The following is a 56,589-nucleotide window of genomic DNA, read 5'->3' as shown; positions in this document are numbered from 1 at the left end:
CCATCCGTCCATGAAGTCGATGGCGGCGAACCAGTCCTGCGGTTTGGAGAGCGCCGCGTATGTTTGGAGGGTGGCGCCGCTCTCGCGGTGAGCCGTGATCCCCTTGCCCGGCGCGAGCGCGAGCAACGACCCACCACCGACCGCTTTCGCGGTGGCGGGGTGGCGCTCGTCGCTGTCGAAAGCCCTGCGCGCGCACCGCGAGATCACTCATGATGTTTCCTCGCCGTCGTGTTCTCTGAGGCACGCAAAGACTGACGCGGGCCCCTCACACGGGGCACACACGGCACCGACACTCCCGTCCCGCGACGCCTCAGCGCCGCGTTCGAGCACCCGGCACGCTTCACCGGCGGCGTGAGGGGGAGGGGCGGTAGCGCCCGTGAGCAAAGGGAAGGCCGGAGCCCTGCCGTGATTTGGGGACTCGAGGGTGCGTGCGCGAAGATCGGGAGGTGGACGGGGATATGCGGCTTCGCGTCACGCTGCTCGGCACCTTTCAGGCCTCCCGTGGTGACGCCGCCCTGCCCGTCCGGGGTGCGCGGTTGCAGGGTCTGGTCGTACGGCTGGCGCTCGCCGGCGGGCGCGCCGTCGAGCAGGGCGTCCTGGTCGACGCGATCTGGGCCGAGGACCCGCCGACCGGCCCCGCCCACGCCCTGCAGGCCCTCGTCTCGCGGCTGCGCCGGACCCTCGGCCCGGCCGGCGACATCGCGCAGGTCGCGGGCGGCTACCGGCTGGAGGTGGACGCCGCCGACGTGGACGCACTGCGGTTCGAGCGGCTCGCCGCCGCCGGCCGTGACCGGCTGCGCGCCGGCGACCCGAATGCCGCGGCGGTCGTGCTCGGCGAGGCCGTGGCACTGTGGGGCGACCGTCCCGGCACCGAGCCCACGGTCATCGCCGCGGTAGCGCCCGCCGCCGCGACCCGGCTGGCCCACGCCTCGCTCGAGGCCGTCACCGACCTCGCCGCCGCCGAGCTGACCCTGGGCCGTGCCGACGCGGCCGCCGCCCGCCTGAGCGCCCTGCTCGCCGAGCACCCCGTCCACGAGCGCGCCGCCGCGCTGCTCATGGACGCGCTCACCGCCCAGGGACGCCAGGCCGAGGCCCTGGCCCTGTACGAGCGGGTCCGCGAAACCCTGGCCGACGTCCTCGGCACCGACCCGGGCTCCGCCCTGCGCGAGCGCCACGTGCGCCTGCTGCGCGCCGAACGGCCCGCCCCGGCCGCCGACGCCGCCCAGACCAGGCCGAATAACCTGCCCGCACCGCTGACCAGCTTCATCGGGCGCGACGACGATCTGGCCCGGATCGACACGCTGCTCACCACCGGACGCCTGGTCACCGTGCTCGGTCCCGGCGGCGCCGGCAAGACGCGCCTCGCCGTCGAGGCCGCCCGCCGCCACCGCCACGAGTACCGCGACGGCGCCTGGATGATCGACCTCGCCTCGGTCATCGAACCGGCCAAGGTCGGCGCGGCCGTGCTCGCCGGGATCGGGCTGCGCGGCGGCGCGATGTTCGAGGCCCGGGTGCGCATCGAGGGCGACGAACTGGACGTGCTCGCCGACCAGCTCGGCGGCCGGGAGAGCCTGCTGCTGATCGACAACTGCGAGCACCTGATCGACGCCGTGGCCCACCTGGTCGCGGCACTGCTGTCCCGCTGCTGCGGGCTGCGCGTGCTCGCCACCAGCCGCGAGCCCCTCGCGGTCGACGGCGAGGCACTGGTGCCGCTCGGCCCGCTCGCGCTGCCCGGACCGGACGACGGCGTCGAACAGGCCCGGCGGGCGGCGTCGGTACGCCTGTTCACCGAGCGGGCCGCAGCCGTACGCCCCGGCTTCGAGGTGGAGGAGACGACGCTGCCCGAGGTCCTGCGGGTGGTCCGCGGCCTGGACGGGCTGCCGCTGGCGCTGGAGCTGGCCGCGGCCCGGCTGCGGACGCTGTCGCTGCCCGAGCTGGCCGACGGGCTGTCGGACCGGTTCCGGCTGCTGACCACCGGCAACCGCACCGCGCTGCCCCGGCACCGCACGCTGCGCGCGGTCATCGCCTGGAGCTGGCAACTGCTGAGCGAGCACGAGCGTACGGTCGCCGAACGCGTCTCGATCCTGCCCGGCGGCGTCACGCCGGCCTCGGCCACCGCGCTCTGCGCCGGCACCGCCGTACCGGCCGCCGAGATCCCCGAGCTGCTCGCCGGCCTGGTCGACCGATCGCTGCTGCAGCTCGCGCCCGACCCGGGCCGCTACCGCATGCTGGAGACGCTGCGCGAGTACGGCACCGACCGCCTGGCCGCGACGGGCGACCTCGCCACCGTCCGCGACCTGGCCGCCGACCACTTCGCCGAGCTGACGGCCCGCTACGACCCGCAACTGCGCGGGCCCGGCCAGCTGACGGCCATGCGAGTCATCGGCGCCGAATACGACAACGCGCTGGCCGCCCTGCGCAGACGGTGCGACACCGGCGACGCCTCCGGCGCGGTCGCTCTCGCCCTGAACCTGACCTGGTACTGGCACATGTTCGGCCGGCACCCCGACGCGGCCTACTGGCTGGGCGAGGCACTGGCGGTGCCCGGCGGCGAGCCGACACCCGAGCGCGACTGCGCTCAGGTGATCTCCTTGATCGACCGGGTCGGCACCTGGCCGGGGAGGTCCGCCGAGGAGACCGCGGACGACCAGGCACGGATACGCGAGCCGGCCGACCGGCTGCTCACCTACCCGCAGCTGCCGGGTCCGTACGGCGCGCTCACCGCGCTCACGCTCGCGTTCCTGCAGGAGGAGGAGGCCGCGTTCGCGATCATCGAGCGCCTGGCCGACGGCGACGACGTCTGGTTGTCCGGGCTGGCCCGCATGTTCCGGGCCCAGTTCGCCGAGAACGCGGGCGAGCTCGACAGGACGCGTCCCGACGTGGAGGCGGCCCTGGCCTGCTTCCGGCAGGCCGGCGACCGCTGGGGCCAGGCCACCGTGCTGCCGATGCGCACCCAGCTACGGCAGTACGACGACGACCTCGACCGCGCGCTGGCCGACCTGCGCCAGGCCCGGTCGCTGGCCGGCGAGTTCGGCTCGCTCAACCTCGGCGACGAGGTGTTCATGGACGTGCGCTGGATCGACCTGCACCTGCGGCGCGGCGACACCGACCTGGCGATCGCGGTCATCGGCCCGGCCCGGGAGCGGGCGCTGCGCGCGAACTCGCCGGGGATGCCGGCCCTGGTCGACGCGTGGGAGGCCGTCTTCCGGGTGCGGCTGGGCGACCTGGACCGGGCGCGGGAACTGCTCGACGACGCCGAACGGGGCCTGCGCGGCGACACCACCTTCCCCGGTGGCCACGCGCGGACGCTGGTCGGCGGCGTACGGGCCTCGCTCTGCCTGGAGACCGGTGACCTGGCCGGCGCGCAGAAGGCGCTGGAGAAGGCGTACGCGGCGGCGCTGGAGACCCGGGACCTGCCGATCCTGTCGCTGGTGGCGGTGAACGCCGCCGCACTCGCCGAGGCACACGGACGGCATCAGGACTCGGCCGTCCTGCTCGGCGCCGCCTCCCGGCTGCGCGGCGCTCACGACCACACCCATCGGCAGGTCCGCGAGCTCACCCGCCGAGGGCGGGCCGCGCTGGGCGAGGAAGCCTTCGCCGCGGCGTACGGGAAGGGGTGGAAGCTGGACGGGAAGACGGCCGTGACCGAAGTCGACCCGGCCCGGCTACACCGGGAACTCAGGACGGCTCACCCGGATCCCTGGTGATCTCTGCGGTGTGTTCGCTACGGGCGGGTCGAGACGAGTTCGAGCAGCTTGACGAGCTGATCGAGCTGTTCCGGGTCCGGACGGCCGGTCATGGGCGCCAGGGCGCGTCGGACTTCGTCCTCCACTCGCTTGGCCAGTTCGAGCCCGGCTGGGGTCATGTACACATCGACGACCCGGCCGTCGTCGGGGTTCTTGCCGCGCGTCAGCAGCCCCCGGCGCTGAGCGCGGTCGATGAGGCCGGACATCGTGGACTTGTCCAGGCCAAGGTAGGCGGCCAGTTCGGTAACGCGGGCGCGGCGGTCGCGGAGGATGCCGAGCACCCGCAGCTGGGTGAGCGACAGGTCGTGCTCGCCGCCGATGCGGGTCAGCACGCCTGCCACCTCGAAGGTGGTCCGGACGAGGGCGTCCACGACATCGTCGGCGGAGGTCATGCCGTCATGCTAGTCCGGCATGGTTGGCAATGCCAACCATGCCGGAGCTGACCGGGCGGAGGCGAATGGCTCCCCCTGCTCCAGCACCGGCGCGCCGCCCGCCGGCCCCTGCCGTCGACAGGGTGGCGCCGGGCACGAAGACGACGACGGGCGCGTCGGCCGGCCCGTCGAGTCGGCAGTGGGTACGGCCGGCGGGCAGATCGAGGAACTGACCGGTCAGATCAGACATCGTCGGGTCTTCCTCCGTCGAGAAGGTGCCGGGTGGCGGGGGAGGCCCGGGCGATGTTGATGTGTTCCGGGGGAGCGGGCAAGCGGGGCCGGGGCGCCGCAAAATACGTGGCCCGCCGCCCGCGGGCTCACCTAACCTGACCCGATGCTGAAGCCTTCCTACCCGATCCGCACCGACCGGCTGATCCTGCGCCCCTTCACCCCCGGCGACCTCAACGGACTGCACGCCATCCACTCGCTCCCCGAAGTCACCCGCTACCTGTACTGGGAGCCCCGCGACCTGGAAGCGGTCAGGGAGGCACTGACCACCAAGATCACCCAATCGGCGCTGCTGGAGGAGGGCCAGGCACTCACCCTGGCGGTGGAGCTGGCCGCCACCGGCGAGCTGATCGGCGACGGGCTGCTGTTCTGGCACAGCAGCCTGCACCGCAGCGGGGAGATCGGCTACGTCTTCCACCCCGACCACCACGGCAAGGGCTATGCCACCGAGGTGGCCCAGGCCCTGCTGGCGCTGGGCTTCGACGGCCTGGACCTGCACCGGATCACCGGCCGCCTGGACGGCCGCAACACCGCCTCGGCCCGCCTGCTGGAACGGGTGGGGATGCGCCGCGAAGCCCATCTGGTGGAGAACGAGATGGTCAAGGGCGAATGGACCGACGAGCTGGTCTACGCGATCCTGCAGCGGGAGTGGCGCGCCCGCCGCTGACCTTCCGCCCCGGGCGACAGGCATCAGGCACCCCCGCCGCGATCAGACGGCGAGCATCACGGGGCGGGGGAGCCGCCTGTCAGGGTGTAACCACGTGTGACCGCGATGAGGTCGCCGTCCTCCCTGGTGGCGGCGACCAGGCCGGAAGGCCTGGGGACGAAGCCCGGCACCGCCGACAGCCCGTCGGTCTCGCCGATGGCGGTTAGGCGGACCCGCTCCGCCTCCGGCATGCGCACGGTGAGGCGGACCCCCCGGGAAGGAATGCCACGGAAGCGGATCTCGGCGGGCCAGGTGCCGACTCGCGTACCGGTGACGGGGACGCTCACCGAGCCGAACCGGCCGGCGGCCGCGGTGACCTGGGTGACCGGCCGGTCCAGGCGCAGCATCACCGAACGCGCCCCCTTCCCCGCGGTCACGTGCAGCTCGAGGGTGTCCCCGGTGTGGGCCAGTACGGCGACCCGCGGACCACCGGCCGCGATCACCGGTGCGGGACCGGTCCGCAACGTGCCCCGCGCGTACCCCTCGGGAAGCGCCGCCGCGTCGTGGCCGGAGACGTAGCGCCTGGTCCACCGCGCAGGATCGGCATCAGCACTGACCCAGTGGGCGGTGCGGGTGTCGGCGTTCATGACGTAGGCCAGGTGGGTGCGCTGCGGCCGGCCGGCGTCGAAGGTGTCCACCCACAGCCCCGCACCCACCAGCCCTGCCGACAGGACGACGGCCGCCAGGGGCACGGCACGGACGGCCGCCCGGCTGGGCGCGACACCCGCCTCGGGCAGGAACACCTCCACGATCGGCAGCACCGACAGCCCGAACAGCGCCAGCACCAGCGCACCGACCCCGCCGAGCGCCAGCCCCATCCCGTCGAAGACGTTCCCGGCCAGGGAGGGCAGCAGCGTAGCCGCCATGACCGGACCCAGCATCGCCACGGCCAGCCGTACCCAGGCGAGCACGGGCAGCAAGACGGCGGCCAGCCAGCCGAGCGCGCACAGCAGAGCCGGCAAGGCGAACAGGAACGACGCCCCCGGAGCGACCCGGGCACACAGGACGCCCAGCCCGGCCAGCCAGGCCAGCGCCCCCACCGACAGCGCCGCCGGCCCGAGCCTGCGGCGCAGCGTCAGATACCAGCCGAGCACCGCCAGCGCGGACAGCACCGCGATGGCCGCCTGGAACGGCAGCGGACTGTGCACAAGCCCGCCCATGAGGTCGTAGGCGGGCCGCCAGGCCACCAGCAGCTCCCACAACCCCTGCGCCAGGACAACCGAGACGACCAGCGGCACGACGGCCGAAACCACCGCCCACAACAGCCGGGGAAGGCTGAGCAGCCGCCTGACACGGGCCAGCAGCGCCAGCCCGGCCACGGCAAGGACCGCCAGCCCGGCCAGCGGCCAGACGAACAGACCCGAATACGTGATCATGCCGCCCAGGGCGCGGAAATAGGTGACGTCATGCTCGGAGGACAGCGTCTGCAGGTCGGCATCGCCGAGGGAACGGGCCAGCGCCAGCATGTTCGTACCATGATGCTGCAGGCTGCCGTGATTGAGGTTGGCGATGGAGTCGCCGGCGGTGTGGTAGAGCGAGGAGCGCTCGATGTAGGCGAAGTTCATACCGGTGAATCCGGCCTTGGTCAGCGGGGTGAAGTCGGTGTTGTTCGGCAGCAGCCGATACAGCTCCACCATGGAGGAGTCACCACGCGGAGCGGGGACGGCGTTGACGAACGTCTCGACCAGCCGGGCGTTGTTCCTGGAGGTCTCGAACATCAACGAGGGACCGCTCACCCCGCGAGCCTCCCAGTTCAGCAGCACGCCGCCCTTGCGGCCCAAAGGGTGTTGCCGGACGAAGGCCTCGGCACCGAGCACGCCGTCCTCCTCACCGTCCGACATCAGGAGCACGATGTCGTTGCGCAGGCCGGCGCCCGCGCGCAACGCCCGGATCGTCTCGATCATCGCGGCCACCGCCGCACCGTCGTCGGAGGCGCCCGGCCCCATGGCCGCCGAGTCGTAGTGGGCGGCGATGAGCACCGTGCCGGTCGGATCGGTTCCGGGCAGCCGGCCCACGATGTTGTCGACCTGGCCGAAGGTCGCCAGCCCCGCCGCCGATCGAGCCCCGACGGACCGCTGGATCTCGACCTGAAGACCTGCGGCGCGTAGCTGCCCGGCCAGGTAGTCCCTGGCCCGGTGGCTCGCGCGGCTGCCGACGGGACGCGGCTCGGCGGCGAACTCCTTCAGATGCACCAGGGCTCGCCCGGCGCTGAACTCCCCGCCTGGCGCCGAGGCCGGCAGGGGCTGCATCGTGCTGCCCGTCATGGCCGAGAACACGATCACCACGGCCAGCGCGAGCAGGGCCGCCATGCCGGCCGGCAGCCGTCTCGGGACGTCGAACATCTTTCCGATCATGGTCAGGAACGGTACGTCTGACCGCCCAGCCGACGGAATGAGGCCCATATCCGCATATACCTGCGGTTTTCCGCACCCGTAAACGGCCACGCACCTCATACCGGAGCCCACACCGGGGGAGCCCGAACACCCAAAACAGGCACGAGAACCCCACAACCGAGCCGTAAAGTACAGCCATGGATCTCGCCCAGGCGCAAGCACTGTGGGACCCCCACCCCGGCTGGCTCAACACCGCCAGCTACGGCCTGCCCCCACGCCCCGCCTTCGAGGACCTGCAACGCGTCCTGACCGACTGGCGCACAGGCCGCACCGACTGGAAACCCTGGGACACCGCCACCGACCGCGCCCGCACCGCCTTCGCCACCCTCACCGGCGTCGCCGCCACCGACGTCGCCGTCGGCGCCACCGTCTCCCAGATGCTCTCCCCCCTCGCGGCCTGCCTGCCACCCGGCGCACGCGTCGTGGCCGCCACCGAAGAGTTCACCTCCAACCTGTTCCCCTGGGCAGCCTCGGCCGACCTGCACACCGCCCCCCTGGACCACCTCGCCGAAGCCATCGACTCCCGCACCCGCGTCGTCGCCTTCAGCCTGGTGCAGTCGGCCGACGGCCGCCAAGCCCCCCTCCAGGACATCCTCACCGCCGCCCGCGACCACGACACCCTCGTCGTGGCCGACGCCACCCAAGCCTGCGGCTGGCTGCCCGTGCAAGCCGCCCACTTCGACATACTCGTCTGCGCCGCCTACAAATGGCTCATGGCCCCCCGCGGCGCCACCTACGGCTACCTGTCAGCCCGAGCCCGCCGGCACATGCGCCCCATCGCCGCCAACTGGTACGCCGGCGCGGACCCCGGCGGCTCCTTCTACGGACCACCCCTGCGCCTGGCCGAAGGAGCCCGCGCCTTCGACCTGTCACCGGCCTGGTTCAGCCAGATCGGCGCCGCAGGCTCCATCGACCTGCTCAACCGCATCGGCGTGACCACCGTCCACGCCCACAACACCGCACTGGCCGCCCGCTTCCTCACCGCCCTGGACCAGCCCCCCACCGGCAGCGCGATCGTCACCGTCGAAGCACCTGACGCCCGCCGACGCCTCGAAGCCGCCGGAATCCGCACCGCCGTACGCGCGGGAAAGATCCGCGCCTCCTTCCACCTGTACACCACCGTCGACGACGTCGACCGCGCCGTGGAGGCCCTGACCCGATGACCATCCTGCACCTGGCCCTGGCCGCCGACTGGGAAGCCGCCCAACCGGCGGGGGAGTACCGCATCTCCACCCTCGGCCGCACCCTCGAACAAGAGGGCTTCATCCACGCCTGCACCGACCACACCCAACTGGAAGGCGTCGTCCAGCGCTTCTACCACGACATCGGCCAACCCCTGATACTGCTGACCATCGACCCGGCCGGCCTGGATGTCCGCATGGAGATCCCCCCCGACTCCACCGAAACCTTCCCCCACATCTACCAGCCACTCCCACTGCGCGCCGTCCTCTCCGCCACCGCCTTCCCCCCCAGCTGAACACCCCCGAACCGACCCCGGCAGGCAGATCACGCCCAGACCCCCGGCAGACCGGACCACCCAACCCCGCCCACCCCCCGGACGACAACCACCCCAACGCCTCCCCACCACACCCCCGCAGGGGTACGCTCACCCCATGCCGAACCTGATCGTCACCCTCCTCCTGACGGCAGTCATCGCCATAGTGATCATCGGCCTCATCGTGCTCGCCGTACGGGTGGCACAACGCCCCCGCAACGCCCTCGTCGGCGGCGGCATCGGCCCCGAACTCATCGAACAGATCCTCCAGCTCAAAGCCTCCGACCAATTCGACCAAGCCGTCTTCCTCGTACGCGGCGAGACCGGAATGAGCCACCGAGCCGCCGCACGCTTCGTCAGAAAAGTCCGCCCCACCACCCCACCCACCTGACCTGCACCTCCACGGATGGACCACCCCCCACAGGGGTAGGGGATCACCCAACGCCACCACAGCGAGGAGTGATCACCCCATGAGCGAACACGAACGTTCCCGCACCATGCCCGCACCCCCGCAGACCGTCTTCGACCAAGCCGGCGACCTCGACGGACTCGACCACTGGCTACCCCAGGACCTGCACGTACGGGCCGAGATCCTGCCCGACGTCACCGTCCACGAAGACAGCACCGGCCAGGACGCCCACGCACGCCTGCAGACCGACCCCGAACGGCTGCGCATCGAATGGGGAACCCGCGACAACGGCCGCTACGCGGGCTGGCTCCAGGTGGCCGACAGCGGCGACGGAACCAGCGAGGTCACCATCCACCTGTCCTTCTTCGACGACGACCACGCCCCCGCCGACGACGACATCGACCGCACCCTCGACGAAAGCCTGCGACGCCTGGCCGACCAGGTACGGCTACGCACCACCTGACCCCACCGGCCCCCCTCAACCCGCCGCACCCCCGCCCCCCTCCGGCCCCAACCGCTCCAGCACGCCATAGGCGGGATTACCCTGCGCGGCCCGGCGCACCTCACGAGCGGTCGAAGCGATGTAAGCCTGCCCCGTGACGATGGAGGAGTGCCCCAGCAACTCCATCAACTCATGCGCCGAAGCCCCCCGCTCGGCCAGCCGCGTCGCGAACTCATGACGCAACGCATGCACCAGCGTGCCCCTCTGCACCCGATCATGCACACCGGCATGGCGATAACACTGCCGGACCAGATACTGCAGACCACCCCGCCGCAACGGCTCATTACCGGTGTCGACCAGCAACGCCGCCGAACGGGGGAGCGCGCTCAACCCGAAACGGACCATACGGCTGTGCAGATAACGCTCCACAAGACGCTCCACCGGAGCCTCGATCGGAAGCGAGCGGCTCCTGCCCCCCTTACCCACCACCTGGATACGCCGATCACCAGGCGAACCACCGATCGACCCCAACGTCAGACCCAGCAACTCCGCCGAACGCATCCCGGTCACCAGCGCCAGCGCCAAAACCACCAGATCACGCTCCACCCACGGATCACGGGCCCTGCGCGCCCCCGCGGCGATACGCTCCAGCAACGTCGCCGAAGCACTCCCATCACCCAAAAGAGGCTTGGGAGCCTTGGCCGGCTGCTTGGGCCGGGGCACCGCCGCCATCGGATTGCCCTCCAGCAACCCCTCGGCCACACAGAAGGACAAGAACTGATTCCAGGCACTCCAGGCCCGGTTGACACTGGCCGGCGAACGAGGCCCGGAGAACTCCGCGAACGCCGTACGGACCAGCCGGCCACTCAGCGACCGGACCTCCAGATCCGCCACCCCCACCCCGGCCGCAGCCGCGGCCAGCCCCGCCACCAACTCCAGATCACGCCTGTAACCGGCAACGGTGTGCGAAGAGAGCTTCTTGGTCCGCAAGGCAGACAGGAACTCCGCGACCACCTCAGACAGACCCACCGGCACCGGCCGATCACCGCCGCTCACGACGGCCCTCCCACCGCACCCCGGAACAGCAAGATCACATCATGCACAAATCAGCATTATGCATCACAGGCACCCAACAACGGGGGACACACCACCCGGCAGGTCAGGCACTCTTACGGGCCCGCCACCGGCTCAAAATCTCCGCATCCCGCGCCGCCTCCACAGCCTCCAGCCGCCACAGGTCATCCTCACCCCGCGCGAACGGCAGCCACTGCTCATAATCACACTCACCCGGCCGCACATCACGGGTCCCGTCCACCTTCGTACCATCAGGCAGCGTCACGGCCCACGGCACGCGGAGCACACCACCCGGCAGCATGATCACGTTCAACGCAACCCCTCTCCGCCGACACCGCCCACCCGCCGCCAGCATAACCCCGCGACCGCCCCGCCAACCATGACACCTCCACCGGCCACCCGCTCAACCGATCCCGTAACGGCCAGACAGCCAGTGGTAGACCTCCTCGGCCCGCCCCTCATCACCCAGCAGGCGGATCAGACGGGTGACACGCCTGGTCAGCACAGAGGCGAAACACTCGGCGAACAACTCCCCGGCATCCTCCCGATAGGGCGACGCCAGATGATCCGCACACCCCCCGTGAAGCCGCCCCCAAAACTCCGCCCGCGAAGGAAACCCGTCCATGTGGTCACAGGCATGACCCAGCTCATGACCGCAGACACTCACGCTGGGGGAGGGGACGGTCCCCACGCCGATCCGCCGGGCCACCGGGTCGTACACCCCCGGACTACGGTCCCACCCCCCGTCCTGCACCGGCAGCCGCACATCCCTGAGAGACTCAAAACCACTCAGATCCGGCACAGCTCCGGGGCCCAGATAAATACCACCGGTCAGGTGAGCAGCCAACCGTACGGCGAGCCCGCGCGGCACCGCCGCGAGCGTCATGACCCCCAGCAGCAGACCGGCATCGGGAAAGACACCCGGATCCCAGCCCCGCGTCAGCCGCTCCTCCAAAGGACCCACATGCAGCCAGCCGGGGCGCCCTCTGCTGTGGCCGGCCAATCTCAGCCTCCCCGCGCGAACGGACCGGACCCCGCTCTACCGGGAAGGGGCCGACACCTTGATCACAGGCAACTATAACCACCACCGCCTCCGGCCCGTCCCCGCTGCACCGCCAGGTTCCCCAAAGCGCCCCGCCGGGGGAGCGGCCCGCCGTACCGGCACGACCCTCCACGGAGGGTGACCAACACCTCACCGGCCGCGGGCCGTCAGCCGCAGACCGCCGCCACGCCCGACCCGACCCCGCGCCGCACAGCGCAACGGCACCGGAACCCTGGAACCCTCACGGACACGGCACCCGGCGCCCGGAGACGGAGACGGGGCCGCGAGCCGCGAGCAGGCTGGAGTTCTCACCACAGAAGGGGAGGATCACAAGTGATGCATAAGTAAAATTATGCATCAAAAACAGCGGTCCGGACCGGAGCCCGCCGCGCGCACCACGGCCCGGGCATCACCGATCCGGCGACCCGCGCCCGGCCCCGCGCCCGTCGGCGCCGACGTGAGGCGGCACACGGCGACACCGGGCCGCAGCGGGCCACGGCGGGCCACGGCGGGCCGCCAGGAAATGGATCTTCCTCAAAAACGCCCAAAAGGCCCAAAGTAAGATCATTGGCCGCCCGGACGGCCATCGGCCGCCGGATTCACCGACACTCGCGCCGCCTGCCGTCCCGGCGCTCCGGCTCCGCGCCGGCTCCGGGCCGTCCGGACGGCAGGCGGCCGACGGCGACTACGGGAGCCCACGCGCCGAGACGGGAAAACCCGCCCCAACCCGACCCCCACCCCCCTATCGGGACAATGAAATCCTTAACCAGACAGAAGGTGAATTCTGTTTGGTATAAGAATTACCATCGCGATGCCCGGACCACACCGCCTGAGACCACCCGAGCACTCCACCGACATGCCACCCCCCAAGCTTCGCGCACACTGCGCTTCGAGAACGTCACGCAGGTCGACACGCCCCCCGGACCAGGTCTTCGACATCTCACCGGACGCGGGCGCCCGCACCGCCTCGACGGCAGGATCAGCCGAAAAGGCAGACGGCGGAGTGACCACCGGCCGTCTGAAGCCCGGCGAGAGCGTCACCCGGCAGGCAGCACTCCGGCCATCCGCCGCCGGGGTGCTCTACCGCCCAGGGCCCCCGGCCGTCCGGGCGGGGCGCGGGTGCCCCTCCCCCGCCCGGCGGGCTTTTCACGGGGCGGCCTCCAGCGTCAGCAGGAGCTTTTTGGCCTCGGCGCCTCCGACGTAGTGGCCGAGGGTGCCGTCGCTGCGGATGACGCGGTGGCAGGGGACGATGACCGGCAGCGGGTTGGTGGCGCAGGCGGTGCCGACGGCGCGTACCGCTCGGGGGCTGCCCGCGGCGGCGGCGACGGCGGCGTAGCTGGCGGTGGTGCCGTAGCCGATGTCGCGCAGGTGTGACAGGACCTCGCGGCGGAAGCCGTGGGCCAGGCGCAGGTCCAGGGGCAGGTCGAACAGGCTGCGGCGGCCGGTGAAGTACTCCTCCAACTGGCGGGCGGCGTCGTCCAGGCGGGCCGGGGCGCGTAGCAGGCGGGAGCTGACGGTCTCGGCGAGCCGGTCCAGGACCTTGTCGTGGTCCTCTCCGGCGTAGGCCACGCGTACCAGGCCGTGCGCGGTGGCGGCCAGCAGCAGCGGTCCGACGGGGGTGTCGAGGGTGCGGTAGGCGACGTCGAGGATCCCGGCGCGTTCGGCGGCCGCGGCCAGGCGGGCGTGCAGGCGGGCCTGGGTCGCCTGGTCGGCCTCGGGCAGCCGGCCGAGCAGTTCACCGCCGTCGACCGGGTTCGGAGGTGTGGTCGTCATCGGTCCTCTCCTTCGGGGTAGGTCTTGCGCAGGGTGGCGATGCCGTCGGCGGCGGCTCTTCTGGCGGCCTGGGGGCTGCCGCCCAGGACCTGGGCGACTTCGGCGTAGGGCAGGCCGGCCAGGTAGTGGTAGGCGATGGTCTGGCGTTGCTTGAGAGGCAGTGCGTGCAGTGCGTTCCACAGCTGTGACTCCTCGTCGCCGGGTACGCCGTCCTTGGCTGGTTTCTCCGGCAGGTTGTCGGTGGGGATCGCCCGCCGGGTCTCGGCCCGTAGCTGGTCGATGGCTTTTCTGTGGGCGATGGTGACCAGCCACGCTTCGATGTTGCTGTGTGCTCGCAGGGCCGGGTATGCCTGCATCGCGGAAAGGAACGTCTCCGACCAGGCGTCTTCGGCGGCGGCGGTGGGGCCGAGGACGGCGCGGCACACGCGCAGCACCGTCGGCCCGTGCTCAGCCACGATCTTTTCGAAGGGATGCTGTCTCACATCGGGTAAACGTTGCCGGCGGGTCGGATGTGAGGTGGGGGTGTCAAAAGAGTTGTCCTTGTCGCTGGGCGGCGGGGCGCGGGGCCGGCTGCTGGGAGCGGACCTGGGCGGCTACCCGGGCGGCGACGTCGGAGGGGTCTTCGTGTGACCAGAACCGCATGACCGTCCATCCGGCTTGCTGCAGGGTGGTGGTGGTCTGGCTGTCGCGGGCGGTGTTGGTGTCGATCTTGGCTTTCCAGTAGGCCCGGTTGGAGGCGGGTGGTGCGTAGTGGTCGGGGCAGCGGTGCCAGAAGCATCCGTCGACGAAGACGGCGATCTTGGCTGGTCCGAAGACGAGGTCGGCGGTGCGGCGCAGGTGCGGCAGGGGGCGCCTGGCCACGCGGTAGCGCAGGCCCATGGCGTGCAGGGCGCGGCGGATCGCGAGTTCGGGTCTGGTGTCGCGTGATCTGTTGGCCTGCATCACCCGGCGGGTCGCGGGCGTGCTCGCCCAGGAGCCCGGTGTCTCGGAGGCCTTCGGTGGGTGTGGTGGTTGCGGGGGGCGCGGCATCTGTGCGGCGGCTGCGGCGCTCTGCGGGTGGCCGGTGTTTCCCTGTCCCGTCTGGTGGGTGGGTGCCGGTGGGTGGTGTGTGCTCATATCTGGTCAACGTCCGGGGGCGGGCGGGTGTGAGGTCGTGGGGGGCAGGCCCGCGGGGTGGGGGGCGGGTCCCGGAGGGGTGGGAGGCGGCTATCCGGGGGGTGCTGGGGGCGTGTTCCGTTCCGGGTCGTGGGCGGGTGTCGGCCTGGGGTGTCTGCGCCGGCCTGTTCTGCCGGCGTGTTCCGGCCGTCGGGGTGTGCTCTGTGGGGGTGCTCGACGCGCCGGGTGCGGATGTGCTCGCCAAGATTGTCGGTGCCACCCCCTACGATGAGCCGACTCGTGGAGGGATGCTGCTGATGCTGGATTCGCTGATAGTGCCGCTGCTGGTCACCACCGATCTGCCGCCGGATGCGGATCTGGATGAGTTCGGGCGTTTGCTGGCCGACACGGTGCGGACGCTCCGGCATGGTGAGGCGTCTTATGCGGGGTTCCTGCACGGCGGGGTGTTCTGGCTGGATCGGCCCGGCCTTCCTGCTCACGATGGCGGGCCGGTCCCGTCGCTGGCCGATGAGTTGCGCTTTGCCGCGCTGATCGGTTTTCTGTCCATCTCGGGTCCGCTCAGGCCGGTCAAGGAGGTGGTCGCCGACGCCAGTGGGGCGATCACCGAGGCCGTCGCCGTCCGGTACGGCGATCTGGGCAGTCCTCCGGCGGTGATGGCGATCAGGACCGAGGATGTGCGCGAGCGGACTCCCCCGTCGGCGCTGCTGGTCAGGACGGCTGACGCGGTGGCGGAGCTGGTGGCGGTCGCCCGCCCCTACATGTGAGCCCTCTGCCGTAGGGGTCTGGTGGGGGCCGCTCCCCCGGTGCGGCTGGGCTGGGGGTGTGGTTTCGCCGGCGGCCTGTCCGGTTCTGTGCTGTCGGCCGCCGTATGGGCTGGTCCCGGTGGGGGTCTGTCCGCGGGGTGGGGGCCGGTCGCTTGCGTGCTCGTGCGTGTGGGCTCTTGCCGAGGCCGGTCGGGTGGCTTTCGGCGGGCGGGGGTGCTCAGGTCTGGATGGCGTCGACGAAGCGTTGGGCGTCGGGTTCGCTCATGCCGGTTTCGCCCCGGACCAGTAGGACGGCCTGTCCGCTGCGGCCGGTTGTTTTGAGCAGGCGGACCCGGGTGGCCAGGTCGGCGCCGTGGCCGGGTGGCAGCAGTGGCGTGGGCGGGTATGCCGCTGTGGCGCCGTGGTGGTACGGCGGCGCGGGGGTTCTTCCGGCGCGTAGGTCGTCGACGTATCTTTTGGCGTTCTTGAGGTCCAGGCCGGTCTGCTCGCGTACGAGTTTGATCGCGGGCACGACTTTTCCCGCGGTGATCAGGGCGGTTGCCTGCCACTGCAGTTGCGAGGCGTCGAGCTGCGGGTGCGGGTCGTTCTGCCGGCGTGGGGCGCGCCGTAGCAGTGTGACCGCCGCGCCGATGATCAGAGTGATCACGACGGCCGACAGCGCCAGCATGATCAGTAGCTCTGTGGGTCCGAGATTCGGCATGGGGTGATCGTACGGTTCCAGGGCGGCCGATCCGCCCCTGTTTCGGGGTGGGCGGTGAGCGGGGCGGGCCGGTCGGCTGCCTGTCCCCCGTTCGGGGCGGGCCGCTCGTCCTCTGATGAGACTTTCCTATAGGCGCTGCGGGCGCCGGCATGTGTGATCGTCTACTTTGGGCGGGTGGATGTGATCGCTGATCTTCTGGATGGGGTCCGGGCGCGGGGCGGGGTGTTCGGCCGTCCGCCTGCCTGTCCCCCGTGGTCGCTGCGGTTCGTGGCGCCGGGCCGGCTGTGGCTGGCGACGATGGTCGCCGGCCGGGCCTGGGTGGTCGCGGCCGGCGGCGGGCCGCGCGCGCTCGGGCCGGGCGATGTGGTGCTGGCGCGCGGCGAAAGGCCGTTCGTGATCGCCGATCCGCCGCAGACCCCGCCGCAGATCGTCGTGCACGGCGACGAGTGCCGGGGCGAGTTCGGCGCGGGCGGTGGGGCTCAGGGTGGGGCGCTGCTGGTGACCGGCGCCTGCCGGTTGGGCGGGGAGCTGCCGGGGCGGCTGCTGGCCGTACTGCCCGATCTGCTGGTGGTGCCGGGCGGGGACGTGCGGCTGGCGCCGGTGCTGGAGCTGGTGGGCGCGGAGGCGGCCGGGGTGGCGCCGGGCCGTCAGGTGGTGCTGGAGCGGCTGCTGGAGACGCTGCTGGTGGTGACGGTGCGGGCGTGGTTCGCGCGTGAGGAGGCCGGCGCGCCGCTGTGGTACACGGCTCTGGAGGATCCGCGGATCGGGCGGGTGCTGCGGATGATCCATGCCGCTCCGGCGTCGGGCTGGACGGTGGTGTCGCTGGCCGGGGCGGCGGGGATGTCGCGGGCGGCGTTCGCGCGCAGGTTCACCGCGCTGGTGGGGCGGCCTCCGCTGGCGTATGTGACGGAGTGGCGGATGGCGCTGGCGGCCGAGCTGCTGGCGCGGCCGGGTACGACGGTGGCGGTGGCGGCCCGTCAGGTGGGCTATGCCGACGCGTTCGGCTTCAGCGCGGCCTTCAAGCGGGTGCGCGGGGTGAGTCCGGGTGCGGTGCGGGCAGGCGGGTGAGTGTCCTGCGCGGTGCGGGCGGGCGGGTTGTTGTCGGTGCCGGCCGCTACGGTCGGCACGACGGTCGGCGTAGTCGAGGAAGGGTGTTCCTGAAACCATGCGGCCAGCGGATCTGAATCGTCTCACCGTCCAGGAGTCGGCCGATCGCTATGTGGAGCTGATCCGCGCCAAGACGCTGACGGGTGCGCTGTCGTCGGCGACGGCGGAGGTCTATGCGCGGGATGTGGCCACGTTCGTACGGCTGGCGGGTGAGGGGAAGGTTCTGGATGACCTGACCGGCGAGGATGTGGATGCGATTTTGCTGGCTTTCGCGCGTAAGCCCGACGGGCGGCGGGCCGAGCCGGGTGCCGGGCTGCAGTCGGCCTCCTCCCAGTCGCGTTTTCGCCGGTCGGTCTCGGCGTTGTTCAAGCACGCGACGCTGACGGGCTGGGTGCAGATCAATCCGATGGCGCTGGCGACGGTGACGGCCAAGGAGCGCGGGGGGTTGCGTCCGGAGCGGCGGGCGCTGACCCGTGAGCAGGCGCAGGGGCTGATCGGCGCGGCGCGTGATCTCAGTGGTCACCGCGGCGACGGCGGCGGCCGGGGTGGTGCGCGGGGTGAGGCGGGGGCTTTGGGCGGCACAGTGGCCGCGCCGGGGGCCGCGCCGGGGGCCGACGGCTCGCCGGCGGGTGCGGGGCGTGGCCGACGGCGGGACCAGCGCACCGAGCTGCGCGATGCGCTGATCGTGCTGCTGCTGTCGACGATGGGGCCGCGGGTCTCGGAGCTGGTGCGGGCGAATGTGGAGGATTTCTACACCAACGACGGGGTGCGTTACTGGCGGATCTTCGGTAAGGGCGGCAAGACGCGTGATGTGCCGCTGCCGGGTGATGTGGCCCGTGTGCTGGAGGCCTATCTGCTGGAGCGGGGCCGGGCCGAGGTGCAGGACAAGGCGCTGCTGCTGTCGTGGCGGGGCAGGCGCCTGGCGCGGGGGGATGTGCAGGCGGTGATCGACCGGGTGCAGCGGCGGGTGGATCCCGATCGGCGGCGTTCGGTGACGCCGCATGGTCTGCGGCATACCACCGCCACCCATCTGCTGGCCGACGCGGTGGACATGGACGCGGTGCGGCGGGTGCTGGGGCACAGTGATCTGGCGACGTTGGGCCGCTACCGCGACGAGCTGCCCGGCGAGCTGGAGGTGGCGATGCGGGCTCATCCGCTGCTGCGCGGGCCGTCCGGCGGCGGGTGAGGGTTTTGGGGGTGCGGGCCGGCGCCGTTTCGGGGTGCCGGCCCGTGCGGCCGGGTCGCGGGGCCCTTTGACGGCGGGGTCTTTGAGGGGTCGTCGTCAGGGCCGGCCGCGTTCACGGGGGGGTTGCCGCCGTATTCGGCCGCGTCGGCAACCCGGCCGCCGGCGCCATCGGCCGCTCCGTCGCATACGCCGGTCGTGGGGGTGTCGTGGGAGGGCTGTTGCGGGGGGGCCGTGGGGGTGCCCGTGGGGGTGCGGGAGGGGTCAGGCGGCGCGTTCGGCGGCGGCGACCTCGGCCAGGACGTCCAGGGAGATGCCCAGGGTGTGGGCGAGGGCGGCGATGGTGAAGAAGGCCGGGGTCGGGACCCGGCCGGTTTCGATCTTTCGGAGGGTCTCGGCCGACAGTCCTGCGGCGGCGGCGACCTCGGCCATGCTGCGGGTGCCCCGCGCCTGGCGCAGGATCGCGCCCAGCCGGTGGCCGCGTTCGTGGTCGAGCTGGGTCAGTGGAGGACGAACCATGTGAGGCACTCTAGCAACCGCGACAACAACGCCGGTATATGTATTGGGCATCCGGGACGTGTCACATGGTGGAGATCAAGAGCGCGGCCGAGATCTGCTCGCCCGGCGCCGGCTGCCCGGTGGACGGCGGCTCGTCGTGCACGCGCTCCGGCAGGGGCACAATCCTGCGGAAGGGAGGGCCCACCGGCGTAAAATGCCCGGCGTGGACGCGTTGATCGGCCGCTGCCGCGCCGAGATCGCCCCGGGCGCGGTTCACGTGCCCGACTGGCTGAGCCCCGCCCGGCAACGGCAGCTGGTGCGGGCCTGCCGCGCCTGGGCGCGCCCGCCGCTGGGGATGGAGCGCATCCGGCTGCCCGGCGGCGGCCTGATGTCGGTGCGCACCGTGTGCCTGGGCCGGCGCTGGCGCCCCTACCGCTACACCGACGAGCCGGTCGAACCGCTGCCGCAGTGGCTGGCGGAGCTGGGCCGCGCGGCGGTGGCCCAGACCCTCGGCGGCCCCTACGAGCCGGACGTGGCGCTGGTCAACTTCTACGACGACGCGGCCACGATGGGCATGCACCAGGACAGGGACGAGCGCGCCGCGGCTCCGGTGGTCTCCTTGAGCCTGGGAGACGCGTGCGTGTTCCGGTTCGGCAACACCGCCACCCGCGCCAGGCCCTGGAGCGATGTCCGGCTGGAGTCGGGCGACCTGTTCGTCTTCGGCGGGCCCTCCCGCCTGGCCTTCCACGGCGTGCGGCGGATCCTGCCCGGGACCGGCCCGCACGACCTGATCCAGGGACGGCTCAACATCACGCTGCGCCAGTCGGGCCAGGGGTTGTCCGGCGGCCTGCCGTAGCGGGCGCGTATGCGGAAGGCGGGCGCGCCACGCAGGCCCTCCCCCTGGCGGGCCTGCGCCGGTCGGGCCCGGGGTTGCCCGGCCGGGGCTGCGCGGCATCGGGCCGGCTTGACCCTCACGTAACGGCAGGGCACATGCTGGGCCGGGTCGGAAACGACACAGGAAAAAGGGGGGGCATGGGTTATTCGGTCGGGCAGGTGGCCCGGCTCGCCGGGGTGAGCGTGCGCACGCTGCACCACTACGACAACATCGGCCTGATGTCACCCGGGCAGCGCACCGCTGCGCGTTACCGCCGCTACAGCGAGGCGGACCTGCAGCGGCTGCAGCACGTGCTGTTCTACCGTGAGCTCGGCTTCCCCCTGGAGGAGATCGCGGTCATCCTCGACGAGAGCGGCACCGACGCGCTGACGCATCTGCGGCGCCAGCACGAGCTGCTCATGCGGCGCATCAGCCGGTTGCAGACGATGGCCGCGGCGGTGGAGCACGCCATGGAGGCACACAGTATGGACATCTCGCTGACCCCGGAGGAACGCTTTGAGATATTCGGTGATTTCGTCCCCGAAGCGCACGACGCCCAGGCGCGCGAACGCTGGGGCGGCGGCGAGGCGTTCGCGCAGTCGCAGCGGCGCATGACCGCGATGACCGCGGCCGACTGGGTCCGTTTCAAAGCCGAGGCGGCCCAGACGGTGGAGGGTTTCGCCAGGGCCCTCGCCGAGGGCCTGCCGGCCGGCGGTGAGCGGGCGATGGAGCTGGCCGAAGAGCACCGGGCGCACATCACCCGCTGGTGCTACGACTGCTCCTATGACATCCACCGGGGCCTGGGCGAGATGTATGTGGCCGATCCCCGGTTCTCGGCCGGCTACGAGTCGGCTGCCACCGGTCTGAGCGTCTACATCCGTGACGCCATTCACGCCAACGCCGACCGCGCCCAGCGCTAGCGCTGAGGCGTCCCCCGCGCGCCGGGGCGTGCGGCCCCGTAGCGGGACGACGGGCTCCGGGGGTGCAGGGGCCGGGGGTGTGCCGGGGGCGGCCTCGCCGTACATGGCCTCGGCGAGGCATCTCGTCCCCGGTGCGGGGGTGGGCTGCGCCGCGCCGGCGGGGCTCTCCCGTCTCCCCGGCGGCCCCACTCCCCCTTTTTTCCGGCGCTTTTCCTCAGTGCCCTTCCAGCGCCGCCCGCGTCACCGCCCGGCAGCGTCGGGGGCAGGTGAGCAGATCGGTGGAGTCGCCGAACTGGTCGACCGAGCCGAGCGGTGGCAGGGCCCGCACCCACGGGTCGGTGATGGCCTCGGTGAGCGCGTCGGCGAACCGCAGGCCGTCGATGACCTCGAAGGGCCGCTGGTAGTAGCCGCGGGTGGTGGTCTCCAGCGGCCGGCTCAGGCCGAGCCGGTTGTGCATCTGGGCCACCCGCTCATAGGCGCGGCCCAGATGGTGTTGCCGCTCGCGCCAGCCGTCGGCGGCCAGCGCGCCGGACAGTGCCTGGCCGATCTCGGCCGTGCCCGGCAGGCGGGTGAAGGCGCTGCCGAGCCATTTGGCGTACGGCGGGTAGCGGCGGCGCATCAGCAGGGCCAGCCGCATCAGGTCACGGGTCAGGCTCGCGGTCAGCACGGCCGAGCCGAGGTCGTCGCCGACCTCTCCGCACCGGCCGGGGAAGGCTTCCTGCTGGGCCAGGCGTCGCCACTGACAGGCCAGCACATACCGCCACAGGTCTCCCGGATACCAGCGCAGGGCGCTGCGGGTGGGTTCCAGGACCTGCAGGCCGTCGTGGAAGACCTCTCCGCGGGTGACCTCCGCCAGCCGCTGCCAGGGGGTGGACAGCCAGTCCAGCGCGCTGATCTGCGCCAGCGGATCGAAGCCGAGCCGCTCCGTCAGCCAGGCGGAGGGCCCGGTGACCTGGATGCCGTGCCCGTCGCCGAACGCGGTGGGGTAGCCGCCGAAGGTGGCCGGCAGGGCGGCGGTGATGGACGTCCGCAGCGCGCCGGCTGTCTCGGGGGCGACGAACAGCACCACCCGGGGTCCCCAGTCGTGGTCGGTGGAGCGCTCGGTGTCGAACGCCAGCACCTCGGAGCCGGCGCCGATCAGCGCCGCGCTGTGCGGCACATCGGCGACCATCGGCTGCACGACCTGCTCATAGAAGTTGCGCGAAAGCTCCAGACCAGGCACAAAACTGGACATCATTTCGTCCACTTTGCCGGGCGTGGCCGCCCCACGCACCAGGTTTTCCGCCGCCCGCCGCCCGCCGCCGGCTCACCCGTCCGTGGTCCCGCCCATGGTCGCGGCCGCCACCGGGCGCCCGCGCATGCCCAGACGCTCGTAGACGCCGATGGCGGCGCGGTTGTCGGTGTCGACCATCAGGGCCACCCGCCCGTGCTCGGCGGCCAGGGCGGCGAAGGCGAACCGGCACACCCGCCGGGCATACCCGCGGCCCCGATGGGCGGCGTCGGTGGCCACTCCGGCGACGAACCCGACCTGCGGGCACGACCAGGCGTCGGCGGCCGTGGCCACCAGGGCTCCGCCCGCCGCGCGCAGTCCCGCCCAGCGGCGCACCCCCGGCAGGCCGGGGACCGCCCACGACGACGGCGACGCCCCGGCCAGCAGGGCGCCCACCTCCTCGTCGGCGCCCTCCAGCCACCCGGCCCGCCCCGGATCCGCCCCGTCCGCCGCGGCCCCCTCCCTGCCGGTGTTCGCGCCGGTGTCCATCCACTCGAACGGCCGCGCCTGCCCGGTCCCGGGCAGCCGCTCCCCCAGCTCCACGATCAACGCCCGATCGCCCAGCAGCCGGTAGGAGGGCCCCAGCTCCGGCAGTGCCAGCCGTACCAGGGCCGCCACCTGCGACGCCTGGCCCCGCACCGTCAGGCGATCACGCCGGTTCAGCTCCGGGCTGGCCACCGCCACCGCCTCCCCCAGCGTCCAGGCCCGCACCCCGTCGCGCATCCCCTGCGCCGCCCACACCAGCAGCGTGTCGTCCTCGCAGGCGGCCGCCACCTCCGCGGCGGCCCGCAGCTCCGTCCCCTTCACCGCGGCCGCATCCCTTTCAGAGGATCGCCCCGGGAGCGTAGGCGGCCGCGGCGGGATAGCGGGCGACGACCTCACCGACGCGCGCCACGACCGCCTCCACCTGCTCGGCCGCCGCACCGGTGAACGCGATCCGCTGCTCCAGCAGCTCGGCCAGCTGCGCGGCGTCCAGCGGGAAACGCTCGTCGGCCGCCAGGCGCTCCAGCAGCTCGTTTCCGGCGCCCCGCTCACGCATCGCCAGCGCCGAGGCGACCGCGTGCTCCTTGATCAGCTCATGGGCGCTCTCCCGGCCCACCCCGGCCCGCACCGCGGCCATCAGCATCTTCGTCGTCGCCAGGAACGGCAGATACCGGTCCAGCTCGGCGGCGATGACCGCCGGGAACGCGCCGAACTCCGACAGCACCGTCAGCATCGTCTCGACCAGCCCGTCGAAGGCGAAGAACGCATCCGGCAGCGCCACCCGCCGCACCACCGAGCACGACACGTCCCCCTCGTTCCACTGGTCGCCCGCCAGCTCCCCGACCATGGAGGCGTAACCGCGCAAGACCACCGTCAGCCCGTTGACCCGCTCACAGGAACGGGTGTTCATCTTGTGCGGCATCGCCGAAGACCCCACCTGCCCCTCGGCGAACCCCTCGGTGACCAGCTCGTGCCCGGCCATCAGCCGGACCGTCTTGGCCAGCGAGGAAGGAGAGGCCGCCAGCTGCACCAGCGCCGTGACCACCTCGTAGTCCAGCGACCGGGGATAGACCTGCCCCACGCTGGTCAGGCGCCGGGCGAACCCCAGGTGCCCGGCCACCCGATCCTCCAGCTCCGCCAGCCTGCCCCGGTCGCCGCCCAGCAGATCCAGCATGTCCTGAGCGGTGCCGACCGGACCCTTGATACCGCGCAGCGGGTAACGGGCGATCAGCTCCTCCAACCGGGCGAAGGCCACCAGCAGCTCATCGGCCGCCGAGGCGAAACGCTTGCCCAGCGTGGTCGACTGCGCGGCCACGTTGTGCGACCGGCCCGCCATCACCGTGCCCGAATGCTCGGCCGCCAGCCCGCCCAGCCGCGCCAGCAACGCCACACACCGATCACGCACCACCAGCAGGCTGTCGCGGATCTGCAACTGCTCGACGTTCTCGGTCAGATCCCGCGACGTCATGCCCTTGTGCACGTGCTCATGCCCGGCCAGGGCGTTGAACTCCTCGATCCGGGCCTTCACGTCATGGCGGGTGACCCGCTCCCGCTCGGCGATCGAGGCCAGGTCCACCTGCTCGACGACCTTGTCGTAGTCGGCCACCGCCTGCGGGGCGACGGACACTCCCAGCTCCGCCTGCGCGGCCAGCACCGCCAGCCACAGGCGGCGCTCGGCCACCACCTTGTACTCGGGAGACCACAGACGGGCCAGCTCCGCCGAGGCATAGCGGGCGGCCAGGACATTGGGGATACGCGGCTTGGCAGTCACGTTGCGTCAGTCTATTGCGATGCCGCCACCACGGCCCGCACAGGGTCACCCCCACCCCGCCGCGGCGTGAGAACACCGCCGCCCCGGCGCCCGGAACCCCCGGCAAACAGCCGATCGCCGTACGGCGTGAACTCCACCGTACGGCGATCGGCGTCCCTCATCCCAAGCGGGTGCCTACCGGGCCGAGGCCAGCTCGTCGGCGTCGTAGACCTTCACCTCGGCCTCGTGCCTGCCGGGCCGAGGCCCGCGGCCGAACCGCTCCTTGGTCCGCTCCAGCATCACATACAGCGTCGGCACCAGCACCAGCGTCAGCAGCGTCGACGACAGCAGGCCACCGATCACCACGATCGCCAGCGGCTGGGAGATGAACCCGCCCGACCCGGTCAGGCCCAGCGCCATCGGGATCAACGCGAAGATCGTCGCCACCGCGGTCATCAGGATCGGCCGCAGGCGCCGCCGGCCGCCCTCGATCACCGCCTCCACCACGCCCATCCCCTGCTCCCGGTACTGGTTGATCAGGTCGATCAGCACGATGGCGTTGGTCACCACGATGCCGATCAGCATCAGCATGCCGATCAGCGCCGGAACGCCCAGCGGCGTGCCGGTGGCCAGCAGCAGGCCGATCGCGCCGGTCGCCGCGAACGGCACCGACACCAGCAGCACCAGCGGCTGCACGAAGCTACGGAACGTCGCCACCATGATCATGAAGACGATCGCGATGGCCGCCAGCATCGCCAGACCCAGCTGGCCGAACGCCTCCTCCTGGTCGGCGCTGACGCCGCCGATGGTGAACTTCGCCCCCGCCGGCAACGACAGCCCCTCCAGCTTCGCCGTCAGCGCCGCGGTGGCACTGCCCAGGTCGCTGCCGGTGGCCGTACCCGACACCGTCGCGCTGCGCTCACCGTCGATCCGCGTCACCTGCGTCGGCCCGTCGACCTTGGCCACCTTCGCCACATCCGACAACTCGACCTCGCCGGCGGCCGACGGCAGCTTCAGCGCACCGATCGCCTTCAGATCCTCCGGCGCCTCATCGAGGCGCAGGATCAGATCACTGGCCCGCCCGTCCAGGGTGATCTGGCCCAGCGGCGCGCCACGGAAACGCTGGGCGACCACCTGCGCGATCTGCGCCTCGGTCAATCCCTTGGCCGCCGCCTTGCGCCGGTCCACCTGGACCTCCACGCGCCGGCCGCTGGCCTGCAGGTTGGAGGAGACATCGCGCAGCCCGTCAAGTCCCGCCATCGCGCCGCGCACCGCCTCGGCCGCGCTCTGCAACGTCGCGGTGTCCGGCGCCTGGACGATCACCTGAAGCTGGTTGGTCGAACCGCCGCCCGGGGCGCCCTGCGCGCCACCGACGGTGACCTCGCCGATATCGGCCAGCGTCTTCAGCCGATCACGCAGTGCGCTCTCCAGCGCCGCGGTGTCGGCGCCCTCGGCGACCGTCACCGAGTAGGAGGCGCGATCGCCGCCACCGCCCGTGGCGCCCATGAACCCGCCGCCGGCACCCACGTTGACCTGGTAGCCCTCCACGTCCTTCAGGGAGCCCAGCACCTCCTCCACCTTCTTGGCCGCCGCATCCGTGGTGGCCAGGTCCGTGCCGGCGGGCATCTTCTGCGTCACCGAGAGCGTGTTCTGCCCCGAGGAGTCCAGGAAGTTGGTCTCCAGCCGGCCGGCCAGGCCCATCGTCCCCACGAAGATCACGACGCCGACCAGGACGGTGACCAGGCGCCGCTTGGTCGCAAAGCGCAACACCGGCATGTAGGCCCGCTGCAACGGACTGCGCAGCTCCTTGGCCTCCGCCTGCTCACGCACCACGCGCGCCTGCTCGGCGCTGAGCACCGGCGCCTTCAAAAACCAGTAGGCCAGCACCGGGATCACCGTCAGCGACACCAGCAGCGAAGCCAGCAGCGCCACCGTCACCGTGATCGCGAACGGCGCGAACAGCTGCCCCACCATGCCGCCGACCACCGCGATCGGCAGGAACACCGCCACCGTGGTCAGCGTCGAGGCCGTCACCGCCCCGCTCACCTCACGCACGCCCGCCAGCACCGCATCACGCTTGGCCTCGCCGTAGCCCAGGTGCCGCTTGATGTTCTCCAAAACCACGATCGAGTCGTCCACCACCCGCCCGACCGCGATCGTCAGCGCCCCCAGCGTGAGCATGTTGAGGGAGTAGTCGCCCAGCCACAGGGCGATCAGCGCGATGACCACCGACAGCGGGATCGACACCGCCGTCACCAGCGTCGAACGCACCGACAGCAAGAAGATCAAGATGACCAGCACCGCGAAGACCAGACCCAGCAGGCCCTCGGTGGTCAGGTCCTCGATCGAGCGCTCCACATACGGCGCCTGGTCGAAGACCACCGTCACCTGCGCCGAATCGCCGATCGCCCGGACCAGCTCGGCCTTCTTCTCGTTGACCGCATGGGAGATCGCCACCGCGTTGCCGTCGGGCGTCATCGTCACCGACACCCCCAGGCTCGGCTCGCCGTTGGTGCGCGTCAGCGAGGTGCTGGTGGCCAGCGAACGCTCGACCTCGGCCACCTCGCCCAGCTTCACCGGCTTGGGCGCTGCCACGGGGCGCTGCGCCTGCTGGGCCCGCTGCTGGGCCGCGGCCGCACTCTGCTGCCCCGGCATCTGACGTCCCTGCTGGGCGGCCTGCTGCGCCTGGGCCTGGGCCGGAGCCTGCTGGGCCTGCGCCGGAGCCGCGGGGATCAGATAGAGGTTCTTCAGATCCTCGATCGAGGCGATCCGGCTGCCCACCTGAACCGTCAGCGACGCCTTGTCCTGCACCAGGCTGCCCGCCGGGACCGGTTGCCCGTTGGCGCGCAGCGCATCGGTCACCGCCGTCGGCGCCAGCCCGCGCGCGGCGAGCTTCTTGACATCCGGAGTGATCACCACGGTCTCGTCGCGGGCGCCGGTCACCGTGGCCTCACGGACGCCGTCGATGCCCTGGAGCTCCGGCACCACGATCCGCTGGAGCTTGTCGGCCATGGCCCGCTCGTCACCGCCGGTCCCCACCGCCAACACCAGCACCGGGATGTCGTCGGTGCCGCCGGCCAGGACCTGCGGGTCCACCCCGTCGGGCAGCTGGGTGCCGATCCGCGCCACCGCCTGCTGCATCTTCGCCACCGCCGCGTCGATGTCGGTGCCGTACTCGAAGGCCACCTGAACCTGCGACATCCCCTCCTGGGAGGTGGAGGTGACCTCGGTGACCCCCTCGATGCCCTGGAAGCTGTCCTCGATCGGCTTGGTGACCTGCTCCTCCACGATCTCGGGAGAGGCACCCAGGTAGGGGGCGACCACGAAGGCGCCCGGGAACGAAAGCGACGGCAGAAGCTGTTGTTTCAGCGACGGGATCGCGAAGGCGCCGAACGCGCTCAACACGACCGCGATCATTATGACGAGGCTGCGGTTGGCAAGGCTCAACCTGGCCAAGGCGGTCATGGGGGCGGACTCCTAGGGGGACGGCACAATAAGTTTTGCCCACACTAACACTTCGCCTTATACGAATATTTAACGCCGCCTTGCTTTCCTGATAACCTTCTCAGGAAGCGAGAGGTGAGTGTGAACGACGAACGCGACCGACTGATCCGCCGGATCGGCGAACTCCAACGCGACCTGGGACGACTCTTCGCCCAAGACCGCCCCCCCTCCCCCCTCTTCGACTCCAACCTCACCATGCGCCAGCTCAAGGTCGTCATGCTCCTGTCCTTCCAGGACTCCGCCTCCGGCCAGGACCTCGCCCACCACCTCGGCGTCGGCCTCGGCACCGTCACCGGCATCGTCGACCGCCTCGTCGGCCACGGCCTCGTCGCCCGCCGCGAAGACCCCCACGACCGCCGCATCCGCCGCGTCGAACTCACCCCCGCCGGCCGTACCCTCACCGAGAAGATCGCCGACGCCGGCCTCGCCGACTTCCGCCGCCTCCTGCACTGCCTCGACACCCCCACCCTCCACGACCTGTCCACCGTCATGGACAAGATCCAGGCCGCCGCCCTCGTCCTGTCCACCGACAAGACCCATCGCCGGCACGAGGACCCCGGACGCGACCCCGGGACCAAATGATCCGCCCCCTCCCCACAGGCGCCCGGCACGGCCCATCGCGGCTTGCGGCCGCAACGCTCAGCCCGCGGGCGGGATGTTGTAGTCGGCGCGCAAGGTGTTGCGCGGGTCGTAGAGAGCGAGGGCGGATGCCGTCTCTCGCAGCGCCCCGGGAGCGGCCCGCCTGGGGGCTCCGGACAGACGCCAGGAGGACGTGAGACTCACATGCCGATGAACCGGATCGAAACGCTCATGGTCACCAACCCCGGCCGACAGGTCCTGCAGCACTGGCATGAGACGCCACTGCTGATGCGGCTGGGCAGCCGCACCCCGGGCGCGCGCACCGCCGAACCGCCGCAACCTGGGGCGGGCGGCAAATACCGCACCCTCATCCCGCACCCCGCCGCAACCACTGACCACTCCTCGGCACACACGGGCGGCATGTCGTGACTGCCCTGACCGCGGCCGCGTCGCCGGCCGCCGCCGGGTGGCGGGGCACGACCACCCTGCAGCCCGGTCGGCTCGCCTTCACCGGTGCGGCGGGCAGCACCGGCGCGCACGCCCACGCCGCGGTGCAGATCCTGCTCGTATCCTCCGGTGAGGTGGAGCTGAGCGACACCCACCGAACCCGCCGCACCGTGCGCGCCGCGATCATCCCCACCCTGGCCTCGCACGCCTTGCACGCCGGTCCGGACGCCACCGCCACCATGATCTACCTCGATCCGGCCAGTACGGCCGCCCGGCATCTGACCACCCAGCTCGACGGCGGTAGCCGCGACCACGTGGACGGCTGGATCGCCGCCGCACGCGCCGCCCTGCCACCGGCCGCCCTCACCGAGCACGCAGTGGACGCGTCGGCCCTGCTCTGCGACGGCTGGGCCGTACCGGAGACAAGACGGCACCCGGTGCTGCAGGCAGCCGTGGACCTGGTGCCGCAGCTGCTGCCGGGCCCGGTCCGGCTCACCGAGCTGGCCGCCACCGTCAGGTTGTCGGCCAGCCGCCTGGGGCACCTGTTCACCACCGAGCTCGGCCTGCCGTTCCCCGCCTACCTGCGCTGGGCGCGGCTGCGCCACGCCGCAGAGCTGGCCCAGCACGGCGCCAGCCTCACCCACGCCGCGCACGGTGCCGGGTTCACCGACAGCTCCCACTTGACCCGCGTCTGCCGGGAGATGTTCGGCCTGGCCCCCTCGCACCTGCTGCACGCCATCCGCCCCCACGCCGCCGGCGCCGCCTGAACGAGTTGCCCACGGCGCGGCCCTGTGCCAGATGTGCGGCGGAGATCAGCGGATCCGTCCAAGCCCCGGACGTCCGACCGCCGCGACGCTGGACGGCATGCACCACACCCTGATCCGACCCGTGATCCGTTACGGCTACGTGCCGTTCATGCTGCTCGGCGTCAACGGCGCCGCCATCGCCCTGGCCGCCTCCGGCGCCTCCAAACTCTGGCTCGTCGGCCTGCTACCGGCCGCGATCGGCTGCTCCTTCGCCGCCGAACGCGCCCTGCCGTACGAGGCCGAGTGGAACAGCCCGGCCGGGGACGGCGGCCGCGACATCGCCCATGCCGGCGTCAACGAGCTGCTGCTGCTGCTCAGCGTGGGCATCATCCCGCTGCTGGCCGCCACCGTCACCATCGCCGACCTGTGGCCGCACTCCTGGCCCTTCGCGCTGCAGGTCCTGGCCGCCATCGTGATCGCCGACCTCGGCATCACGCTGACCCACTACGCCAGCCACAAGATCGGCGTGCTGTGGCGCTTGCACGCCGTCCACCACTCCATCAAGCGCTTCTACGGCTTCAACGGCCTGATGAAGCACCCCCTGCACCAGACCCTGGAGATGAGCGCCGGCGTCGCTCCGCTCATCCTCATCGGACTGCCCCTGGACGTCGCCTCCGCGCTGGCCGTCACCGTCGCCGTCCAGCTGCTGCTGCAGCACTCCAACGCCGACTACCGCATCGGCGCCCTCAAGTACGTGCTCGCCCTCAACGAGGGCCACCGCTTCCACCACCTGAAATGGGCCGGCATCGGCGACGTCAACTTCGGCCTGTTCACCCTGGCCTGGGACCACCTGCTCGGCACCTTCTCCCACGACCCCACCCGCCGCTTCACCTCCGACCAGCTCGGCATGGCCGCCAAACCGAACTACCCCACCGGCTACCTGGCCCAGCTCGCCGAGCCCTTCCGTGCCTCCGGCGCCTGCCACATCACCGACGCCCCCACCGACGCCCTGAACACGGCCCGCGGCTGAATCTCAGCCGCGGCGGCGAGTCGACGGATCCCGGCCTTATGGAAGATGTCGCGCGTATCCGCCGAAATATCCGGGCTGTACGGCGCCGCCTGAACCACCGCCGCCCACCCCCCACCGGCCGGCCCAACGAAACGATCAGACAGCCTCGACCTCTCGCAAAGCCGACCGGAGCCGAGACGCCGGTAAGACCCGGACCACCAGCCGCCATCTGCGACACCGGCCCGAGGCGAGAGCCCGCGAAACCCCCTCCACCAAGCCGATACGATCCGTCTCGCTTGAGTGTTAGCCTGACCACATGCCCGACGCCAAAAAACCCAATCCCGCCCGCCGCAACGAGCGATCACGACACGCGATCCTCGACGCCGCCCGCGAACTGATCCGCGAAGTGGGATACGCCAAGGTCTCGATCGAAGCGATCGCCGCCCGCGCGGGCGTGGGCAAACAGACCATCTACCGATGGTGGCCCTCCAAAGGAGCCGTGATCTTCGACTCCTTCCTCGCCCTCAGCGACAACCCCGAGCAAGAGGGAATGGCACTGCCCGACACAGGCGACATCGAAGCCGACCTCAAACTCGTCATGCGCGCGACAGCGGCCGAGTTCGCCGACCCGGACTTCGAAGCCCCGATCCGGGCACTCAACTCAGAGATCATCAGCAATCCCGACCTCGCCGCCCAATACCGGGACAGACTCGCCCGCCCCGTACAGGACGCCAAGAAAGCCCGGCTACGCAGCGCACAACAGGCAGGCCAACTCGCCCCGGACGCCGACCTCGACCTGCTCCTCGACGTCCTCTACGCCCCCCTCCACCAGCGCTGGCTGCACCGCTCGGGCCCACTCACCGCCGAATACGCCGACGCTCTCGTCGACATCACACTCAAAGCCTTCCGCCCCTGACCGAAAATCATGGCGATGAACCAGCATCATGCATCAGGCACGCCGGCCCCCGACGGCACCGATCCCAGCCAGGCGACATCCCCGCAAACACGCCGGACAGCCGGCAACTGACGCCGCCGACCGGGACCTGACCGGCACGCGGCCGGCCCGGCCTGCAGGCGGCGACCGCCGCCACCTGCAGGCACCCGCCCCTGCCGAGCCGCCGGGAGACCCTCCGCCCTACCACGGGGGCAACCCGGGCGACCCCGCCCATGATTGAATACGCCCCTGAGCCGACAACCCCGGGGGCGCTCATGAGCGACACCACGCTCCGGCAGGCCACCAACGCCCGCCGAGCCGTGTCCTTCTTCTTCATCCTCCTCGGCACCGTCTCCGGCGCCTGGGCCGCCCGCATCCCCGCCGTCAAACACGACCTCGGCCTCAGCGACGGACAGCTCAGCTACGGCCTCCTGGCCATAGCCGCCGGCCTCGTCATCGGCATGCGCTTCGCCGGACGCCTCACCGACCGCCTCGGCAGTGCCCGCGTCATCACCCCCGCCGCCATCGCCACCGCCCTCGCCGTCATCCCCCCCGGCTACGCCCCCACCCTCCCCCTGCTCATCACCACCCTGTTCCTGTACGGCCTCATCAACGCCTCCCTCGACGTCTCCATGAACGCCCACGGCGTCGAAGTCGAACGCGCCTACGGCCGCCCCATCATGTCCTCCTTCCACGGCATGTTCAGCATCGGCGGCCTCATCGGCGCAGGCATCGGCGGCCTGTTCGCCTGGCTCGGCCTCAGCGCCGCAACCACCCTCACCGCCACCGGCATCCCCCTGGCCCTCCTCTCCCTCCACGCCAGACGCCACCTGCTGCCCACCCAGCCCGCCGCACCGGCCACCACCACCCCCGCCCGCACCCGCTGGTCCGGCTGGATCGTCCTCATGGGCGTCGTCGCCTTCGCCGGCCTCGTCGGCGAAGGCGCCGCCGTCGACTGGACCGCCGTCTACCTCTTCGAAGACCTCGGCGCACCCCAGAGCGTCGCCGCCCTCGGCTTCGCCGTCTTCTCCACCGCCATGACCGCCGGCCGCTTCGCCGGAGACCACCTCGCCCAGCGCCTCGGCCCCGTCCGCCTGGTCCGCTACTCCGGACTCCTCGCCGCCCTGGGCCTGGCCACCGCACTGCTCATCGGCCGGGTCCCCATCGCCATCGCCGGCTTCGCCCTGTTCGGCCTGGGCCTGGCCACCATCGTCCCCCAGGTCTTCTCCGCCGCCGGGAACCACGACCCCGCCCGCGCGGGAGAGGCCATCGCCCAGGTCGCCACCGTCGGCTACGCCGGGCTCGTCGCCGGCCCCGCCATCATCGGCGGCGCCGCCGAGATCATCGGCCTGCCAGGCGCCCTGGCCATCCCCGCCCTCCTGGCCGCCTTCATGGCGGCCTCGGCCGGCGCACTGCGCCCCCGCACCCCGCTCACCTCCTGACAAAGGAGCAGGCGAAGCTTTCCACGGAACCGCAAAAAGGGCGCATTCCCATCCGCACCAGCTGCCGGACGGCGCGTGGATTACGCTGCGTAATCCACGCGCCTCTTTTGTGGGTGACGGAGTCTTCAGTCCATTGTAAATGATCTTGAACCCGGCCGGACGCCTTTACAATGTAGATTAATAACTTCCATGTGCCGCCCCACCCGCCGCCCGGCGCGATGGCTGACCGCGTCAGGGCTCGCCGTTGGTTTCAGGAGGTCAGGAGGTGAGGATGCCGATGCCGTCCCCGAGCAGCTTCAGGCCGAGGACGAAGAACAGGGCGGCCATCACGGCGACGTTGTGCTGTGCCGCCCAGTCTTTCCAGCCGCCGAGCACGGTCTTGGCCTGATCTCCCATGAACAGGAACACTCCGAGGGGTGCCAGGAGCCCGAGCGAACCGATGATCACGAAGACTGCCAGGGATGCGATCTGTTGTCCGGCGGGAAGCCCGGACGCGCTGATCGAGGCGGCTGCGGCGAGGGTCAGCGGGGCGTTCTTGAGGTTGGCCGCCGACAGGGCCAGCCCGAGCCCGAGGACTTTGATCGGTGTGAAGCGGTCGATCGCCGCCATCCACTTCGGCAGCTCGGCCTGCGTGGCGCCTTTGGGACGGTGCCGCCACTGCCGGGTGCCGAACAGGACGAGCAGGAGGCCCAGGACGAGCTTGAGCCCTCCCACCCAGGTGGCCGGCTGATGGTGGGTGGAGGAGCCCCCGGCTCCGCCGATCGCCAGCATGATGCCGCCCAGGGCCGACAGCCCCGCCAGCCAGCCGAGGGTGAACAGCAGTCCGTTGAGACGTCCTTGCGGCGTTGCCAGGACAAGGATGATCGCGACGATGGGAAGGGGGCTGACCGCGACGCCGGCCGCCAGGCCGAGCACGTCCCCGAGAGCTTGCCCCATGGCGGCCTCCGTGTGCCGGTCAGGGATGATCTGGCCGGCAGGGCGCCGGGACCTGACCCGCTGACCTACCAAGCGCGCGCCATGCGGTTGACCAGGGCATCCATGGAGCCCTTCCCGCCGATCTTCTCATCAGGCGCATCTGCCCCGGCGATGCCGCGCCGTCGGATCACCCCGCGAGCCGACGGCCGCGACGGTGATGTGCTCCCCATCGGGCATCGCTGTCCCCCGCTCCCCTACTCGCCCCCGGCACTGTCGCGGTGGTGGGCCGGGTCAAGCACTTCGTCGGCGCTGCGGGGTTCTGTACGCGGCTGCTGGTTGAGCTTGTGACGCTCGATGGAGGATTGTCGGTAGACCTCCTTGCGGGCCCGCATGATGTTGCCCAGGGGTGCGTGCTCGGCCGTGACCCGCCAGGGTGTGAAGGACAGCGCGTCCATCTTCTCCAGATTGTCCTGACCGGAGATGTCCTGTCGCGGCAACCGCAGCCTGGCCACCGTGACGAACGGCGACAGCTGCTCGGGCCACTCCACAGTGGTGTCCTCCACCGGCATCCGCTCCAGGTCGGTGCAGAGCTGAACCTGGATGTCGAAGGCGTAGGGTCGCTCCCGCAGCTCGGCCAGCAGGGCCGGCCGGAAGACCTCCGGCGCCGAGGCCGGGTCGATGGCGCGCCGGACCACCGCATCGGCGAAGTGCGGGTCGGGGGTGATGCGCACCTTGGCGATGTAGTCCCCGTGCCGGACGGCGCCCATCGTCCAGTAGCTCGACAGCAGCACGTTGACCGGGGGGATCCGCGCCAGGCGCAGGAAGGCCAGGAACTCGTCCCACGCCCAGTCGTCCTGGTCCAGCGTTCCCTTTCCGGTCACGAACTCGGCGAAGAATCGATGCGCGCCGGGCCGGCCCTGGGAGAAGTAGGCCCGTGCGTTCAAGAACAGGTCCTGGATGAACAGGTAGTGCTCGACTGTGTTGCAGAAGAAGATCGGTGCGTTGATGGTGGCGTAGTCGAACGTGCCTGTGTCCGGTTCGTCCTCCAGCAGGGTCGGGCCGTCGATGCCGAAGATCTTCAGCGCCAGCCCGGTCGCGCTGCCCAGTCGCGCGTCGGCCCCGGCGTGGGGGGAGCCGTTGGAGAAGCGGATGAGCGCATCGTGGACTCCCGGCGTCGCGTAGATACCCTGGGCGTACTCGGAGGCGAGCCCGGCCAGGATCTCCACCTGCCCTCGGACCAGCCCGTATCCCTTGGCGTGGGCGTCGCGGACAGCCCGTCCGGTGCCACCGGCCGTGACTGATCCGGCGATGAAGCTCTTGGTCTTGTCGATCACCGTCTGCAGGTTGTGATCAAAGCGCGGGTCGTCGTCTTCGACATCCCGGGTGTAGGGGATGAACCGTGCTGCCATGACGTCTACCTCTTCTCGGAGACCGTGGTGGCGACCTCGGGGGGCAGGACAAGGCCTCAGTCCCTCAGTTCGGCCAGCCAGCGCAGGGCGCGCAGACCCGGCAGGAAGCAGTACTCGCCGCCTCGGGTGACCACGAAGCTGGGCAGGTTCTGCAGGCGCCGCCGGATCGGCCTCTCCGGGATGGTGGCGCTGCCGGTTCCGTCGTGATGCCCGGCCACCGGATCCTTCTCGCCGGGGAAGCCGATGAAGTTGCCGTCGTTGACCCACTCGGCCTTGATGAATTCAAACTGTCGTTCGATATGAGCTCCGATGAAGACTCCGACCAGGCCCCGGTCGGCGCCGTCGTCCTCCAGCACGCCCTCTGGCAGCGGCGGGCCGTAGCTGGTGCCGCGGCGGATGAGGCGGTGCATCCGTGCGTCGCCGATGATGGCGGCATCGCGGGGGTTGGTGCGCCGGATGTGCGCACCAGCGGGGCATCGGAAGCCTCGATCGTCGTTCTCCCGGTACAGGAAGTCGTTGTTGCGGTGCGGATCGGCGCCCAGCGCCGCGTCGTCGTGCTCCGGGGTCAGCGTCAACGGTGCCCCGCTGGGCCAGCGCCCGACCATCTTCGCCGCCAGGAGCGCCTCTTCCCGGGCGCTGGAGGTGTTCGCGCGCAGGTACTGGCGCCAGGCCGCCACCTTGGTGTGAATCTTGCGCACAGCGACGTAGGTCCCGTTGCGCCCCAGCACATCGGGGCTGGGCATGGGCGGCAGATTGCCGGTCTCGTCGGGGTAGCCGAGGATGAACTCGCCGGCCTTGAGAGGGGCTTCCCGGGGGTTGGAGCCGGGCAGCCCGAGGCCCTCGATGTTCGGATGGCTGATGCCGTCGCGGAAGCCGAAGGTGGTACGCCCGGTCGGGAGCTGGCGGACCTCCTGCTGCCAGATCACCTGGACACCAGGGGTGTCCCGGCAGGCGATGCGGGCTCGCTCCAGAGCCTTGTCCAGCCGCGCCGCATCGGGTGACAGAGCACTCAACGCGATATGCACATCGGCTGTTCCGAACGGCGGCTCCCAGTGAGCCGGGGCGCTCTCACCCACGTCGCCGATCAGGTCCGCACGCGCAGCCATGCCCTGGCGAAACGCCCGCGGAAAGCTGTCCAGCGACTCCTGGGGCACCCCCAGGGCCCGCAGCCCCTGGTAGGTGAACGCCACCGCCACCCAGGCATCCTGGCTCGGGTCCGCGCTGTGGAAACCCCCCTCGATCGCCGGGAGCAGCCGCCGCAGCAGGGAACGCCCCGCGTGACGGTCATCTACCCGCAGGAAGATGAACCTTCCCTCGTACGGTGCAGGCCGTGGATGCAATGCCCCGCTTTGGATGTCGTCGATCTCGATTCCCGCACTGGCTCCGCTCGTGCTTGCCTCCGCGTTCATGATCGCTTGTGCCTCCGCATCGGTCTTTACCCGGACACCCCCGTGGCGGCCGGCCCGCGCCCGGCGACACGGTCCATGACGCGCCGGGGCTCACCGCCGCGGCATCGTGCACTTGGGCGGCTGCCCGCGTCGCCCCCGCTGCGACGTCGGCACGGCCCCAGGTCGGCTGTCTCAAGAGTTCGGTTCTAGCCTGCGGCTTCCTCCATCAGCCTCTGGAAGGCCGGCGTGGCCAGCAACTCGGCGTTCGCCGGGTTGTCCAGCGCCGCCCGGAACTCGGGGGTGTCCAGCACTGCCTGGAATGCCTCGCTCACACGTTGGTCCTTCCAGATCTGCTGAACGGTCAGATCGGGATAGGAGCTGACGAAGACCCCCGCGGGTGCCTGCCGGGCGATGAACCAGTCCTTCACCTTCGGATCGGTGACGCCGGGAAACCCTTCGGTGTGCGAGAAGACCTTGTCGAAGCGGGCCCCGACTGCCGTCTTTCCGAAGTCGTCGATGTAGGTGTCCCAGGAGCCGTCGAAGACACTGGCGAACATGTGCCGGGTGTCGTTGTCGAAGATCACGTGGCGTGCGTCGTGCAGGGTGCCGATCTGACGCAGCGCCGCACGGGCCTCCACGTCGGATGACCCGCCGGCGAGCGTGGCGAGATCCTCACGCAGCGCATCCGCATGGCCCGGCTTGATCTTGGTAAAGACGGTGAACTCGCTGCACACCCCATCCTTCATACCCGGGCGCTCGGGCTGAGCCGACGGGGTTGCGTCTGGCGTCGCAGTCATAGGGAGACTCCCTGCCACGGATCCGTCCGAGGGGCGCCAGGCGCTCAGGGATGAGGCGCCATCGCCCTCATCTCCCATTCTGACCACACCGCTGCTGTCCGACTGGAGGCAGGTCGGCGCTTGTGCGGTAGCGCACCCGACCGGAGGGCCCTGACGCGACCTCCCGGTCCGGTGCTCGTCAAGCCCCGTGCCGGCGGTCGCCGCCGACCGGATGCCGGAGACTGGATCCCAGGTCGACAGCGGATTCCGACGCCGGCAGAGGTGCCGGATCCAGCATCCCCGGACGGCGGACGGCGCGAGACGCTGGATCGCGGGGTCGGGATCGGTCAGTCGCGGCGGGGTTTGCCGAACTCCTCGATCAGCACGGGATACTGCTCCCCACCGTGTCCGGCGGCGATCGAGCGGTCGGCCATCGCCTTGATCAACTTCGGTAGTTCGGCGTTGACACCCACCGCCTCGCTCTCCTCGATCAGGTGTGCCATCGCCCGCGCGTCGGTCTCCAGGGCCGACACCTCGGCCGGGAAGGAGCCGTTGTCGATCTGCTCGGCATACCCAGGCAGCCATTCGGCCACGCCGGCAGCGATCTGCTGCGCGAACGGCGCATACGTTGCGGCGTCGACACCGGCCGTCCTGAGCAGGGCAGTGCCCTGGAGCCAGGCGTTCAGGACGCTCCACATCATGGCCAGGCCGGCCACGTCGTACAGGGACGCCAGCCCATGGTCCGCGCCAAGGTAGGTGACGGTGCCGAGCGCGTCGAGTGTCGACTTGTGCGCCTCGAAGTCCGGCTGCGGCCCGCTGTGCAGGATCACCGCCTCGGCGGTCCCGATCGCCGGCGGGATGGCCATGATGGCGCCGTCCAGGTAATGGGCACCGCGCCGCTCGGCCCACTGGGCGGCTTCCCGGGCCTGGCCCGAGTCGCCCGAGGTCAGGTTGATCAACGTCGTGCCGTCCAGCTCGATGTCGCTCGCGCCGAGCAGTTCGTGCATGGCCTGGTAGTCGGTGACGCAGATGATCGTCAGGGAACCCGCCTTGAGCGCGTCGCCAACCGTCGGCGCCAGCCGTGCGCCCTCGGCCACCAGCCGGTCGGCCTTGGAGGTCGTACGGTTCCACACGGTTGTAGGATGCCCGGCTTTCAGGAACGCGCCGGCGAGTGCCTGGCCCATCAGCCCGAGTCCGATGACTGTCACGGGTGTGTCGTTTTTGTGGTTCATGTCATCATCGTCAACGTTGATACCGGTATGAAGGTCAAGTGAGGTTTCGATGCGGATCGGGGAACTGAGTCGTCGGGCGGGCGTCAACGCCCATCAGTTGCGCTACTACGAGGCCCAGGGCCTGCTGGAGGCAGAGCGCGGCACGAACGGTTACCGCGAGTACGGCGAGAACGCCGTGCTGCGGGTGAAGCAGATCCGGCACCTGCTTGGTGCCGGCCTGTCCTCCGAGGACATCGCGTACCTGCTGCCCTGCGCGGTCGGAGAGGCCCCGGAGCTGCTCGGGTGTCCCGAGTTGCTGGCCGCGATGCGGTCACGGCTGCAGCGGCTGGACGATCAGATGGACAGGCTCGCCCGATCCCGCGACGCTCTTGCCGACTACATCGACGCGGCCGATCGAATGAGCAGCGAGAGCTATCCCCCCTTTGACGATGCCGACCGGGAGCCCGTCCCCGCCTGAGCAGCCGGGGTGCCGGCTACGGCCGAGCAGTGCCGCCCGGGATGGCGGCAACGCCGTCCCGGGCGGCGGTACTGCTCCGGCTCGAACGGCGCTCGACGCTAAGCCCGCAGGCGGTAGTGGTAACCGTGCGACTTCGTGAAACCCATGCCCTCGTAGAGCGCGCGGGCGGGGATGTTTTCCTCTTCGACCTGGAGGTAGAGACGGGATGCGCCTTGCTCTTCCGACCAGCGGGCGGCGGCCGCCAGGACGGCCCTCGCGACGCCCTCGCGCCGGTGAGCGGGGTGGGTGGCCATGCAGAAGATGCCCGTCCAGCCGTCCTCCGTGACCGCCATTCCCAGGCCGATGCCGTCCTTGGCGAGCAGCACCGCCTTGGAAGCGATGCGGCCGATGACGCCCGTGCCGTCGGCGTTGCCGGTGACTGCCTCGAACAGCGCGGGCCAGCGGGCCCGGTCGTCCACGTACTCGACCCCGCCGGGGTCCCCGGCCGCGACTGTCACGGCCTCGGCGCCGGCAGTCATGACGAGTGTCCTGCCGGCCAAGGCGTAACCACGGGCGGCCAGGAGCGCGTCGAGTTCCTGATGATGCTCCGCGGGACTTACCTGGACGGTCACCGGGACTGCTCGTTCCGCGTAGAAGGCCTCCAGCGCCGGGATGGAGGGGGTGGCGCCGGTCAGCGGGAGCGCCGAGTTGGAGCGCTTGCGGTTCACGTCGGGCGTATGGCGCAGGAGCCAGCCGTCGCGCTTCTCGGAGTGCCGGGCAGGCCAGGCACCGGCGGCGCGGCGTTCGATCTGCCACGGACCCGATGCTCTGCACAGCCGGACGAGTTCGGGGACCAGATGCCTCAGCATCTCCTCGTCCCGTGGATCTGACGGCGCATACTCCGTGATGCCCAGGCCGACGATCTCGTGCCGGGCTGCCAGAGTGGCGATTGCCTCGGTCAGCGCCTGGGCGGACAGGCCGCCGGGTTCCGGGTAGCCGACCGAGGTGATGCCGTCCAGGACATCGAGATCCACGTGGATGTACAGGAGCGCGTCGTCGCCGATGGCGGACAGGCCGCCGATGCCCGTCTCCCGGATGTAGTCGGCCTCCGCGGGATCCAGCGAGCGTGTCCCGGCCAGGACCACCTGGTTGGGGCGCAGCGCGGGCGAGGGCACCAGGTCGCAGGGGCCTTCACCCTGGAGCGTGCGGAGGATCATGCCGTGGAAGGCACCCGACGGGGACGTGGCGGGGGTGTTCATGTCGCCATGGGCGTCGAACCAGACGACGTTCAGGCGGTCGCCGTACCGGCGCAGCGCGGCCGCGACCGGTTCGAGTTCGACACCGCAGTCTCCGCCGACCGTGACGGTGAAGCCGTCCCGCGGGAGCACGCGCCGGACCCGGGCGGCGGTCTCGGCAAGGGTGTCGCCGGTGTCCACCCGTACATGCCGGGCCTGGGGCACCATGGCGGCCAGCCGGGAGGCGCCTTCGACTAGTTTGGGTGCCGTGGGCGACAGCGACCCCTGCCACTGGGGAATCTCGACGACAGTCAGCATCCTGTCCCTCCTCGCATCGGTGGGTGGTCAGGCGACAGTGTCGCCTGGTTCAATTGACAACGTCCACTTAGTGTTTTCGAGCAGATCTATAAGGTTTCCTTGATGTTGGAGCCCACCAGGCTCCGCCTGCTGCGCGAGTTCGCCGAGCACGGCACGATGACCGCCGTGGGTGAAATCTGCGGCATGACCTCCTCCGCGGTGTCGCAACAGCTCGCCACCTTGGAACGCGAGGCCAAGGTGGCGTTGTTCGAACGCGCGGGGCGCCGCGTCCGCCTCACGGCCGAAGGGCAGCGCCTCGTCCGGCACGCGCACATCGTCCTGAACGCGCTGGACGCCGCGGAGGAAGACCTCCGCGCTGCCTCGACCCCACGGGGACCCGTCCGGGTGGCCTGTTTCGCCACGGCCGCCGTCCACCGTCTGCTGCCGGCGATCGCCACCGCCAGGACCCGCCATCCGGAGTTGCACGTGGTCGTCTACGAACTCGAACCCCACGAGGCGGTCGAGGCGCTTCGCAACGGCAACTGCGACCTCGCGATCGCCTTCACCTACAACCTCATCCCCGAGGACGCGCCACCCGGAATCTCCCGACGGCTCCTGGGCGTCGAGCCCATCCTGATCGCCCTGCCCGCCGGCCACCCGGCTGCGACCCACGAGGTGGACCTGCGCCTCCTACGTGAGGAGCAGTGGATAGCCGGCTCTCAGGGCACCACCGACCACGAGATGCTCGACCGCGCCTGCGCCCTGGCGGGCTTCCACCCGAATGTCATCCACACGGCCGACGACTACGCGCTCGCCCTGCGCATGGTCCGCGAAGGCCTGGGCGCCAGCCTGGTGCCCGAACTGGTCGCCACGGTGGTCGGCGTCCCCGACGGTGTCGCACTCCGCAGGGTCTCCACGGTCGAGATCACCCGGACCACCCATGCGCTGGTCCGCACCGTGACCCCGGCTGTCGACGCCGTGCTCGAACTGCTCGGCGGCTAATTGACGGTCGCGAAGCCCGGGAAACCCCCGGCCGGTCGCGGCGACGAGCACCGAGCACGCTCCGGTCAAGTCGGTGAGCCTGTAGCTAGTGTGGCGCGTCTGAAATTCTTCGGCTAAGTCTAGACTGTCGTTATGGCACGGACAGGAAGGCCGAAGGCCGAGGTGACGCTGACCGACCAGGAGCGGGCGACGCTGGAGCGCTGGGCACGGCGGGCGAAGTCGTCGCAGGTGCTGGCGATGCGATCCAAAATCGTGCTGGCGTGTGCGGACGGCAGGGACAACATCGAGATCGCCGCGGATCTGCGGGTGCATCGTGACACGGTCTCCAAGTGGCGTAACCGATTCGTCAAGCTGCGACTGGAGGGTCTGATGGACGAACAGCGTCCAGGCCGGCCACCGTCGATCGGCCTGGACCAGGTCGAACAGGTCGTAGTAGCGACCTTGGAACAGACACCCAAAGGCGCCACGCACTGGTCGAGGGCCTCGATGGCCCAGCGCAGCGGACTGTCGAAGTCGACGATCGGGCGGATCTGGCGGGACTTCGGGCTCAAACCGCACCAGGCCGACACCTTCAAACTGTCCACCGACCCGTTGTTCGTGGAGAAGGTCGTCGATGTGGTGGGGCTGTATCACAACCCGCCGGAACGGGCGGTGGTGTTGTGCGTGGATGAAAAGTCCCAGATCCAGGCACTGGACCGCTCCCAGCCGGTGCTGCCGATGATGCCCGGCATGCCCGAGCGCCGCACCCCCGACTACGTGCGCAACGGGATCACCAGCCTGTTGGCCGCCTTCAACGTCGAAGACGGAACCGTCATCGGCGAGTTGCACCGCCAGCACCGCGCCGCGGAGTTCAAGAAGTTCCTGATCACGATCGACAAGACGGTGCCCGCCGAACTGGACGTCCATTTGATCTGCGACAACTACGGCACGCACAAGACTCCGGCGATCAAGGCGTGGCTGGCGCGGCATCCCCGCTTCCATATGCACTTCACCCCCACCGGTTCGTCGTGGATCAACCAGGTCGAGCGGTGGTTCGGCTTCCTGACCGACCAGTTGATCAGGCGTGGAGTCCACAAGAGTGTGCAGACGCTGGAGGCCGACATCCGCGACTGGATCAGCCAGTGGAACGAGGATCCCAAGCCGTTCGTGTGGAAGAAGACTGCGGAGGAGATCCTCGAATCCCTCGCCCGATATTGCCGACGAATTTCAGGCGCGGCACACTAGTACTCCAGCCGTAGATCGTGATCTTGCCGCTGGGGGTCGGCGTGGAGGCGACCAGAGTCGCTGGCGGTCACACTATCGACCTGCACTGAGGGCCCGAACCGTTCGCCGACTGTCGGAGCGCACTGTCAGACTTCTCGGCGTGGGCATCTACTACGATTACTTCAGCGCACCCGACGATCAAGCAGCGGCATCAGCCTTTGCGGAGGGACCTGATGACGCCGGTTTCGACACGGTCTGCGTCAAGACGATCGACCCCGCTGTCCTGCTCGGGCAGGCGGTTGGGCTGCTGATTTGTGAGCCTGTGTCACGGGTTACCGGACATCCCCGGTTCGTTCATCTGGTGACGAGCTCGGAGGCAGAGAGCACCTGGATCGTTACTCTGCCCGACGAGGTGCGCGATGCCATGGCGGACGCACCCTGCGAGCGACTGGCCGAGATCTCTATACCGTGGTCGCAAGCGGAGGAGTTCTACGGCTGTGCCGATCCCGGCGATCTTGCGGACTTCCTCAACGAGCTTGCGGCACTGGCTCGACGGGCTCGGTCACACGACCACGGACTCTACTGCCACATGGTGCTCTAACCGCGCTGTTCCCCGGTCGGCCGACGCTCGCAGTGCCCAGTAGCCATCCCTCGATCGGCGGCTGAGGCCGCGGCCACCGTTGACCATCGGGTGTTGTGTGGACAAACGAAGATCAGGCGGTGGCCGTGGGGCACAGCGTAGTACCTGCCCGGTGGCGGTCGATGTTCGACCAGCTGATGGGCCGCATTGCAGGCCGGTTCGTGCGGGTCGAACCGCGCCGCCGGGCAACGGCGTTGGTACTCGGCCTGCTGGCAGACCTGCCGAAGAAGAACTGCTGGACCCTGGCCGAGCACGCGGGCGACGCCAGCCCGGACGGCATGCAGCACCTGCTGCACCGCGCGAAGTGGGACGCCGACGCGGTCCGCGATGACATACGCGCCTACGTGATCGAGCACCTGCGCGACGACGAGGCGGTGCTCGTGGTCGACGAGACCGGCGACCTGAAGAAGGGCACCACGACAGTCGGCGTCCAGCGCCAGTACACCGGCACCGCAGGCCGCATCGAGAACTCCCAGGTCGCCGTTTACCTGGTCTACTCCGCCGCGCGCGGCCATGCCGCGATCGACCGCGCGCTGTACGTACCACGCTCGTGGACCGACGACCCCGACCGCTGCAAGGCAGCCGGCGTCCCGGACGGCCTCGCCTTCGCGACCAAGCCCCAGCTCGCCGCCAAGATGGTCACCCGTGCCCTAGTACTCCAGTGACATTTTGAGATCATGGTTGGGATCGACGCTGGTAGTGGGCCTGCTGGGCGCGGGCTTGATGTCGGCGTCGCCACTGTGACCAGCGCAAGGTCTCACCGATCGACCGAGGCGGACTAAGAACGATCACGGCGAGCAAACGCCGGATTTCGGGCATCGTCAACGGGATCTGCCGGTCATCGGCCGGGCCCTGAGCCGCGGCAATGGCGGCAAGGAAGGCCAGGGCGAGCATGGCCAGCGTGATATGCCGGTGCCAGCCGGTCCAGGTGCGTACCTGGTAGTGGTCGAGCCCGACCTGGCCTTTTGCCGCTTGAAAGGACTCCTCCACCGCCCAGCGGACACCGGCGATGCGCACCAGGGTGAGCAGCGGCATCGGCGCGGGCGCATAACAGCGGTAGAACGCCAGCTCACCGGTGGTGGTGTTGCGCCGGATCAACAGCCAGTGGTGCCCGCTGCGGTCGGCGTCGATCCGCGCCCACGCCCAGGCGTAGTAGCGCGGGCCCTTGGCGCCGGCGCCGGCGCTGTAGTGGTGCCAGTGTCGATCGGCCACTTTCGCGCTGATCCGGGCCGCCGGCAGGTCGGTGCCTTCCAGGTTCACCCGCCGGTTGCCCGCGATCGCCAAAACGTACCCGACGGCGCGCTCTTCCAGCAGGTGGCGCAGGTGCGGGTCTTGGCCGTAGACCTCATCCCCACTCACCCAGGCGGCCGGAGCCGCGGCATCAAGAGCGGCGGCGATCATCTGCCCGGCCAGGGCGGGCTTGGTTGCGAAAGCGGCCTGATCGGGTACTTTGGCCACCGCGCAGCGGGGAGCATCAGCCAGCCAGGAGGTTTTCGGCAGGTAGAGCCGCCGGTCGATCAGTGCCCGTCCTCTCGGTGAGGCGTAGGCGAGGAACACGCCGATCTGGCTGTTTTCGATCTTTCCCGCTGTGCCGGTGTATTGCCGCTGCACACCGGCCGAGCCGGTGCCCTTCTTGATGAATCCCGTCTCATCAACGATCAGCACCCCGCTGGGGTGACCAAGCTGTTCGATCACGTAATCTCGTACGTCATCGCGGATTTCATCGGCTTGCCAGCAGGTCGTGCGAAGGAGGCGTTGCATCGCCTCCGGTCCGGCGTGTCCAGCATGCTCGGCCAGCCACCAGCAGTTTTTGCGCTCGGTATCCGACAGCAGCCCGGACAGGTAGGCCCGTGCCGTACGGCGAGGCTCCACCCGGCCGAACCGGCCGGCGATCCGGGTCATCAGTTCATCGAAGGTGATCTGCCAGACCGCAGGGTCTACGCTGTGGCCCACGGCCATCGCACGGTTTTCACGTGTTTTCACAAACACTGAATGATCGCGCGGTGGCCGTACCCATGTGCTCTCAACCAGGGCGGTCACGAAGTCTCACTGGAGTACTAGACGCGGGCACGCCAGCCCGGTGGGTCGCGGGCGACGAGGTCTACGGCGACAACCCACACCTGCGGGCCGCGCTGGAAGACCGCCCCATCGGCTACGTGCTGGCCGTCTCCAGCACCCACCAAGTCACCACGCGTGCAGGCAAGTTCCAGGCGAAGACACTGGTCGCACGAATCCCCAAGCGGGCCTGGCAGCGGCTGTCGGCCGGAACGGGAGCGAAAGGCGAGCGATACTACGACTGGGCCCAGCTCGACATCACCAGCCCGACCGGACGGCCCGGCCACTGGTTGCTGCTGATTCGCCGCAACCGGCGAACCGGCGAACTCGCCTTCTACCGCTGCTTCTCACCCCGGCCGGTGCTACTGTCCGAGCTCGTGCGGGTGGCCGGACGACGCTGGACGATCGAAGAGACCTTCCAGGCCGGCAAGGGACTGACCGGCCTGGACGAGCACCAGGTCCGCCGCTGGACCTCCTGGCATCGCTGGGTCACCCTCACCATGCTCGCCGCCGCGTTCCTCGCCGTCACCGCGGCCACCGAATGCCGCGACCACCCCGCACCCGACGAGCTGATCCCCCTGACCCGCAGCGAGATCCAGCACCTGTTCGCCGCACTGATCAGCCCAGTCCACGACCTGGCACACCGGCTCCGCTGGTCGCAGTGGCGACGCCGACACCAAGCCCGCGCCCGCAACTCGCACTACCGACGGCAAACAGCCACCCAGCCATGAAGATCACGATCTACGGTTGGAGTACTAGGTACACCCCGGCTCGGAGGATATGTCCATTCCTCGTGCCGGCTGCGGACCCTAGTGCCGAGGACCATGACGAGGTCGTGGTCATATTCCGACGAGACTTCTCGATAAGCGCTGAGCCGCAGGTCAGCTGAGCGCTGGGGGTTGCAGCAGGTCGATTCGGTCTCGATTTCGACATACTGGCAAGTGGTGACGGAATGTTCTCACATGATTACGTTCTGTGCAACATGAGTATCTATCTGGCGAGCAGGTGCGCCGGTACGGCCGGTTTGTGGCGGATCCGACACCCGAGGAGCTGGAGAGGTTCTTCTTCCTGGATGAGGCCGCGCTGGCGCAGGCGCGGGGGCGGCGGGGTGTGGAGAATCGGCTCGGCTGGTCGTTGCAGTGGGGGACGGTGCGGATGCTCGGCACGTTCCTGACCGATTCCGGGCCCGCTGAGGTGCCGGAGGTGGTGATCCGCTACGTGGCCGAGCAACTGGGGATCGAGGACTGGACGGTCGTCAAACGCTACGGCGACCGGTGGCAGACGCCCTACGATCACGCGGCGCAGATCCGCAAGCTGCTGAAGTGCCGGGAGTTCAGCGAGGCCGAGGCCGAGGTGACGGCGTTCATCGCTTCGCGGGTGGCCAAGACGCGCGATTCCAAGCGAGCGTTCCTCGGTGCTGACGGCGCTGGGCCTGCAGGCCGACCCGCGCGCGCATCTGCGGGAGCTGGCTGACTTGGTCGACGACGCCTACACCCAGGTCGCGGCCGGGCTGGCGGCGAACGCGTTGGTGAACATCAAGGGCGGCAAGCTGCACCTGTCTCGGCTGGAGGCCGCCCCGCTGCCGGAGGGCTTCAAGGCCGTGCACGACGCAGTGGCGGCGATGCTGCCGCGCATCGACTACCCCGAGCTGCTGCTGGAGACGCACGCCAAGACCGGCATGTTCGACTGCATGCGCCACATCTCCGGCTCGCACCTGCGCCGCGATGACCTCGACATCACCCTGGCCGCGCTCACCGTGGCCCGCTCGTGCAACGTGGGCCTGGTGCCGGTGATCAAAGAGGGGATGCCGGCGCTTGCCGAGCACCGGCTGCTGGGCGTGGAGAAGGGCTATTTCCACGGTGAGGGCATCGCCGCGGTCTCGGCCCGCCTGGTCGACAAGCAGGCGGGCATCGACATCACCGCCGACTGGGGCGGCGGGATGGTGGCCTCGGTGGACGGCATGCGCTTCGTGGTGCCGGTCCGATCCCTGCACGCCCGGCCCTCGCCGCTTTACTGGAGGATCGGCAAGCGCGCACGCGGCTCGACCTGGCTGAACACGGTCTCGGACAAGGTGATGGGGCTCGGCGGGCTGCTGGTGCCCGGCACGCTGAGCGACTCGCTGTTCATCCTGGACGCCATTCACCGCCTGGACGCCGCCGAGCACCCCGAGGTGATCACCACAGATCAGGGCAGCTACAGCGATGTCGTATACGGTCTGTTCGCGATCTGCGGCTACCAGTTCGCGCCGCGGCACGCCGACGTTACCGACACCCAGCTGTGGTGGGGCGACACGGCGATGCTGGAGGGCACCCTGACCCGCGATCACAGGTCCGGCAACGCGTGGGGCGACTTCAACACCCTGGGCCTGCGCCGGGTGTCGCTGCCGGCGATCGTGCAGCACTGGGACGACATGGTGCGGGTGGCCGGCTCGCTGGCCACCAATCAGGTCCGCGCCTACGACTTGATCCGGATGATGATGGCCGACGGCCGCCTGACCGGTCTCGGGAACGCCTTCGCCCACTACGGCCGGATCTTCAAATCGCTCCACCTGCTTCAGGTCATCCATGTCGAGGAGTACCGCAGGATGATCGGAGCCCAGCTCAACATCGACGAGTCCCGTCACACCCTGGCCCGCCGCGTCTTCTTCGGCAACCTCGGCCGCCTGATGCGGGGCTATGAACGCGGCATGGAGGACCAGGTGGGCGCGCTCGGCCTCGGGCTGAACGCCATCATCTGGTGGAATTCGCTCTATATCGATGCGGCGGTCAAGAAGCTGGAGTCCGGCGCGCTGGGTATCAAGGGCGGGCAGGTCACCCCAGAGATCCGCGCCCATCTGCTGCCACTCATGTTCGAGCACATCAACTTCCACGGCTTCTACCCGTTCAACCGCCCCGAGGTCGGCGGAGAACTCCGCGAGCTTCACAACCCGGCCGCCGCGGAAGACGACAGGTAGCATGCCGGAGATCGCGAGAGCCGCTGGCGTCGAGGTCGCGGTGGACCTGATCTACCGCAGGTCACGGCGATGCCGCGACCGCCGAAGAAGCTCTCGAACACCTCGATGGGAATGACGGCGCGGCGGGCGGTCGTGGTGTGGCCGGAAGGGTTGCCAATGTGCAGCGTGCCGTGGTCGTGGCCGGTGAGCAGGACCAGGTGCCCGCCGCGGCCGGGAGCCGGCAGGGTGGGTCGGCGGATCTCCTTGTGGACCGAGGCCATGACCAGGTGACCGTCGGCGAGCAGGGCGGCGACGGCCAGGTGCGGGAGCACCCGGGCGGTCAGGTCGTGTTCGGCGCGGACGAACTCGGCGCGTAGTACAGGCCCTTGATCGTCGCGTCGGCCTCTTCGCGGTAGCCGCCGTAGGCGCGGCAGTCGCGCACGAGTTCCAGCAGGGGCGGGCGTGGCCGTCGCGGTGGTCGAGGATCATCTGCAGGCAGGCCATGCCACAGGCGTGTCGGTACCAGCGGCCGTACTCGGCCTGGCTAGTGGCACCGGAAGCGGGCCAGAGCGGATCGTCGGCCGTCTCGGCGCCCTCGTAGGCGATGGCCGCGATCCGCTCGGCACTCATGACCTGGGTGAACAGGCTGATGCCGACCCCGCTGTTGGTGGGCTCGACGGTGGTCTACACCGTGGTCTCGGTGCTCAACGCGACGGCCATGACGATGGGCGAACGGGCGGAGGAGATCCGGCTGCTGCGGACTGTCGGGGCTACGCCGCGGCAGCTCGCCAGAGCAGCGTGCTGGGAGATGATGATCGTGACGTTCGTCGGAGCGCTGCTGGGGACGGGCATCGCCGCCGCTTCGCTCAGCGCGCCCGGCGAGGCCGTAACCGGTAGGCCGTGGTTCGCCTACTCTCTGCCGCAGTATGTCGGGCTGGTGCTGATCTGCGGGGTGAGCAGTCTCGCCGGAGGACTGGCCGCCACACGACAGTCGCGGCGCGGGCCCCTGACGTCGTAAGGAGGCAGGGTGAAGGCTCGGTCCAATCCTCCTCGCGGGCCGGAAGAGGTCTGAACGCGGATCAGCGCGGGTTCCCGCGGCCGGGGTCTGGCTCGGCTGGCCGGGGTGTGCCGTCCAGGTAGGTGAGTACTGCGCGTACGCGGCGGTGGCCGGAGTCGTCCGGTGCCAGACCGAGCTTGGCGAATATGTTGCCGATGTGCTTGTGGACGGCGTTGTCGGAGATGCGCATCCGCTCGGCGATGGTGGCGTTGTCGTGGCCCTGCGCCATGAGGGCGAGCGACTCTCGCTCGCGGGAGGTGAGGGTGTCCAGGGGGTCGCCGGCGCGGCGGATGAGGAGTTGGGTAATCACTTCGGGGTCCATGGCGGTGCCGCCGGCCGCGACGCGGCGCAGGGCGTCGACGAATTCGGCCACCCGGCCGATGCGGTCCTTGAGGAGGTAGCCAATGCCTCCGCGGCCGTCGGACAGGAGCTCGCCGGCGTACTCGCGCTCGACGTACTGCGAGAGCACCAGGATCGGCAGCGCGCCGTGCTCGCGGCGGGCCCGCAGCGCGGCGTGGATTCCCTCGTCGCGGAACGACGGTGGCAGCCGCACGTCGACGATGGCGATGTCGGGGCGATGCTCGGCGACGGCGAGAAGGAACGCCTCGCCGTCGCCGACGACCGCCACGACCTGGCAGCCCTTCGCCGCCAGGAGCAGCTCTAAGCCGCTGGCCAGCAGGACGTTGTCCTCGGCGATCACGACCCGCACGGGACCTCCTGAACGATCACTATGCGCACGGCATCTGGACGGCGAGCGTGGTGGGGCCACCCGGCGGGCTGTCGAGGCGGACCGCGCCGTCCAGGGCGGCGACCCGCCGGCGTATCCCGGGGATCCCGGTGCCGCGCGCCTCGTCGGCGCCGCCCCTTCCGTCGTCGGTGACCTCGATGGACAGCACGTCGCCGGCGCGCTTGATCCGGAGGGCCGCCCGCGTGGCGGCGGCGTGCTTGGTCACGTTCGTCAGCGCCTCGGCGATCACGTAGTAGGCCACCGCCTCCACGGTCGCAGGGAGCGCGCCCAGATCGGCGAGCTCGATGTGGACCGGCACGCTCGAGCGGACGGCCAGCGCCGTCAGCGCCCCGTCGAGCCCGCGGTCGGCGAGGATCGGCGGGTAGATCGTCTGGAGCACCGTGCGCAGCTCGACCATCGCCTCCTCCGCCGTCTCGTGCGCCTGCGCGAGCAGCGCCGCGACCGCGTCCGGGTCGTCGGCGAGTGACTCCCGGGCCATGCCCAGCTGCATGGCGATGGTCACCAGGCGCGCCTGCGTCCCGTCGTGCAGATCACGTTCGATCCGCTGGAGCTCCGCGCCATGGGCGTCGACCACGCCGACCCTGCTCCTGGTCAGCACGTCGACCCGCTCGGTGAGCCGCTCGCGGGCCGACGGCGCGAGCACCGCCAGGCACAGCCGTGCGTGGAGTCGCGCCAGCGTCGGGAGCACCCACCAGGCCGCCGCACCGAGGACGGCGATCTGAACAGAGCCCCCGACCAGCGCGGTCTCCCAATCGCCCACATGGACATCGAAGAACGAGAACAGGGTGGGACGTTCGCCGGCGGGAAAGGCCCACCACAATGGCAACGCCACCGCGGCGACCAGGATGTTGCCCAGGCACATCAGGGCGGCCAGCCCGAGCGGGAACCCGACGGCGACGTGCGCGAGCGCCCAGGCGAGAGCCCGCCGCCCGCCCAGCCGCCCGTCGGCCGGAACGCCGAGCAGCCTGCCGGCCCGCTGACGGTGCCATTCGGCCCAGCCCCGCGCCGCCGGCGGCGCGAGCAGCACCGGCAGCGCGAGTGCCGTGATTACGGCGGTGGCCAACGTGCCCAGCAGGTAGACCGAGCCGGAAAATGCCCGGTCACGCATGCGCACCTCCTCACGACGCCGTACAGAGGTCATTATCTGTCACCGGTCCCCGCCGGGCACTACAGCGGGCTGTACCAACACGCGTGCGGCCAGCTGTATCGTGCCGGACGACCGGCCGAAATAGCGTTCTCGACCATGAAGCTGACATTTGAGCCTACCTTCAGATGCTTGGTCCCAGTGCTCGCCTTGATCGCCCTGTCCGCAGCCGTGGCGCCCCCGGCCAGAGCCGACGGCGGCCCGCCCCCACCGCTCGACTGGAAGCCCTGCGCCCAGGGCCCCGACGACGCCTCCGGCAGGGAGCTCGATCGGGCAGGCGCACGGTGCGCGGAGCTCACCGTCCCGCTCGACCACTCCAGGCCTGGCGGCCGCACCATCAAACTCGCGCTGTCCCGCCTCCCCGCCACCGACCGCGCCCATCGCATCGGCACCATGGTCCTCAACAGCGGCGGCCCCGGCGAGAGCACGCTGGGCATGCCCCTGCAGACGCGCGCGGCCATGAAGGACGTCGCCGCCCGTTACGACCTCGTCGGCCTGGACCCGCGCTTCGTCGGGCGCAGCACGCCGCTCGACTGCGGCTGGCCCATCGGCCTGTGGCTTCGCTCGGCCGGTCCGACCCGCGCCCGGTTCGATCACCAGGTGGCGGTGCAGCGCGACCTGGCCGAGCGCTGCGCCCGGCGCCACGCCGACGTGCTTCCGTACGCCAACACGCGCGACACGGCCCGCGACATCGACCTCGTGCGCCGCGTCCTCGGGGAGCGCCGGATCTCCTTCCTCGGCTACTCCTACGGCAGCTACCTAGGCGCGGTCTACGCCCAGATGTTCCCCGGCCGCACCGACCGCGTGGTCCTGGACAGCGCGGGCGACCCGAACAAGTGGGGCCCCAGGGCGACGCAGGGCACCGAAGATGAGGCGGAACGCGCACTGCGCGGCTGGGCGGCCTGGGCCGCCAAACGTCACGGCACCTATGGCCTCGGCGCCACCCCCGCCCGCGTGCTCGCCACCGTGAACGCGATCGTCGCCGCCGCGCAGGACCGCCCGCTGCGCGTCGGACCGTACGAGGTGGACGACCAGGCGGTCCCGTACATCCTCTCCGTCGGCTCCGGCGACGACCGCCCCGCGGCCCGCGCGGAGTTCACCTCCACCGTTCGGACCCTGAACGAGGCCGCGCACGGCCGCCCGGCCGACCCCGGCTCCGAACTCGACGGATTCCTCACGTTCGTCCTGACCAGCGCCGGCTCCCCGCTCGCCAGCCCGGCCGCCGCGATCACCTGCGGCGACCGCGCCGCGCCGCGCGACCCCGACGCCTACTGGAACGACGTCCAGCGCAGCCGTGCGCGCCACCCCCTCTTCGGCCCTCTCAAGAACAACATCTGGCCCTGCGCCTTCTGGCCGAACCACCCGCGCGAGCGCCCCACGCACGTCGCCAACCCCACCCCCGCGCTGATCGTGTCCGCCACCGGCGACACCGCCACCACCTACGAGGGCAGCAAGGCCATGCACCGGGCGCTGACCGGCTCCCGCCTGCTCACCCTGCGTGGCAGCACCGCCCACGGGATCTACGGCGAATACGGCAACGCCTGCGTGGACGCCAAGGTCAACGCCTACCTGGCCACCGGCACCCTCCCCGCCACCGACCAGGTCTGCCGTCCTTGACCCGCCGCCCTGAGGCCCCGATACCCCCATCGCGGCCTCACGCATTGAGAGCTGAGGCCAACCGTGCCAAGCGGCGAGGCTCCCACATCGACAGGAACATGCGGACCCGGGAGTGGCAGGTGCGCCGAATCTCATCCGACAATGGCGCGCGCTCCAGCACCGCGGCGTACTCCCCGAACACGCCGTCGCAGGCGGGCGGCAGCCCGGGTGGGGCGGGCGTCCAGACGACGCTTCGTAATCTTCGATCTCGGATGTCGGGACGGGGTGCTCAGCGTCTTGAAGATCCGTCCACCGCCGATACGAGCATCTCGGCTGGGACCGGCACTGTTCCGGCAAACGGGAAAGGGTGTGCAGTGAGTAGTAGGTATGCGCTCGCATTGGAATCGGTGACGAAAGTCTACGGTTCCGGTCGTCATGCGGTCACAGCTTTGAACGGCGTGACGATGGGCGTACCGCACGGGACATTCATCGCGATCATGGGTCCTTCCAGCTCGGGTAAGAGCACGTTCCTGCACTGCGCGGCGGGTCTCGACAAACCCACGAAGGGTGGCGTGATCCTCGGCAATACCCGCCTGGCCGGCCTGCACGAGGAGCAGCTCACCGAGATCCGCCGAGAACGGGTCGGGTTCGTCTTCCAGGCCTACAACCTGCTCGACTCGCTCACCGTCGCCGACAACGTGGGCCTGCCGTTCCGGCTGGCCGGCGCCCCGATCCCCGCCGACCGGGTGCGCGCCGAGCTGGCGAACGTCGGGCTCGCCGACATGGGCGACCGCTACCCCGGGCAGCTCTCCGGCGGTCAGCGGCAGCGCGTGGCCATCGCCCGCGCCCTCATCACCGAACCCGACGTGATCTTCGCCGACGAGCCGACAGGGGCGCTCGACACACGTACCGGCAAGCAGGTCCTGCAACTGCTGCGGGAGGTCGCCGACAAGGCCGGCCAGACCGTGGTGATGGTGACCCACGACCCGGTCGCCGCCTCGCACGCGGACTCGGTGACCTTCCTGGCCGACGGCCGACTGGCCGGCGAGCTCATCGGGCCGACGCCGGAGAAGGTGGCCGACCGGATGACCAGGCTGGGTGAGTGGTGAGCCGCAAGAGCGGGGCCAAGGCGGCAGATCCGCCGGCGCCCAAGAAGGCCAAGAAGAAGGTCCGCACGCTCTCGCGCCGGAACCTTTCGCTGGCCTGGAGCACGATTCGCGGCCGTAAGGGCGGCTTCGCGGCAGTGCTGATCGCCGTCGCGGTCGGCTCCGCCGTGATCACCGCCTGCGGTGTGTTGCTGGAGACCGGTATCGGCTCGGGAGTCCCGGCCGAGCGCTACCACCGGGCGGCGGTGGTCGTGGGCGGCTACCAGTCCATGCCCGTCGAGGGCGATACGGACCCGCGGCTCTCCGAGCGGGTCAGGCTGCCCGCCGACACGGTCGCGAAGGTCGCCGCGGTCAAGGGCGTCGAGTCCGCGGTCGGGGATGTCAGCGTCCGTATGACCGTCCTCAAGAAAGACTCCGTCCTCGACGGCCCGTCCGTGTACGGGCACGGCTGGTCCGCCTCGGTGCTGGCACCGTTCACGCTGCGCTCGGGCACCTGGCCACGAGCGGCCGACGACGTCGTGCTCGACAGCGACATCGCCCAGCGGGCCGGGGTCGCCCCAGGAGACACGCTCACGCTGGTGACCGGATCGAAACCGGGGTCGTACCGGGTCAGCGGCATCGCCGAGCCCGCGGCGACGCTCGACCGGCAGTCCGCGGTCTTCTTCACCGATGATCAGGCGGCGCGGCTCTACGGCACGTCCGGCAAGATCGACGCGGTCGGTGTGCTGGCCGCGAAGGGGACCGATGCGGGCGACCTCGCCGACCGGATCAAGAAGGCCGTGCCCGGCGTGGTCACCTACACCGGCGACGACCGCAGCGACGTCGAGACGCTCGACGTCGGGCAAATGCGGTCGTTCGTCATCGAGGTGGCCAGCACGTTCGGCGCCACCATGATCCTGCTCGTGATCATCGTGGTCGCCGGCACACTGGCCCTGTCGGTGCAGCAGCGCCGCCGCGAGTTGGCCCTGCTGCGGGCCGTCGGTGCCACCCCCCGGCAGGTGCTGCGCATGATCGGCGGAGAGGCCGTGCTCGTGGGCACCATCGGCGCTGTGCTCGGCGCCATCCCCGGCATCTTGCTCGCCATGCTGCTGCACACCGTGTTCGCGGCGGCCGGCGCGCTGCCGCCCGGATTCTCGCTGGTGATCACGCCGCTGCCTGTGCTGTTCGCCGTGCTGATCTGCGTCCTCGCCGCCCGGATCGGCGGCTGGCTCGCGGCCCGGCGCGCCGCGAAGGTCAGTGCCGTCGAGGCGCTCGGCGAGGTGGCCGTGGAACCGAAGAAGCTCGGCTGGTTCCGGCTCTGGCTCGGCGTGCTGCTCGTGGCCGTGGGCCTGGCCGCAGCGATCGTGCTGCCGATCGCGCTGCCCGGTGAGTCGGCCATCGAGGGCGCCGCCAGCTCCGCCCTGGTCCTGGTGATCGCTGTCGGCCTGCTCGGACCGAGGTTGTTCGGCGGCGTCGCGACGCTGCTCGGCCGTGGCCCGGGTGGCGTCACCCGGTTTCTCGCCATCGCCAACTCCCGGGCCCGGGCGCGCCGGCTCAGCGCCGCCACAACCCCGCTGATCATGGCCGTTACCATGGCGTCCGCACAGCTCTTCAGCGGCACAACGCTCGCCGCGACCGCACACGACCAAGCCTCCGACGGCGTGATCGCCGACCACGTGGTCACCTCCGACAGCGCGGGGATCTCACCCGACCTCGCCGAGGCGCTTCGAAGCATCCCCGGCGTCCGCACGGTCGGCCCGGTCGCCCGGACCTCGACGATCCTCACCTGGCCTGATGGCGACAGCATCCAGTACCGGGTCTCCACGGCGCAGGGCGTCGACCCCGCGGCCGTACCGGACACCATGAACCTGGACGTGCTGCGCGGCGACCTGAGCGGTCTCACCGGGTCCACGGTCGCACTCAGCCGCCTCGTCGCCGGCACGGTCGGCGTCGACGTGGACGGCCGCGTCGACGTGCACCTCGGCGACGGCACCGCCGTGAAGGCCAAGGTGGTCGCGATCTACGAGAACGGGCTCGGCTTCGGCGACGTCACGCTGCCCCACGACATGGTCCTCGCGCACACCACCGACCACCTCGACCAGTGGCTGCTGGTGAACTCCGACCCGGAGGCGGACCTGAGCGCGGCGCTGAAGACGTACCCGACGATGAGCGTGCGCGACGCCGGGGCGGTCACCGCCGCACCGACCGATGATGCGGGCCACAGCAGGATCAGTCTCGTGCTCAACGCCATACTGCTCGGCTATCTCGCCATCGCCGTCGTCAATACGCTGGTCATGGCGACGATCTCACGGCGCCGCGAGTTCGCCCTGCTGCGCCTTGTCGGCACCCGCACCAGCCAGGTCCGGTCGATGAT

The 56,589-nt window shown here is 70.6% G+C and carries 55 protein-coding genes and 2 pseudogenes (2 of these 57 running past the window's edge); 30 read left to right on the top strand and 27 right to left on the bottom strand.

Translation table 11 applies throughout. The annotated features are described in order from the left end of the window. A protein-coding gene (locus tag SROS_RS21665; RefSeq protein WP_218919894.1) for an FAD-dependent oxidoreductase crosses the window boundary here: on the bottom strand, positions 1-126 show its start. The gene continues 1,530 nt to the left of window position 1, outside the view; the window shows 126 of its 1,656 coding nt (coding positions 1-126); the start codon lies at positions 124-126; its stop codon lies off the left edge, out of view. Between the two features lie 332 nt (positions 127-458). On the opposite strand from SROS_RS21665, the gene SROS_RS21660 reads away from it, so the two are divergent. After that, positions 459-3,707 (top strand): AfsR/SARP family transcriptional regulator, encoded by a 3,249-nt coding sequence (locus SROS_RS21660; RefSeq protein WP_012891074.1) that lies wholly within the window; start codon positions 459-461, stop codon positions 3,705-3,707. A 17-nt stretch (positions 3,708-3,724) separates the two neighbouring features. Here the strand turns inward: SROS_RS21660 and SROS_RS21655 are convergent, their stop codons facing one another. Both SROS_RS21655 and SROS_RS49735 read right to left on the bottom strand, forming a co-directional pair. Continuing rightward, entirely contained in the window at positions 3,725-4,138 is a 414-nt protein-coding gene (locus tag SROS_RS21655) for a MarR family winged helix-turn-helix transcriptional regulator (RefSeq protein WP_012891073.1), read from the bottom strand. Between the two features lie 4 nt (positions 4,139-4,142). Continuing rightward, on the bottom strand, positions 4,143-4,367 hold the full coding sequence (locus SROS_RS49735; protein ID WP_148269152.1) for a hypothetical protein: 225 nt from the start codon (positions 4,365-4,367) through the stop codon (positions 4,143-4,145). Positions 4,368-4,511: 144 nt separating this feature from the next. On the opposite strand from SROS_RS49735, the gene SROS_RS21650 reads away from it, so the two are divergent. After that, a complete protein-coding gene (locus SROS_RS21650) occupies positions 4,512-5,072 on the top strand; it encodes a GNAT family N-acetyltransferase (protein WP_012891072.1) in 561 nt (186 codons plus the stop codon). A 56-nt stretch (positions 5,073-5,128) separates the two neighbouring features. On the opposite strand, the gene SROS_RS21645 is transcribed toward SROS_RS21650, so the two are convergent. After that, entirely contained in the window at positions 5,129-7,465 is a 2,337-nt protein-coding gene (locus SROS_RS21645) for a M28 family peptidase (protein WP_043656302.1), read from the bottom strand. A gap of 176 nt (positions 7,466-7,641) precedes the next feature. On the opposite strand from SROS_RS21645, the gene SROS_RS21640 reads away from it, so the two are divergent. From SROS_RS21640 to SROS_RS21625, 4 genes are all read left to right on the top strand, one after another. Beyond that, a complete protein-coding gene (locus tag SROS_RS21640; RefSeq protein ID WP_012891070.1) occupies positions 7,642-8,667 on the top strand; it encodes an aminotransferase class V-fold PLP-dependent enzyme in 1,026 nt (341 codons plus the stop codon). After that, positions 8,664-8,981 carry a DUF952 domain-containing protein gene (locus tag SROS_RS21635; RefSeq protein WP_043652558.1) on the top strand — a complete coding sequence of 106 codons (318 nt, stop codon included), beginning with the start codon at positions 8,664-8,666 and terminating at the stop codon, positions 8,979-8,981. The genes SROS_RS21640 and SROS_RS21635 overlap by 4 nt, the downstream gene beginning before the upstream one ends. A 136-nt stretch (positions 8,982-9,117) precedes the next feature. Further along, positions 9,118-9,390, top strand: a complete 273-nt coding sequence (locus tag SROS_RS21630) for a hypothetical protein (protein ID WP_012891069.1) — start codon at positions 9,118-9,120, stop codon at positions 9,388-9,390. Positions 9,391-9,469: 79 nt separating this feature from the next. Further along, entirely contained in the window at positions 9,470-9,871 is a 402-nt protein-coding gene (locus tag SROS_RS21625; protein WP_012891068.1) for an SRPBCC family protein, read from the top strand. A gap of 15 nt (positions 9,872-9,886) precedes the next feature. On the opposite strand, the gene SROS_RS21620 is transcribed toward SROS_RS21625, so the two are convergent. The 6 genes from SROS_RS21620 to SROS_RS21595 all read right to left on the bottom strand — a co-directional run bounded on the left by SROS_RS21620 (position 9,887) and on the right by SROS_RS21595 (position 14,855). Further along, the gene (locus tag SROS_RS21620) at positions 9,887-10,906 is read right to left on the bottom strand and encodes a tyrosine-type recombinase/integrase (protein WP_012891067.1); all 1,020 of its coding nucleotides are present in this window, start codon (positions 10,904-10,906) and stop codon (positions 9,887-9,889) included. A gap of 103 nt (positions 10,907-11,009) precedes the next feature. Continuing rightward, complete coding sequence (locus SROS_RS21615; RefSeq protein WP_012891066.1) at positions 11,010-11,237, bottom strand: hypothetical protein; 228 nt, start codon at positions 11,235-11,237, stop codon at positions 11,010-11,012. A 90-nt stretch (positions 11,238-11,327) separates the two neighbouring features. Beyond that, entirely contained in the window at positions 11,328-11,879 is a 552-nt protein-coding gene (locus SROS_RS21610) for a hypothetical protein (protein WP_043652552.1), read from the bottom strand. A 1,233-nt stretch (positions 11,880-13,112) separates the two neighbouring features. Next, positions 13,113-13,739 (bottom strand): methylated-DNA--[protein]-cysteine S-methyltransferase, encoded by a 627-nt coding sequence (locus SROS_RS21605; protein ID WP_012891064.1) that lies wholly within the window; start codon positions 13,737-13,739, stop codon positions 13,113-13,115. Beyond that, a complete protein-coding gene (locus SROS_RS21600) occupies positions 13,736-14,221 on the bottom strand; it encodes an RNA polymerase sigma factor (RefSeq protein WP_012891063.1) in 486 nt (161 codons plus the stop codon). The genes SROS_RS21605 and SROS_RS21600 overlap by 4 nt, the downstream gene beginning before the upstream one ends. 43 nt (positions 14,222-14,264) lie before the next feature. Then, entirely contained in the window at positions 14,265-14,855 is a 591-nt protein-coding gene (locus tag SROS_RS21595) for a very short patch repair endonuclease (RefSeq protein ID WP_342632937.1), read from the bottom strand. A 203-nt stretch (positions 14,856-15,058) separates the two neighbouring features. Here SROS_RS21595 and SROS_RS21590 point away from each other — a divergent pair, with 203 nt between their 5' ends. Next, positions 15,059-15,619, top strand: a complete 561-nt coding sequence (locus SROS_RS21590; RefSeq protein ID WP_245564692.1) for a hypothetical protein — start codon at positions 15,059-15,061, stop codon at positions 15,617-15,619. A gap of 217 nt (positions 15,620-15,836) precedes the next feature. Here the strand turns inward: SROS_RS21590 and SROS_RS21585 are convergent, their stop codons facing one another. Then, positions 15,837-16,319: a hypothetical protein gene (locus SROS_RS21585; RefSeq protein ID WP_043652549.1), complete on the bottom strand. Its 483-nt coding sequence runs from the start codon at positions 16,317-16,319 to the stop codon at positions 15,837-15,839. 174 nt (positions 16,320-16,493) lie between these two features. On the opposite strand from SROS_RS21585, the gene SROS_RS21580 reads away from it, so the two are divergent. Then, complete coding sequence (locus tag SROS_RS21580) at positions 16,494-17,387, top strand: AraC family transcriptional regulator (protein ID WP_012891059.1); 894 nt, start codon at positions 16,494-16,496, stop codon at positions 17,385-17,387. A gap of 97 nt (positions 17,388-17,484) precedes the next feature. Further along, positions 17,485-18,612 carry a tyrosine-type recombinase/integrase gene (locus SROS_RS21575; RefSeq protein ID WP_012891058.1) on the top strand — a complete coding sequence of 376 codons (1,128 nt, stop codon included), beginning with the start codon at positions 17,485-17,487 and terminating at the stop codon, positions 18,610-18,612. A 261-nt stretch (positions 18,613-18,873) separates the two neighbouring features. Here the strand turns inward: SROS_RS21575 and SROS_RS21570 are convergent, their stop codons facing one another. Together SROS_RS21570 and SROS_RS53910 are read right to left on the bottom strand one after the other, a co-directional pair. Further along, a complete protein-coding gene (locus SROS_RS21570) occupies positions 18,874-19,128 on the bottom strand; it encodes a helix-turn-helix domain-containing protein (RefSeq protein WP_012891057.1) in 255 nt (84 codons plus the stop codon). 61 nt (positions 19,129-19,189) lie between these two features. Then, on the bottom strand, positions 19,190-19,312 hold the full coding sequence (locus tag SROS_RS53910) for a hypothetical protein (protein WP_281048017.1): 123 nt from the start codon (positions 19,310-19,312) through the stop codon (positions 19,190-19,192). Between the two features lie 9 nt (positions 19,313-19,321). On the opposite strand from SROS_RS53910, the gene SROS_RS21565 reads away from it, so the two are divergent. Together SROS_RS21565 and SROS_RS21560 are read left to right on the top strand one after the other, a co-directional pair. Then, the gene (locus tag SROS_RS21565) at positions 19,322-19,963 is read left to right on the top strand and encodes an alpha-ketoglutarate-dependent dioxygenase AlkB family protein (protein WP_012891055.1); all 642 of its coding nucleotides are present in this window, start codon (positions 19,322-19,324) and stop codon (positions 19,961-19,963) included. Positions 19,964-20,139: 176 nt separating this feature from the next. Further along, complete coding sequence (locus SROS_RS21560) at positions 20,140-20,901, top strand: MerR family transcriptional regulator (RefSeq protein ID WP_012891054.1); 762 nt, start codon at positions 20,140-20,142, stop codon at positions 20,899-20,901. A 214-nt stretch (positions 20,902-21,115) separates the two neighbouring features. On the opposite strand, the gene SROS_RS21555 is transcribed toward SROS_RS21560, so the two are convergent. From SROS_RS21555 to SROS_RS21540, 4 genes are all read right to left on the bottom strand, one after another. Further along, positions 21,116-22,138 (bottom strand): DUF4037 domain-containing protein, encoded by a 1,023-nt coding sequence (locus SROS_RS21555; RefSeq protein ID WP_148269151.1) that lies wholly within the window; start codon positions 22,136-22,138, stop codon positions 21,116-21,118. 69 nt (positions 22,139-22,207) lie between these two features. Next, entirely contained in the window at positions 22,208-22,978 is a 771-nt protein-coding gene (locus SROS_RS21550) for a GNAT family N-acetyltransferase (protein WP_012891052.1), read from the bottom strand. Positions 22,979-22,994: 16 nt separating this feature from the next. Continuing rightward, the gene (gene purB / locus SROS_RS21545) at positions 22,995-24,425 is read right to left on the bottom strand and encodes an adenylosuccinate lyase (RefSeq protein WP_012891051.1); all 1,431 of its coding nucleotides are present in this window, start codon (positions 24,423-24,425) and stop codon (positions 22,995-22,997) included. Between the two features lie 174 nt (positions 24,426-24,599). Beyond that, positions 24,600-27,869, bottom strand: coding sequence for an efflux RND transporter permease subunit (locus SROS_RS21540; RefSeq protein ID WP_012891050.1), 3,270 nt, complete (start codon positions 27,867-27,869; stop codon positions 24,600-24,602). A gap of 114 nt (positions 27,870-27,983) precedes the next feature. Between SROS_RS21540 and SROS_RS21535 the strand changes: the two genes are divergently transcribed. Further along, entirely contained in the window at positions 27,984-28,490 is a 507-nt protein-coding gene (locus tag SROS_RS21535) for a MarR family winged helix-turn-helix transcriptional regulator (RefSeq protein WP_012891049.1), read from the top strand. A gap of 57 nt (positions 28,491-28,547) precedes the next feature. Here SROS_RS21535 and SROS_RS51055 read toward each other — a convergent pair whose 3' ends face one another. Then, positions 28,548-28,691: a hypothetical protein gene (locus tag SROS_RS51055; protein WP_169369334.1), complete on the bottom strand. Its 144-nt coding sequence runs from the start codon at positions 28,689-28,691 to the stop codon at positions 28,548-28,550. Between the two features lie 6 nt (positions 28,692-28,697). Here SROS_RS51055 and SROS_RS21530 point away from each other — a divergent pair, with 6 nt between their 5' ends. The 5 genes from SROS_RS21530 (at position 28,698) to SROS_RS21510 (ending at position 33,065) form a co-directional block, all read left to right on the top strand. After that, a complete protein-coding gene (locus SROS_RS21530; protein WP_148269150.1) occupies positions 28,698-28,916 on the top strand; it encodes a hypothetical protein in 219 nt (72 codons plus the stop codon). Continuing rightward, a complete protein-coding gene (locus SROS_RS21525) occupies positions 28,913-29,701 on the top strand; it encodes a helix-turn-helix transcriptional regulator (protein ID WP_012891047.1) in 789 nt (262 codons plus the stop codon). The genes SROS_RS21530 and SROS_RS21525 overlap by 4 nt, the downstream gene beginning before the upstream one ends. 97 nt (positions 29,702-29,798) lie before the next feature. Continuing rightward, entirely contained in the window at positions 29,799-30,710 is a 912-nt protein-coding gene (locus tag SROS_RS21520) for a sterol desaturase family protein (protein ID WP_012891046.1), read from the top strand. Positions 30,711-31,005: 295 nt separating this feature from the next. Next, on the top strand, positions 31,006-31,605 hold the full coding sequence (locus SROS_RS21515; protein WP_012891045.1) for a TetR/AcrR family transcriptional regulator: 600 nt from the start codon (positions 31,006-31,008) through the stop codon (positions 31,603-31,605). Positions 31,606-31,898: 293 nt separating this feature from the next. Further along, a complete protein-coding gene (locus SROS_RS21510; protein WP_012891044.1) occupies positions 31,899-33,065 on the top strand; it encodes an MFS transporter in 1,167 nt (388 codons plus the stop codon). Between the two features lie 258 nt (positions 33,066-33,323). Here SROS_RS21510 and SROS_RS21505 read toward each other — a convergent pair whose 3' ends face one another. The 5 genes from SROS_RS21505 to SROS_RS21485 all read right to left on the bottom strand — a co-directional run bounded on the left by SROS_RS21505 (position 33,324) and on the right by SROS_RS21485 (position 38,761). Then, the gene (locus SROS_RS21505) at positions 33,324-34,001 is read right to left on the bottom strand and encodes a GAP family protein (protein WP_012891043.1); all 678 of its coding nucleotides are present in this window, start codon (positions 33,999-34,001) and stop codon (positions 33,324-33,326) included. Positions 34,002-34,234: 233 nt separating this feature from the next. Beyond that, positions 34,235-35,389 (bottom strand): catalase family protein, encoded by a 1,155-nt coding sequence (locus tag SROS_RS21500; RefSeq protein WP_012891042.1) that lies wholly within the window; start codon positions 35,387-35,389, stop codon positions 34,235-34,237. Positions 35,390-35,445: 56 nt separating this feature from the next. Next, positions 35,446-36,798 (bottom strand): Dyp-type peroxidase, encoded by a 1,353-nt coding sequence (locus SROS_RS21495; protein WP_012891041.1) that lies wholly within the window; start codon positions 36,796-36,798, stop codon positions 35,446-35,448. Positions 36,799-36,983: 185 nt separating this feature from the next. Beyond that, positions 36,984-37,511, bottom strand: coding sequence for a hypothetical protein (locus tag SROS_RS21490; RefSeq protein WP_218919893.1), 528 nt, complete (start codon positions 37,509-37,511; stop codon positions 36,984-36,986). 389 nt (positions 37,512-37,900) lie between these two features. Continuing rightward, the gene (locus SROS_RS21485) at positions 37,901-38,761 is read right to left on the bottom strand and encodes an NAD(P)-dependent oxidoreductase (protein ID WP_218919892.1); all 861 of its coding nucleotides are present in this window, start codon (positions 38,759-38,761) and stop codon (positions 37,901-37,903) included. Positions 38,762-38,834: 73 nt separating this feature from the next. On the opposite strand from SROS_RS21485, the gene SROS_RS21480 reads away from it, so the two are divergent. Further along, complete coding sequence (locus SROS_RS21480; protein WP_012891038.1) at positions 38,835-39,242, top strand: MerR family transcriptional regulator; 408 nt, start codon at positions 38,835-38,837, stop codon at positions 39,240-39,242. A 98-nt stretch (positions 39,243-39,340) separates the two neighbouring features. Here the strand turns inward: SROS_RS21480 and SROS_RS48690 are convergent, their stop codons facing one another. Then, the gene (locus SROS_RS48690) at positions 39,341-40,774 is read right to left on the bottom strand and encodes a GNAT family N-acetyltransferase (RefSeq protein WP_012891037.1); all 1,434 of its coding nucleotides are present in this window, start codon (positions 40,772-40,774) and stop codon (positions 39,341-39,343) included. A gap of 102 nt (positions 40,775-40,876) precedes the next feature. Here SROS_RS48690 and SROS_RS21470 point away from each other — a divergent pair, with 102 nt between their 5' ends. From SROS_RS21470 to SROS_RS21455, 4 genes and pseudogenes are all read left to right on the top strand, one after another. Next, positions 40,877-41,755, top strand: a complete 879-nt coding sequence (locus tag SROS_RS21470) for a LysR family transcriptional regulator (protein WP_012891036.1) — start codon at positions 40,877-40,879, stop codon at positions 41,753-41,755. 132 nt (positions 41,756-41,887) lie between these two features. Beyond that, positions 41,888-42,979: an IS630 family transposase gene (locus SROS_RS21465; RefSeq protein WP_012891035.1), complete on the top strand. Its 1,092-nt coding sequence runs from the start codon at positions 41,888-41,890 to the stop codon at positions 42,977-42,979. A 139-nt stretch (positions 42,980-43,118) separates the two neighbouring features. Beyond that, the gene (locus tag SROS_RS21460) at positions 43,119-43,559 is read left to right on the top strand and encodes a hypothetical protein (protein WP_012891034.1); all 441 of its coding nucleotides are present in this window, start codon (positions 43,119-43,121) and stop codon (positions 43,557-43,559) included. 161 nt (positions 43,560-43,720) lie between these two features. Then, a pseudogene (locus SROS_RS21455) lies at positions 43,721-44,248 on the top strand (IS701 family transposase); the annotation flags it as partial. 25 nt (positions 44,249-44,273) lie between these two features. On the opposite strand, the gene SROS_RS21450 reads toward SROS_RS21455, so the two are convergent. After that, entirely contained in the window at positions 44,274-45,557 is a 1,284-nt protein-coding gene (locus tag SROS_RS21450) for an IS701 family transposase (RefSeq protein ID WP_012891033.1), read from the bottom strand. Between the two features lie 89 nt (positions 45,558-45,646). Here SROS_RS21450 and SROS_RS21445 point away from each other — a divergent pair. The 5 genes and pseudogenes from SROS_RS21445 to SROS_RS21425 all read left to right on the top strand — a co-directional run. After that, positions 45,647-46,384, top strand: a pseudogene (locus SROS_RS21445) (IS701 family transposase); the annotation flags it as partial. A 244-nt stretch (positions 46,385-46,628) separates the two neighbouring features. Beyond that, entirely contained in the window at positions 46,629-47,126 is a 498-nt protein-coding gene (locus SROS_RS21440; protein WP_043652547.1) for a DUF4158 domain-containing protein, read from the top strand. Beyond that, entirely contained in the window at positions 47,068-48,606 is a 1,539-nt protein-coding gene (locus tag SROS_RS21435; protein WP_052317001.1) for a Tn3 family transposase, read from the top strand. Before SROS_RS21440 ends, SROS_RS21435 begins: the two co-directional genes overlap by 59 nt. A gap of 158 nt (positions 48,607-48,764) precedes the next feature. Then, entirely contained in the window at positions 48,765-48,962 is a 198-nt protein-coding gene (locus SROS_RS51050; protein WP_052317000.1) for a hypothetical protein, read from the top strand. A gap of 251 nt (positions 48,963-49,213) precedes the next feature. Next, a complete protein-coding gene (locus SROS_RS21425) occupies positions 49,214-49,603 on the top strand; it encodes an FtsX-like permease family protein (protein WP_169369332.1) in 390 nt (129 codons plus the stop codon). Positions 49,604-49,664: 61 nt separating this feature from the next. Here the strand turns inward: SROS_RS21425 and SROS_RS21420 are convergent, their stop codons facing one another. Beyond that, on the bottom strand, positions 49,665-50,351 hold the full coding sequence (locus tag SROS_RS21420; protein ID WP_012891032.1) for a response regulator transcription factor: 687 nt from the start codon (positions 50,349-50,351) through the stop codon (positions 49,665-49,667). A gap of 19 nt (positions 50,352-50,370) precedes the next feature. Then, a complete protein-coding gene (locus tag SROS_RS21415; protein ID WP_043652537.1) occupies positions 50,371-51,498 on the bottom strand; it encodes a sensor histidine kinase in 1,128 nt (375 codons plus the stop codon). A gap of 177 nt (positions 51,499-51,675) precedes the next feature. On the opposite strand from SROS_RS21415, the gene SROS_RS21410 reads away from it, so the two are divergent. The 3 genes from SROS_RS21410 to SROS_RS21400 form a co-directional block, all read left to right on the top strand. After that, positions 51,676-53,151, top strand: coding sequence for an alpha/beta hydrolase (locus tag SROS_RS21410; RefSeq protein ID WP_245564756.1), 1,476 nt, complete (start codon positions 51,676-51,678; stop codon positions 53,149-53,151). 353 nt (positions 53,152-53,504) lie between these two features. Next, on the top strand, positions 53,505-54,239 hold the full coding sequence (locus tag SROS_RS21405; protein WP_012891029.1) for an ABC transporter ATP-binding protein: 735 nt from the start codon (positions 53,505-53,507) through the stop codon (positions 54,237-54,239). Next, positions 54,233-56,589, top strand: partial view of an ABC transporter permease gene (locus SROS_RS21400; RefSeq protein ID WP_218919889.1) — the 5' portion only. The gene runs 238 nt beyond the window's last position; only the first 2,357 of its 2,595 coding nucleotides appear in the window; its start codon is at positions 54,233-54,235; the stop codon falls past the right edge of the window. The genes SROS_RS21405 and SROS_RS21400 overlap by 7 nt, the downstream gene beginning before the upstream one ends.

This window comes from Streptosporangium roseum DSM 43021 (genome assembly GCF_000024865.1).
GTDB classification, from domain to species: domain Bacteria; phylum Actinomycetota; class Actinomycetes; order Streptosporangiales; family Streptosporangiaceae; genus Streptosporangium; species Streptosporangium roseum.
Note: the sequence above shows the minus strand (reverse complement) of the source record. Positions and strands in the feature narration are given on the sequence as shown.

Excerpts from the sequence above, each read along its gene's own strand:
- SROS_RS21660 (WP_012891074.1), top strand. The coding sequence starts at position 459 with ATGCGGCTTCGCGTCACGCTGCTCGGCACCTTTCAGGCCTCCCGTGGT.
- SROS_RS21655 (WP_012891073.1), bottom strand. The coding sequence starts at position 4,138 with ATGACCTCCGCCGACGATGTCGTGGACGCCCTCGTCCGGACCACCTTC.
- SROS_RS49735 (WP_148269152.1), bottom strand. The coding sequence starts at position 4,367 with ATGTCTGATCTGACCGGTCAGTTCCTCGATCTGCCCGCCGGCCGTACC.
- SROS_RS21650 (WP_012891072.1), top strand. The coding sequence starts at position 4,512 with ATGCTGAAGCCTTCCTACCCGATCCGCACCGACCGGCTGATCCTGCGC.
- SROS_RS21645 (WP_043656302.1), bottom strand. The coding sequence starts at position 7,465 with ATGATCGGAAAGATGTTCGACGTCCCGAGACGGCTGCCGGCCGGCATG.
- SROS_RS21640 (WP_012891070.1), top strand. The coding sequence starts at position 7,642 with ATGGATCTCGCCCAGGCGCAAGCACTGTGGGACCCCCACCCCGGCTGG.
- SROS_RS21635 (WP_043652558.1), top strand. The coding sequence starts at position 8,664 with ATGACCATCCTGCACCTGGCCCTGGCCGCCGACTGGGAAGCCGCCCAA.
- SROS_RS21630 (WP_012891069.1), top strand. The coding sequence starts at position 9,118 with ATGCCGAACCTGATCGTCACCCTCCTCCTGACGGCAGTCATCGCCATA.
- SROS_RS21625 (WP_012891068.1), top strand. The coding sequence starts at position 9,470 with ATGAGCGAACACGAACGTTCCCGCACCATGCCCGCACCCCCGCAGACC.
- SROS_RS21605 (WP_012891064.1), bottom strand. The coding sequence starts at position 13,739 with ATGACGACCACACCTCCGAACCCGGTCGACGGCGGTGAACTGCTCGGC.
- SROS_RS21595 (WP_342632937.1), bottom strand. The coding sequence starts at position 14,855 with ATGAGCACACACCACCCACCGGCACCCACCCACCAGACGGGACAGGGA.
- SROS_RS21585 (WP_043652549.1), bottom strand. The coding sequence starts at position 16,319 with ATGCCGAATCTCGGACCCACAGAGCTACTGATCATGCTGGCGCTGTCG.
- SROS_RS21575 (WP_012891058.1), top strand. The coding sequence starts at position 17,485 with ATGCGGCCAGCGGATCTGAATCGTCTCACCGTCCAGGAGTCGGCCGAT.
- SROS_RS21570 (WP_012891057.1), bottom strand. The coding sequence starts at position 19,128 with ATGGTTCGTCCTCCACTGACCCAGCTCGACCACGAACGCGGCCACCGG.
- SROS_RS21565 (WP_012891055.1), top strand. The coding sequence starts at position 19,322 with ATGCCCGGCGTGGACGCGTTGATCGGCCGCTGCCGCGCCGAGATCGCC.
- SROS_RS21560 (WP_012891054.1), top strand. The coding sequence starts at position 20,140 with ATGGGTTATTCGGTCGGGCAGGTGGCCCGGCTCGCCGGGGTGAGCGTG.
- SROS_RS21555 (WP_148269151.1), bottom strand. The coding sequence starts at position 22,138 with ATGATGTCCAGTTTTGTGCCTGGTCTGGAGCTTTCGCGCAACTTCTAT.
- SROS_RS21540 (WP_012891050.1), bottom strand. The coding sequence starts at position 27,869 with ATGACCGCCTTGGCCAGGTTGAGCCTTGCCAACCGCAGCCTCGTCATA.
- SROS_RS21530 (WP_148269150.1), top strand. The coding sequence starts at position 28,698 with ATGAACCGGATCGAAACGCTCATGGTCACCAACCCCGGCCGACAGGTC.
- SROS_RS21520 (WP_012891046.1), top strand. The coding sequence starts at position 29,799 with ATGCACCACACCCTGATCCGACCCGTGATCCGTTACGGCTACGTGCCG.
- SROS_RS21515 (WP_012891045.1), top strand. The coding sequence starts at position 31,006 with ATGCCCGACGCCAAAAAACCCAATCCCGCCCGCCGCAACGAGCGATCA.
- SROS_RS21510 (WP_012891044.1), top strand. The coding sequence starts at position 31,899 with ATGAGCGACACCACGCTCCGGCAGGCCACCAACGCCCGCCGAGCCGTG.
- SROS_RS21505 (WP_012891043.1), bottom strand. The coding sequence starts at position 34,001 with ATGGGGCAAGCTCTCGGGGACGTGCTCGGCCTGGCGGCCGGCGTCGCG.
- SROS_RS21500 (WP_012891042.1), bottom strand. The coding sequence starts at position 35,389 with ATGGCAGCACGGTTCATCCCCTACACCCGGGATGTCGAAGACGACGAC.
- SROS_RS21495 (WP_012891041.1), bottom strand. The coding sequence starts at position 36,798 with ATGAACGCGGAGGCAAGCACGAGCGGAGCCAGTGCGGGAATCGAGATC.
- SROS_RS21480 (WP_012891038.1), top strand. The coding sequence starts at position 38,835 with ATGCGGATCGGGGAACTGAGTCGTCGGGCGGGCGTCAACGCCCATCAG.
- SROS_RS48690 (WP_012891037.1), bottom strand. The coding sequence starts at position 40,774 with ATGCTGACTGTCGTCGAGATTCCCCAGTGGCAGGGGTCGCTGTCGCCC.
- SROS_RS21470 (WP_012891036.1), top strand. The coding sequence starts at position 40,877 with ATGTTGGAGCCCACCAGGCTCCGCCTGCTGCGCGAGTTCGCCGAGCAC.
- SROS_RS21465 (WP_012891035.1), top strand. The coding sequence starts at position 41,888 with ATGGCACGGACAGGAAGGCCGAAGGCCGAGGTGACGCTGACCGACCAG.
- SROS_RS21450 (WP_012891033.1), bottom strand. The coding sequence starts at position 45,557 with ATGGCCGTGGGCCACAGCGTAGACCCTGCGGTCTGGCAGATCACCTTC.
- SROS_RS21425 (WP_169369332.1), top strand. The coding sequence starts at position 49,214 with ATGACCTGGGTGAACAGGCTGATGCCGACCCCGCTGTTGGTGGGCTCG.
- SROS_RS21415 (WP_043652537.1), bottom strand. The coding sequence starts at position 51,498 with ATGCGTGACCGGGCATTTTCCGGCTCGGTCTACCTGCTGGGCACGTTG.